Genomic DNA, 55,932 nt, shown 5'->3' on the forward strand with positions numbered 1-55,932 from the left:
CGTGGTGTGGAGCCTAGACACCTCCACCACACCGGAGGTCTTCGCCATGATCAAGACCCAGCACTGTTAACAACGCTCGTGATCAATACACCTAGAGCCCGGCCGGGCCGCGACTGCCCCTGGGCCTGTCCCTGAGTCCGCATACGGCGAAGGCCCCCACGCATACCGCGCGTGGGGGCCTTCGCCGTCGCTCCGTACGTGTCAGCCCGTACGTGTCAGCCCGTACAGCCCGTACGTGTCAGCGCTCGCGCCCGCGTCGGCGCTTGCGCTCGGCGGCCTTGGACGAGCCGTCCGGCACGAAGGTGCTCAGGATGTCACCGAAGGCGAACATCAGGCTCGCGAGCCCCTTGGCGACCTTGCCCACTACGAACGCCGCCTCTTCCATGATTCCTCCCCGTTGTGCTCCCCCGAGTGCCGTCGGTCCACGGCAGCCATGATCATTCCACGGCAGCCATGATGTTACCCGCCGGTTCGGCGCTGGGTGCCGCGGCTCGTGCCCCAAGGGTCAGTCCCGCGTACACCACAGCGCCGACCACGCCCGACAGGACGAAGCTGCAGTCCACGCCGCCGGTCAGGGCGAGCAGCGGGCCCTCGTAGGACGGGGTCGAGACGGAGAGGAGGCCCACCACCGCGCCGAGTGCCCAGGCCACCGTCGCCCGCGGCTCCCAGCCGGCCCGGAACCAGTAGATGCCGCCCCGGGTGCGCCGGTTGTAGACCTGCAGTGCGTCGGCGTCGTACGCACCGCGACAGCGGACATGTCCGATCAGGGTGATCACGGCCCACGGAGTGCCGATCGCGGTGAGCAGCAGCACGAACGAGGTCATCGCGGACTGTGCGTCCCAGGCGAAGTGGCCGAGGAAGACGAAGCCGGTCGCGATGACGGCGACGATCACGGTCGCCTGGGTGCGGCTGGCCCTGGGGACGATCGCGTCGAGGTCCAGGCCCATGGAGTAGAGCATCAGCCCGGCGTTGCCGACCGAGCCGGCCGCGGCGACGAGCAGCAGGGGTATCAGGTACCAGCGGGGCGACGCGTCGACCAGCGGGCCCGCGTAGTCGAGCGAGGCGCGGGCGGCGAGCGCGGTGAAGGTGCCGAACAGCTGGGGGATCAGCAGACCGGCGAACAGTCCCAGACAGGTCGCCCTGAGCACACTGCGCGGGGCGTGCCGCTGCGGGGAGATGTAGCGGGTGTAGTCGCCGAGCAGGGTGATGAAGGCGATCGGGCCGCTGAGCCCGGCGGCCACGGCGGAGAGCGCCCAGGTCGGCCAGAAGGAGCCCAGCAGATACGGGGTGTCCGGCGGCGCGGCGGTGGTGAGGTCCGGTGCGTACGCCACCAGGCCGATGGCGAGCAGCACGACCATGCCGAGGGCCAGGACCTTGCTCATCCGCAGCAGCAGCCGGTAGCCGAAGACCGCGCCGATCACGGTGAGCGCGGCCAGCAGGGCGTAGACCAGTGCATGGGTCGCGCCGCCCGTTGCCAGGCCGACCATGCGGGCCAGTGTGCCGACCATCACGTCGCCGCCGATCCACAGGGTCAGCGCGGTGTATCCGAGCGACAGCAGGAGGCCGACGATCGAGCCGATGAGCCGTCCGCGGACGCCGAAGAACGCCCCGCTCGACGTGGAGAGGTTGGTCGCCGTGCGCAGTGACACGAGCGCGAGCGGTGCCGTCACGACGACGCCCACGATCGTGCCGGCGACGACCGAGGAGACCGCGCCCCACAGGCCGAGGCCGAAGGAGACCGGCAGCCAGCCGAAGACGATGACCCCGAGGCAGAGGTTGGAGCCGAGAAGGATGGCCAAGAGGTCGCGGGGACCACTGGTCCGTTCCGCTTCGGGGATGGTGTCGACTCCGCGCTGTTCTATCGGCATCGGGCTCTCCCTGGTACGCCGGCAACAATTTGAGTGTTGCTCTATGTGAACCCAGCTCCATGCCGTCGTCAATGCTTTCGACATAGGAAAATGAGGGTTAGAGTGTCGTTCGAACATCTGGAATCGGACTTGGAGATTCCGGTGCGGGTCCACCCACAGGGAGGCGTGGTGACGTGCGACTGACCCCGACCGAGCGCGACCGGCTGCTGCTGTTCGGCGCCGCCGAACTGGCCCGGGCGCGGCGTGCCCGCGGGCTCAAGCTCAATGTCCCCGAGGCGACCGCGCTGATCGCCGACACCGTCTGCGAGGCGGCCCGCGACGGGCGCAGGCTCGCCGAGGCCATCGAAGCGGCCCGCTCCGTCCTCGGCCCCGACGACGTCCTGCCGGGCGTCGCCGATGTCGTCACCGAGGTCCATGTCGAGGCCGTCTTCGACGACGGATCCCGGCTCGCGGTCGTCTCCGACCCCATCGGGGGCGGCGGCCTCGGCGACGAGGCACCCGGCGCCGTCCTGCCCGGCCCCGCGGACCCCGAGCCGGAGCCCGTGGTGCGGCTGATCGTGCGCAACACCGCGACGGTGCCGGTCAGCGTCACCTCCCACTTCCACTTCTTCGAGGCCAATCCGCGTCTCGACTTCGACCGGGCAGCTGCCTACGGCATGCGGCTGTGCGTCCCCGCCGGCTCGTCCGTCCGCTTCGACCCGGGTGGCGAGGCCGAGGTCGGTCTCGTACCGATCGGGGGCGACCGCATCGCCATCGGCTTCGCGGGTCTCGTCGACGGCCCGCTGGACGCCCCCGGCGCCAGGGCGGAGGCCCTGCGCAGGGCCACCGCCTGCGGCTACCTCGGCGTACCGGCCGACCCGGCCACCCCGGCCGACCCGGCACGGACTGTTACGGAGGAGGACCAGTGACCGGCATCGACCCGCACGAGTACGCGAGCGTCCATGGCCCGCGTGCCGGGGACCGCGTCGTCCTCGGCGACTCCGGCCTTGTCGTCCGCGTCGAGTCCGACTCCCAGAAGCCGGGCGACGAGTTCCTCGCGGGCTTCGGCAAGACCGCCCGCGACGGACTCCACCTCAAGGCCTCCGCCGTGCGCGAGACCTGCGACGTCGTCATCAGCAACGTCCTCGTCATCGACGCCGTTCAGGGCATCCGCAAGGTGTCCATCGGTATTCGCGAGGGCCGCATCGCCGGCATCGGACGGGCGGGGAACCCGGACACCCTCGACGGCGTGGACGTCGTCGTCGGCACCGGCACGTCCATCGTCTCCGGCGAGGGCCTCATCGCCACCGCCGGTGCCGTGGACACACACGTCCACCTGCTGTCCCCCCGCATCATGGAAGCCTCCCTCGCATCGGGCGTCACGACGATCATCGGCCAGGAGTTCGGGCCTGTCTGGGGGGTTGGCGTCAACTCGCCATGGGCGCTGAAGCACGCCTTCAACGCCTTCGACGCCTGGCCCGTCAACATCGGCTTCCTCGCCCGCGGTTCGTCGTCCGGCGACGCCCCGCTCGTCGAGGCGCTCGCCGAGGGCGGTGCCTCCGGCTTCAAGGTCCACGAGGACATGGGCGCGCACACCCGCGCGCTCGACACCGCCCTGCGGGTCGCCGAGGAGTACGACGTCCAGGTCGCCCTGCACAGCGACGGCCTCAACGAATGCCTCTCGGTCGAGGACACCCTCAAGGTCCTCGACGGCCGGACGATCCACGCCTTCCACATCGAGGGCTGTGGCGGTGGACACGTACCGAACGTCCTCAGGATGGCGGGGGTGCCGAACGTCATCGGCTCCTCCACCAACCCGACCCTGCCCTTCGGCCGGGACGCGGTCGCCGAGCACTACGGGATGATCGTCTCCGTACACGACCTCAAGACCGACCTGCCCGGCGACGCCGCCATGGCCCGCGACCGCATCCGCGCCGGGACGATGGGCGCCGAGGACGTCCTGCACGATCTCGGCGCGATCGGCATCACTTCCTCCGACGCCCAGGGCATGGGCCGCGCCGGTGAGACCGTGCGCCGCACCTTCGCCATGGCCGGGAAGATGAAGGCCGAGCTCGGCCCCATGGAGGGCGACGGCGCGCACGACGACAACGCGCGCGTGCTGCGCTACATGGCCAAGCTGACCATCAACCCCGCGATCGCCCACGGCCTTGCCCACGAGATCGGCTCCATCGAGAACGGCAAGCTCGCCGACATCGTGCTGTGGAAGCCCCAGTTCTTCGGCGCGAAGCCGCAGCTCGTCCTGAAGGCCGGCTTCCCCGCGTACGGCGTCACCGGCGACCCGAACGCCGCCACCGACACCTGCGAGCCGCTGATCCTCGGCCCGCAGATCGGCGCGCACGGCGCGACCCCGGCGGACATCTCCGTGGCGTTCGTGTCCCAGGCGGCGGCCGCGCTCGGCGACGACAGGATGCCCACGCGGCGCCGCCGCGTGGGAGTACGCGGCACCCGCGGCATCGGCCCCAAGGACCTGCTCCTCAACTCGCGGGTCGGCGACGTGGCCGTCGACGCGCACAGCGGACTGGTCACCCTCGACGGCGATCCGCTCCGCTCGGACCCGGTCGAGTCCATGTCCCTGAACCGCCTCTACTTCCTCTGAGCCCTTCTCCGAGCCCTTCTCCGAGCCCTTCTTCAAGCTCTTCTCCGAGCTCCGACGATCGAGGACTAGTCATGACGTTCCGTATGCCGCCCGAGTGGGCCCCTCACGAGCGCACCTGGATGGCCTGGCCCGGCCCCAATCCGACCTTCACCAACGACGAGGAGCTCGCCGGGGCCCGCGCCGCCTGGGCCGGTGTCGCCCGCGCCGTACGCCGCTTCGAGCCGGTCACCATGGTCGTCGGACCGGGCCAGGTCGAGGGCGCCCGCGAGCTGCTCGGCGCGGACATCGACATCGTGGAGCGCGAGCTCGACGACGCCTGGATGCGCGACATCGGGCCGACCTTCGTCACCGACGGCCAGGGCGGTCTCGCCGCCGTGGACTGGGTCTTCAACGGCTGGGGCGCCCAGGACTGGGCCCGCTGGGAGCACGACTCCAAGATCGCCCGCGATGTCGCGGACCTCGTGGAAGTCCCCGTCCACTCCTCCGGCCTGGTCAACGAGGGCGGCGCCATCCACGTCGACGGCGAGGGCACGGTCCTGCTGACCGACACCGTCCAGCTCGGCGCGGGCCGCAACCCCGAGTGGACCCGCGAGCAGGTCGAGGCCGAGATCCACGCCAAGCTCGGCACCACGAAGGCGATCTGGCTGCCGCACGGCCTCACCGGCGACTACGGCATGTACGGCACCCAGGGTCACGTCGACATCGTCGCGGCCTTCGCCGGGCCGGGCGTCGTCGTCGTCCACAGCCAGCAGAACCCGGCCCACCCGGACTACGAGCGCTCCCGGACGTACGTCGACATCCTCCGCGGGCAGACGGACGCGCGCGGCCGTGCCCTGGAGGTCGTCGAGGTCCCGGCCCCGACGGCCCTCAAGGACGAGGAGGGCGACTGGGTCGACTACTCGTACATCAACCACTACATCTGCAACGGCGGAGTGGTGCTGTGCGCGTTCAACGACCCGAACGACGAGACAGCGGCCGGCATCTTCCGGCGCCTCTTCCCGGACCGGACGGTGACGCTGGTGGACGCGCGCACGATCTTCGCGGGCGGCGGCGGCATCCACTGCATCACGCAGCAGCAGCCGAAGGTCTGAAACCCGTTCGAGGAGGTGGCCGCAGGCGTGACAGCCTGCGGCCGTGCCCATGATCGAGCACGACGGAGGCGGCGCCTACGCGCTCCGGATCCTCTACTCCGTACCGGACGACGCCTGGTATCTGGAGCGCGAGAACCCCGATCGCGCGCCGCTCGACCGTATGACCGAAGACGGTTGGACGGTCACCGACGACGGCGTAGCCGCATCGGGTACAACGTACGAGTGAAACAACTGCTCCCGGAGGCCGCCCTATGACCCCCGCGGCCACCCCCACACCCCGCCGCCGCAACACAGCCCCGCCCCGCGAGGAGCTGCTTGCTGCGGCCATGGCGACGATCGCCGAGCGCGGGCTCGACGGGCTCACCATGGCCGGGCTCGGGCGGGAGGTCGGGATGAGCAGCGGCCACCTGCTCTACTACTTCCGCACCAAGGACGAGCTGCTGCTGCAGACCCTGGAGTGGAGCGAGGGCCGCCTCGGGCACGAGCGCAGTGCGCTGCTGTCCAAGCTGGGCCCCGCGCGCGGGCGGCTCGAGGCGTACGTCGATCTGTACGTCCCCGACGGCCCGCGCGACCCGCACTGGACGCTGTGGCTGGAGGTCTGGAACCGCTCGCAGAACGCCGACGACGACGCCCGTGCCCGCCAGGCCGCGATCGAGGGCGCCTGGCACCGGGACCTCGTCGCGCTGCTCGCCGAAGGCATCTCGCGCGGCGAGTTCCGCGCCGTCGACCCGGACCGCTTCGCCGCCCGCCTGCGGGCCCTGCTCGACGGCTTCAGCGTCCATGTCGCGGTCGGCATACCTGGCACGAGCCGCGAACAAGTCCTGGCTCATGTGCACGAGTTCATCGCGGAGGCGCTGCTTCCGGGCGCGTGAGCCCCCGGCAGCTGGACGGCATTCCATCGGCAGCCCGACGGCATTCCACCGGCAGCCCGTCGGCAGTCCGCCCGCAGTCCGACGGCGTTCCGGGACCGCACGAGCGGCACGGCCTGGCTTGCCTGGCCGCACCGCGTGCACTCCTGGCCGCAAGGGGTGCCCGCATCGTGAGACCTGTGTCCATGCGGGCACACGTATATGGCAGACTGCCATCGTGCTCGCATTCGCCATGATTATCGGCAGCAGCGCGCCGGTCCGCAGTGACCACTGAACGCGGTAGCACCCCCCGCAGCAGTGGCACCGTGCCTCAGACCCGCGCGCAGACCTCTCGCACCCGCGAGGGGTTTTTTCGTTTTGCGGCCCCACCCCGGCCGGAAACGGGACGCGCGAAGATGGGGGCAAGTGGAGCCAGAAGTTCCGGAGCCACTCTTCCGACAGGAGTCACCACGCCATGACCACGACTGACGCCAGGCCCGACGACAGCTTCCATGTCTTCGACACCACCCTGCGCGACGGCGCCCAGCGCGAGGGAATCAACCTGACCGTCGCGGACAAGCTGACGATCGCCCGGCACCTGGACGAGTTCGGCGTGGGCTTCATCGAGGGCGGCTGGCCCGGCGCCAACCCCAGGGACACCGAGTTCTTCGCCCGCGCCCGCGACGAGATCCGGTTCCGGCACGCCCAGCTCGTCGCCTTCGGCGCCACCCGCCGTGCCGGCGGCTCGGCCGCCGAGGACCCGCAGGTCAAGGCGCTGCTCGACTCCGGGGCGCCCGTCATCACGCTGGTCGCGAAGTCCCATGACCGCCATGTCGAGCTCGCCCTGCGCACCACGCTGGACGAGAACGTGGCGATGGTCCGCGACACCGTCTCGTTTCTTCGGGAGCACGGCCGCCGGGTCTTCGTCGACTGCGAGCACTTCTTCGACGGCTACAAGGCCAACCCGGAGTACGCGAAGGCCGTCGTCCGCGCGGCCTCCGAGGCCGGCGCCGACGTCGTCATCCTCTGCGACACCAACGGCGGAATGCTTCCCGCCCAGGTCCAGGCCGTCGTCTCCACCGTCCTGGCCGACACCGGTGCGCGCCTCGGCATCCACGCCCAGGACGACACCGGCTGCGCCGTCGCCAACACCCTCGCCGCCGTCGACGCGGGCGCCACCCACGTCCAGTGCACCGCCAACGGCTACGGCGAGCGCGTCGGCAACGCCAACCTCTTCCCGGTCGTCGCCGCGCTGGAGCTGAAGTACGGCAAGAAGGTGCTGCCCGAGGGCGCGCTCCAGGAGATGACCCGCATCTCGCACGCCATCGCCGAGGTCGTCAACCTGACGCCCTCCACGCACCAGCCCTATGTGGGTGTTTCCGCCTTCGCCCACAAGGCGGGTCTGCACGCCTCCGCCATCAAGGTCGACCCGGACCTGTACCAGCACATCGACCCCGAGCAGGTCGGCAACACCATGCGGATGCTCGTCTCCGACATGGCGGGCCGCGCCTCGATCGAGCTCAAGGGCAAAGAGCTCGGCATCGACCTCGGGGGCGACCGCGAGCTCGTCGGCCGCGTCGTCGAGCGCGTCAAGGAGCGCGAGCTCAAGGGCTACACGTACGAGGCCGCCGACGCCTCCTTCGAGCTGCTGCTCCGGGAGGAGGCGGAGGGCCGGCCGCGCACGTACTTCCGTACGGAGTCGTGGCGCGCGATCGTCGAGGACCGCCCGGACGGCACCCACGCCAACGAGGCCACGGTCAAGCTGTGGGCCAAGGGCGAGCGCATCGTCGCGACCGCCGAGGGCAACGGTCCCGTCAACGCCCTGGACCGGGCGATGCGGGTGGGCCTGGAGCGGATCTACCCCCAGCTGGCCAAGCTCGAGCTGGTCGACTACAAGGTCCGCATCCTCGAAGGCCGCCACGGCACCGAGTCCACGACCCGCGTCCTGATCACGACGAGCGACGGCAGCGGCGATTGGTCGACGGTCGGCGTCGCGGACAACGTGATCGCGGCGTCGTGGCAGGCGCTGGAGGACGCGTACACGTACGGGCTGGTACGGGCGGGGGTCGAGCCGGCGGAGTAGCCCGCGGCGGCCGTACCCCGCGCGGCGCGCCTGCTCAGGCTGAGCCTGCTCAGGTCGCGCTGCTCGGGTCGCGCTGCTCAGCAGGAGTCCTCGGCGAGCTCCTCGAAGGCGTCGCGGGACATGGCCCGGCCGTCCGCCCACACATGGCCGGGCCGGAGTCCCCCGATGTCCGAGGCGCGGAATTCGACGGTCCCCGTGTATTCGTAGTTGAACTCGCCCTTGCCGAAGACGAGCGTGTACGTCAGCTCCGGCTGGAGGCTCTGCTCGCCGACGGGCTTGGCGTCCCAGTCCTCCGGAGGCTCGAAGAGAGGGAAGCCCACGTCTCCTGTGGACCTCTTGGCCGGGGAGCGCCAGCCGGATTCGTTGGGCGGAGTGGCGAGTCGCGGAGAGTGACGACGAGCCCCCACCAGGAACTATGTCCTTATTTGTCCCCCTCGGGTAGCTTCGTGATATGAGGACTAGGCCGTTCACGTGGTTGTCGGCCCTCGCCGGGCTGGCGCTCTTCTTGCTGTTGGCCCTGGCTCCTGGCGTGAGCGCCCGGGCCACGGGCATCCCCGACGCGGCCGAGGCCCTGAAACAAGGCCCCGTCTACGTCGACCCGGGCGCCCGGTCCCAGCTCTCCGAGGCGGACGAAAAGGCCCTCGCGCAGAAGATCGAGGACGCGGACAAGCCCGTGTTCATCGCCGTACTCCCCGCAAGCGCGGCCTTCCCCGCGGACAGCGTCCTACGGGATCTGCGCACCGCGACCGGGATCACCGGACTGTACGGAATCCGCCTCGGTGACCGCTTCGACGCGGGCGCGGACCGCGCCGTGATGCCGGCCAACGCCGTGCAGAACGTCGTGGCCGGAGTGACGACCCCCGGTGTCGACGCCGCCACCCAGCTCAACAACTTCGTCGACCAGGCGCTCCCGACCGTGAACGGCACCGCCCCGGCCACCTGGAGCTCCGGCTCCGACACCGGCGGCGGCTCCACCGGCACGCTGATCGCGCTCGGGACCGTCCTCGTCGCGGGCGGCGCGGGTGCGTACGCCGTCGTCCGCCGCAACCGCCGCAAGCGCGCCGAGGAGGAGCGGGCCGCGCTCGACAAGCTCCGCGTCGTCGTGGACGAGGACATCACCGCGTACGGCGAGGAGCTCGACCGGCTCGACTTCCACCCCTCCGAGCCCGGCGCCGACGACGCGATGCGCGCCGACTACGAACGCGCCCTCGACTCGTACGAAAACGCCAAGTCGGCCATGGCCGCGGCCCAGCATCCGCACGACGTACGCCCGGTCACCGAGGTCCTGGAGGAGGGCCGCTTCTCGCTCGCGGTCCTCGCCGCCCGCCGCGAGGGCACCCCGCTGCCGGAGCGCCGCGCCCCTTGCTTCTTCGACCCGGCCCATGGCCCCTCGACCACAGACAAGACGTGGACCCCGCTCGGCGGCACCTCCCGCGAAGTCCCGGTCTGCGCCACCGACGCGGCCCGCCTTGCGGAGGGCAAGGACCCGCTGGCCCGCCAGGTCGCAACCGACTCCGGTCCCCGCCCCTACTGGGAGGCCGGCCCCGCCTACGGCCCCTGGGCCGGCGGCTACTTCGGCGGCGGCATCCTGCCGGGCCTGCTGGTGGGCACCCTGCTCGGCAGCGCCCTCTCGACCCCGGCGTACGCGGCCGAGTACGGCGGCGGTGACTTCGGCGACTTCAGCGGCGGCGACTTCTCCGGCGGGGACTTCAACGCCTCCGACTTCGGCGGCGGCTTCGGCGGCGGCGACTTCGGCGGTGGCGGTGGCTTCGATGCGGGTGGAGGATTCTGATGCGTACCAAGAAGTGGAACGTCGAGATCGTCATCACCGAGAGCGACCGGACGACCCAGGCCGAGGCCCGTCTTCGCGGTCAGAACTCGGAACTGTTCGTCGGCGAGGGCACGGCCCACCGCAACCGCTCCGACCCGGACGTTCCCCACATCGGCGACGAGCTGGCGGTTGCGCGGGCCCTGAGCGGCGTGAGCCATGAGCTGCTGCACGAGGTGGCGGAGGAGATCGAGACACGGACGGGGGAGCGGGCAGGGAGGCTGCGGGAGGCGTAGACCCGGGCCGCCTCCGAGCTCCGTGCCACGAGTGAGGCGTATCAGTGCGTCACGGCGATCACGGCGGCACATCCGAAGAACGACACGGAGCCGAACGAGGTCAGGACCACATGAGTGGCCGACATATCTCGCCCTTCGAGTGATCACGCGGCCTGAGGCCGCCCGGTGCACGGCAGGCCCGCCTGGGCAGGCGGGCTCTGCCCTGCACGACGTAAGGGCCCTTGATTCGGTTCAGCTGATTCGGTTCAGCTGATTCGGCTCAGCTGATTCGGCTCAGCGCCGGCGGCGCTGCGGACCTGGCTCGTCAGGTCGGCTCCGCGTTCAGTGCTGGTGGCTCGCGTAGTCGATGTAGCCGGCGTTGCCGCCCTGGTACCACGTCTCCCGGTCGGGGGTGTCGCGCAGCGGTACTCCGCTGCGGAGCCGCTCGACCAGGTCGGGGTTGGCGATGTACGCGCGGCCGTAGCTGACCAGGTCCGCGCCCTGGGCGAGCCAGTGCTCGCCGAGGGCCCGGTCGGTCTCCTGCGGGCCGATCTGCCCGCCCGGGTTGACGATGAACGCCTGCGGCCATGCCTTGCGCAGCGCGATGAGTATGTCGTCCTCCGCGGTGGCCAGCACGTGGACGTACGCGAGACCGAGCGGAGCGAGCGCGTCGAGCAGGGCCCCGTACAACTGCGGGACGTCGTCCTCGACCATGTCCCAGACCTGACCGCCGGGGGAGAGCCGGATGCCCACGCGTTCGGCGCCGATGGCGTCCGCGACCGCCTCGGCCACCTCGACGGCGAAACGGATGCGGCCGGTGACGGAACCGCCGTAGGCGTCGGTGCGGTGGTTGGCGCTGGAGGACAGGAACTGCTGGATCAGGTAACCGTTCGCCCCGTGCAGCTCGATGCCGTCGAACCCGGCGTCGATAGCGCGCCGCGCCGCCTCGGCGAAGACCTCCACCTCGCCCTTGACATCGTCGGTCGACAGGGCACGGGGAACAGGCGCGGGCAGCAGACCCTTGGCACCCGTGAAGAGCTCGGCCTTCAGGGCGATCGCGGACGGTGCGACGGGGTGGTGGCCGACGGTCTCCGGATGCCCGACCCGCCCGGCGTGCATGAGCTGGGCGAAGATCCTCCCGCCGTTGGCATGCACCGCGGCGGTCACCGGCCGCCACGCGGCGACCTGCTCATCACTGTGCAGGCCAGGGGTGTTGGGGTTCGACTGACCCTGCAGGCTCGGCTGTACCCCTTCACTGACGATCAGCCCGGCGGTGGCGCGCTGGGCGTAGTAGATCGCTGCCGTGTCGCCGGGTATTCCGTCCGTGGTCGCCCGCGCGCGGGTCATCGGGGCCATGACGACGCGGTTCGGCAGCCGGAGGTGTCCGAGCTGGTAGCTGGAAAACAAGCTGGTCACAGTCCGTTCCTTCGCTCTGGAGGGGATGTGGTGGCTGTTCGCGGGCTACGCTAAAACCTGACGTTGACGTCAGAGGCAAGTCGTGTGGTCCGGGTCACCAGGAGGCACTGTGCGCATCGGCGAGCTCGCCACCAGAGCGGGTGTGAGCGTGCGGGCACTGCGGTACTACGAGGAGCAGAAGCTGCTGTCCTCGGTACGCAGCCCCAGCGGGCAGAGGCACTATCCGGACAGCGCGGTCGAACGCGTCCTGCTGATTCAGCAGCTGTACGCCGCAGGGCTGTCGAGCAGGACGATTCTGGGACTGATGCCGTGCATCGAGACCGGTGAGGTGCACCCCGCCCTACTGGAGCGGCTGTCGGCCGAGCGGGACCGCATCGATGAACAGATCGGCAATCTGGTGAGCGCCCGTGACAAGCTCGACGAGCTCATCGCCTCGGCCACGAGCGACTCTTAGCCTGGGGCGCCTGCAGAACGGGACGCCGTCAGATGTGCCCGAGGACGTTCACCACTCGGCCGTTCGGATCCCGTACGAAGAACCGCCGTACGCCCCATTCCTCGTCCTGCAGCGGATGCACGATCTCGGCGCCGCGTGCGGTCATGGCCGCGTAGGCGGCGTCGACGTCGTCCACCTCGATGCTCATGTCCGGGACGACGGGCGCGGTCTTGTCGCCGGTGAAGAACGTGATCTGGGCGGTGGGGTTCTCGGGAGAGGCGAGGGTCATGACCCAGCCGTGGTTCATGACCTCCTCGAAGCCGAGGGCGCCGTAGAACTCCCGGCTCTGGTCCATGGCTTGCGAGGTGATGTCGGGCACGACGCGACGCACGGACATGATGGCCTCAGCGCTCGGAGAGGAAGGCCGCCCAGGTGGCGGGGGAGACGGTGAGGACGGGACCGTCCGGGTTCTTGGAGTCGCGGATGTGGACGGCGGTGGGGTGGGCGGCCACCTCGACGCAGTCGCCGCCTTCGTCGCCGCTGTAGCTGGACTTGAACCAGTTGAGGTCTGCTGCGCGGGTCATGTCTCTCCTAGCAGGGTGTCCAGTAGGCGGATGCTCTCTGCGGGCGAGAGCGCCTGCGAACGCAGCATCCCATATTTCTGTTGGAACACACTGACCTCATCTGGGTCGTCGACGAGGAAGCTGACCCGCTGTCCCTCGATGTATGCCAGATGGTCGTGATCGGGCGTCTCCAGGAGCACAAGGGGGCCGTTGAGGCCGGCGTGCACCTCCTGGCACGTCGGCATGATCTGCAGGCCAAGGAAGGGGAGTTCGGCGCAGCGGCGGAGGTGCTGATTCTGTACGCGGAGGACATCTCGGCCCCCAATGGGTCGGTACAGGATGGACTCCTCCAGGAGGAAGTTCGCCATTGGGCGGGGCTTCCGCGCGAAGACCCGCTGACGGTCCAGTCGGGCCTGGACCCACTCCTCCAACTGGTCTTCATCCAGCGGTGGGTAGAGGCAGGAGAAGACCGCACGCGCGTACTCCTCGGTCTGAAGCAGGCCGGGCACCGCCTGGGTCTGGTACGAGAGCAGCGTCACCGCCTCCTGCTCGTGCTCCACGAAGTCCTGCGCGAACGCCGGAAACCGCTCCCTCTCCGGCACCTTCTCCACGGCGATCTGCAATGCCCGCTTCGTACCGAGCAGATCGTCCAGCGCGACCGCCAGATCCAGCTTCAGCGGTCTGCGGCCCTGCTCGATCGACGCGATCGTGTCCTCGCCCACACAGAACCGGGCTGCCAGCGCGGCCTGTGTCATGCGGGCCTCCTTGCGGAAGCCCGCGAGTTGGGCGCCGATCACATGCCAGGAGGTGACCTTCTTGTTGCGCTTCGCTGGGTGCATGAGGCTGCCTTTCCCCGTCACAAGCCGCCGACGACCCGTCACGAGCCGTACAAATCAGCTGTACGACCTGACGCACTGATCCACGATAGTGACGCACTGTGACAGTGGGCGCATGAACGACGAAACCCAACCCCCCTTCCACCGTGCCGCCTTCTACCGGCGCGAACGCCGATCCGTCCCCGCTGCCCGGGAGTTCGCCGCGCAGGCGCTCGCCGACTGGGGTGTCATCGGGCGCACCGACGACGTACTGCTCTGCGTGAGCGAGCTGGCGACGAACGCACTCGTGCACGGCGTTCCGCCCGGGCGTGGGTTCAGGCTCCATATGGGCCTCGACGGGATGCTGCGCGTGGAGGTGCACGACAGTGGCGACGGCGAGGTCCGGGTGTCGGCGTCGGCTCCGGTGCCGGACGCCGATGCGGAGTCGGGGCGCGGGCTGCTGCTCGTCGAGGCGCTCGCGGACAAGTGGGGAGTCGGTGAACGGAGCCCCGGAAAGATCGTGTGGTGCGAGTTCACCGACGCTCTTCGCTCCGTTCAGTGATGCAACGGGCCCGAAGCGTAATCGATATGGCGTGAACCGTTCTTGAGTCGACCCGGCAGCGGGCAAAAGACTTCTCGTGTGCCAGGGGGACGGGCGCCCGGACGGGCTCCGCGGCACAACCGACCCACGTTCACCATGTGAGGAGGCCACCGCATGCCCGACGCCGGCGCTCGAGACGCCGCGTACCCCATCACGCTGACCGATGGCACCACCACCCGGACCCGGGAGGTGACCCCCGCCGACCTCGGACCGATCCAGGCGCTGCACCGCCGTTGCTCGCCGGGGAGCCGGGCCCTGCGCTATCACGCGGGCAAGCCCGAGCTGTCTCCGGCCGGATGGCGCGTGCTGTCGGATCCGCAGCGCGGCACCACCTTGGTCACCACCACGGCACAGTGCACGGATCACATCATCGCCATGACCAACGTCATGCGTACCGATCAGCAGGGGGTGGGCGAACTCGCCGTACTGATCGAGGACGCATGGCAGTTCAAGGGGCTGGGCACCGCACTCGCCGCGCATGCGGCCGATGTGGCGCGCCGGGACGGGCACCACACCCTGACCGCTGCGGTCGCCGCGGAGAATGCGCCGATGCTCCACGTTCTGGAGAGCCTGGATGCGCCGCCCGCCCGAGCCGCGGGACCCGTTCTGGACATCCGGATACCGCTGTAGCCAGTTGCCCGAACGCCTGCGGACACGAACGCCCGAGCGCCCGCCGCTCCTGTGGGGGTGGTGGAGTGGCGGGCGCGCTCAGAGGGTGGTGCTCCCTTGTGGGGAGCGGAGGGGACCCGGTGATCAGGCGGCAGCCTTGATCGCCGAGATGTCGAAGTTGAGCTTCACCTTGTCGCTGACCATCACACCGCCGGTCTCCAGCGCCGCGTTCCACGTCAGGCCCCAGTTGGAGCGCAGGATCTCCGCGCTGCCCTCGAAGCCGATGCGCTCGTTGCCGTAGACGTCGGTCGCCGTGCCGTTGAACTCCAGGTCGATGGAGAGCGGGCGGGTGACGTCCTTGATGGTGAGGTCGCCGGTGATGCGGTACTTGTCACCGCCGAGCTGCTCGGCCTGCGTGGAGCGGAAGGACATGACCGGGAACGTCTCGGCGTCGAAGAAGTCGCCGCTGCGCAGGTGGCCGTCGCGGTCGGCGATGCCGGTGTCGATGCTGGCGATCTTGATGTCGATGACGGCGGTGGAGGCACCCGGGTCGGAGCCGTCGAGACGCAGCGTCCCCTCGTGGTCGCTGAAGGAGCCGCGGACGTTGGTGACCATGGCGTGGCGGACCGTGAAGCCGATGCTGCTGTGGGCCGGGTCGATGGTGTATTCGCCGGTCAGGGCGGCGAGCGCCGGGTCCACCTTGGCCGGGGCGGCGGCGACGGCGGTCTGGTTCTTGCGGTTGAACAGGCCCATGACTACTCCTTGGGGGTGTTTACGGCCGGTCGGGTGGAGTGACCTTCCCGGCCACTCGTTGAATCTTCAACGAGCACTACCGTAGACCTATTCCGTTAAACATTCAACATCTTCGGCTCGGATCTTCCCGGATTCACCCGAATGACACTGCGGCCCTCTGGCGGACGCGCGTAGACCTCGGGCACCATCTCCTTGCTCCACCTGCACACCCGTCCCATCGGAAGTACGGGCACCAGCACCAGCACCGTCATCAGTCAGCACGGTCAGCACGGTCAGCAGGAGGGAACCCCCGACATGAAGCTCCGCTCGCTCATCACTGCGCTTGCGCTCGTCCTGGGCGCACTGTTCGCCCCCGGATTCGGTGTCGTCACCGGCGCCACCGACGCGCACGCCGTCACCAAGATCAGCCACGCCACCGCGACGTCGATGTTCAGATCGTCCGGAATCACCTGGTCCTCGTCCGGCGGCTGCTCGGACAGGAACAACCCGACCTGTACCTCCTTCGAGCAGCTCAACCTCGCCACCGCGAAGGGCGCCCAGACCCTCAAGAGCGCAAGCGGCTGCGCGCTCAACATCACCGGCGGTACGGAGACAGGGCACGCCAGCGGGACGTACTCGCACTGGAACGGCTACAAGCTCGACTACAGCAAGTACACGTGCGTCGGGAACTACATCAAGAACAACTTCACGTACATCGGCCTGCGGGGTGACGGCGCCCCGCAGTGGAAGTCCGGGTCCGGGAACATCTATGCGGACGAGGGCAACCACTGGGACGTTCTGTACTACAACTGCGGCGGCTGCTGAGTCGTAGGGAGGCGTCAGGAGAACGGGTGCCCCGGCCTGCTGGGGCGGGGCACCCTCACTTGCTCGGTCAGGACTCGGCTCAGGAGCCGACCGTCACCGTGAAGCGCCGCGGATTCCCGTCGTGCGCCGCGCCCGAGACGTCGGGCTGCCCGTCCGGGCGGACGTCGTCGTACGGGAAGGCGTAACCGATCGGCGTGTTCGCGTGCACCACACGCGAGAAGTGGTTGGTCACGGGGTCGCGGTAGTAGTCGGCCGCGGTGAGGCCGTTCGGCTGGTCCGGGTGCGTCAGCATGAGGCTGCGGTTGAAGCCGGCGGCGAGACGGGCCAGCAGGCCCTTCTTGTCGTCCGGGTCGCCGGGGTTGTTGGCGAAGGGTCCGTGGTTGCAGGTGAAGACGTCCTTCGAGGTGGGCCTGGTGAACGTGTGGCCCCCGTCGAAGGTGAGGACGTCGCCGCTCACCCTCCCGGTGCGCACGCCGAGCCCGCCCTGAAGGTCGATGTGCAGGTCGGTGGTGCGGTACTTCTGCCACACCTGGTCGATGTAGCTGTCGAAGACGTCCCGGAACGGCATCTCGGCAGGTCGGTCGAAGTACGGCGCCATCAGGTTCTGCGGCGAGATCACCCGCAGTACGTCGCCGCCCGGGCCGCGGATCACCAGTTTGTCCCACGGCTGCCCGTCCCTGCCCGCCTGTGCGGTCAGGTCGTCGGCGATGCGCTGCAGCGCGCCCGACGGCAGCGGGGCGACCGTGTGTGTCGCATCACCGGTGAGCGTGATGCCGATGGGCAGGGCCGTGACGAGATCGACGTAGCTGATGTTGGCGAAGAGCTGCTGCGGATCGAAGGTGAACTCGCAGAACGACCACGTACGGCCGTAGTTGGGGTCGGCGGGCGTCGCGAAAGCCGGCTCGACCAGCGAGGGGCCGGGGTTCAGGAAGAAGTCCAGCTTGTCGTCGCGTACGAAGTAGACGCGGGCGCCGTACATCTGGGGGAGCGTCAGGACGACGGGCCCTGAGCCGGCGGGACGTAGCGGAATCGCGCAGTCGACGGGGAGCGGGGTCTGGGGCGCCGACGGGGACTCGGGTCGGTACACCCTGCCGTCGGCGCGGAGCAGCGCCCAGCGGCCGGTGGTCTGCTCGTGACCGGTGACGTACGCGTGCACCGTACCCGGCAACGACCGGTTCTCCAGGGCGAGTTCACAGGTGGGTGGCGCGGCCGAAGCGCGGCTGCCGAGGGTCAGTGCTGTGGCCGCCGACGCGGTCGCTGCGGCGGCGGACGTGAGGAAGAGTCGTCGCGAAAGCACGAGAGCACTCCTGTGGGGGTGTGGGGGTGTGGGGGGTATGGGGTTGTGGGGGGGGCCCGGGGGCGGAGTTCGAAAGGTGGGGGTGCCGACCACTCTCGTGGCGCGTTCGGGAGGCGTCAACACTTGTGACTGAGAGCGCTCTCAAAAGTTTCTGACGTTCACAAGCCGACGCCTGCGTCCCCGACTTGGACTTACCGAACACGGTTGTTGGACTGGGCGCGCCCCTCGCGTACGACTTCGTTGACGGTGCCGTCGCGCCCCGGCTACCCAGTCCCCATGTCGTTCACCAAGAGATCTTGGGCCGCGGGCGTGGTCGCCGCCGCGACGGCCGCCGCGCTCATAGCGCCGACCGGGCCCGCCGTCGCCGCCCCGGACTCCGGAGACGGGCCCGCAGTGCTCACGTCCGGCCAGCTCGCCGTCGCCGTCGCCGACGACTTCCCGCGCGTGCTGTCGTACACCGACCGCGCCACCGGCGCCCGCCTCCTCGGCAGCACCCGTCCGGTCACCGAGGTCACGATCAACGGCACCGCGCAGCCGGTGCAGCTGAAGGCCACCCCCGTCGTGCGGGACGCGAGCGCCGCATACACGCTCACCTTCCCCGGCCTCCCCGGCGTCGAGATCGACGCGACGCTCTCCGTGTCCGGCCGGGCCACCACCTTCAAGGTGACGGCCGTCCGTGACACCGAGGACTTCCGCGTCGGGACCATCGACATCCCTGGGCACGACCTGGTCTCGGTCGGGAGTACGGACACGGGGGCCGCGACCGCGTTCACGAAGCTCGACCCCGACTCGACCAGGACCGCCGACGTCTTCGGCACGGTCACGGACGCGTCGGCCGCCGAAGCCGCCGCCGTCGGAGCCTCGTACGCCATCGTCAACACGGCCGTCCTCGCCGCCGCGGTCGAGTCGAACTCCAGCTACGACAAGCCCTCAGGCGCCACGAACGGTGACGACGCCCGCTTCTGGCACCAGGCCCGCAAGGCCGAGGACGGCAGCGTCCGGGTCGGGGTGTGGTCCGGGCAGTGGACCTACCGCGGCGCCGGGGCCCCGCAGCCCGAGAGCGGCAAGGACCTGCCCTGGGCCAAGGTCGTCGTCACGCCCGATGCCAACGGCGACGGGAAGACCGACTGGCAGGACGGCGCCGTGGCCTTCCGGAGCATCGGCGTCACCGCGCCCGGCAGCAAGGACACCCCCGACCGCGTCGTCACCCACATCCCCTTCAACTTCGCGAGCCAGGCCACCCACCCCTTCCTGCGCACCCTCGACGACGTCAAGCGGATCTCGCTCGCCACGGACGGTCTCGGGCAGCTCGCCGTCCTCAAGGGGTACGGCTCCGAAGGCCACGACTCCGCCCACCCCGACTACGGCGGCAACTACAACAGGCGCGCGGGCGGGCTCGCCGACCTCAACAAGCTGCTGGCGAGCGGCAAGAAGTGGGGCGCGACCTTCGGCGTGCACGTCAACGCCACCGAGTCGTACCCGGAGGCCAAGAACTTCAGCGAGACCCTCGTCGACAAGACCAAGCCCGGCTGGAACTGGCTCAACCAGAGCTACTACATCGACCAGCGGCGGGACATCAACAGCGGTGATCTCGCCCGGCGCTTCCAGCAGCTGCGCGACGAGACCGACCGCAATCTCGGCTTCCTCTACATCGACGTCTACTACACGCACGGCTGGATCGCCGACAAGACCGTCCAGGCGGTGCAGGCGCAGGGCTGGAACGTCGGCACCGAGTGGGCCGACAAGTTCGAGCGGGCGTCCCTGTGGTCGCACTGGGCCAATGACCTCGACTACGGCGGCGCCACCAACAAGGGACTGAACTCGCAGATCATCCGGTTCATCCGGAACGGTGAGAAGGACGTCTGGAACAACCACCCCGTCCTCGGGCAGACCGCACTCGAGGACTTCGAGGGCTGGACCGGCGAGACCGACTGGAACGCCTTCTACGCCAACATCTGGGAGAGGAACCTCCCCGCCAAGTTCCTCCAGCAGCAGACGATCACCCGCTGGGACGGGAACGACATCACACTCACGGGCGGTCTGCGCGGCACCGTCGAGGACGGGCGGCGCACGTTCTACGACCACGGGCGCAAGGTCCTCGACGGAGACCGCTATCTGCTGCCGTGGGACGGCGGGAAGAAGCTGTACCACTACAACAAGGCGGGCGGTACGAGCAGTTGGGCCGCGCCGGGCGACGCGTCGTACACCGTCTACAAACTCACCGACAACGGACGCGTGAAGACCGGCACCGTACGCCCCGTCGGCGGCCGTATCACCTTGAGCGCCGAGGCCGGGCAGCCGTACGTCCTCTACCCGGACCAGGCGCCCGCGCCGCAGGACCCGCAGTGGGGCGAGGGCACCCCCGTCCACGACCCCGGCTTCAACGACGCCGGGCTGAGCGACTGGTCGAAGACCGGCACCGTCGCCCGCACGACCGACGACCAGGGCCGCAACTCCGCCCGGCTCAGCGGCCCCGCCGCGGCCTCGCTCTCCCAGCGGATCACCGGCCTGGAGGCGGGCAAGCAGTACACCGCGTCCGCGTGGATCGAGGTCGAGCCGGGCAAATCGCGGCATACGGCGCTCTCCGCCGGGGGGAAGTCCGTCGCCGTCGAGCGCTCCACCGCCAGGAACGAGGTCGCCGCCTCCGACCTGCACTCCACCCGTTTCCAGCGCGCCAAGGTGAACTTCACCGCCCCGGCCGGCGGCGCGGTGACTCTGCGGATCGATGCCGCGAAGGGATCGCCGGCGGCGGTACGGGTCGATGACGTACGGGTCGTCGCCAACGCGCCCGCGACGAAGCCAGGGGCTCTCGTGTACGAGGACTTCGAGGCCGTCGACCAGGGCTGGGGGCCGTTCCTCAAGGGCGACGCGGGCGGAGTGACGGACCCGCGCACCCATGTGAGCCAGCTGCACGCCCCGTACACCCAGGCCGGCTGGAACGGAAAGCTCATCGACGACGTGCTCGGCGGCTCGGAGTCCCTCAAGGCCCACGACGAGAACACCGGGCTCGTCTACCGGACCGCTCCCTGGACCGTGCCGATGACGAACGGGCACAGCTACAAGGTCGAGTACGACTACCAGTCGAGCCATGCGGGCGCCTACGAGTGGGTCGCCGCTTACGACCGGGCGGCCGGCGGCTCCGTCGAGACCCGTCGTACGCCCATCGGACAGCAGCGCACCACCCGGCACTTCACCGAGACCGTCACCGCGGGCTGCGGCGACACCTGGACCGGGCTGCGCAAGCGCGCAGACGCTCCGGAGGGGGCGGACTTCGTCCTCGACGGGTTCACGGTGACCGACCTCGGCCCGGCCGCCCAGGCGCCCGCCTGCGGCACGCTGAGCGTGGACGCGGCGGCCGAGACGCTGGAGCCGGGGGTGGGGAACGAGGTCAAGGCCGTCTTCACCAACGACGAGGCGACGGCCGCCACCGAAGTCTCGCTCGCCCTGACCCTGCCCGCCGGCTGGACCGCTGAGCCCGAAGGAACCGTGTCCTTCGACTCCGTCGCCGCCGGCGCCAAGGCCACCGCCACCTGGCAGGTCACCCCGCCCGTCGACGCCCCGTACCAGACGTACCAGGTGGGTTCGAAGGCCACGTACAAGGTCGGCGGCTCGGCGCGGAGCCTCGAGGCCGCCACCTCCGTACGGACCCTCCCGCCGCCGCCCACCGCCGACGCCTGGGCGAGCGACCTCGACTGGACCGCCGCCGAGAACGGCTGGGGGCCGGTCGAGCGGGACAGCTCCAACGGCGAGACGGGCACCGGTGACGGAAGCCCGCTGAAGATCGGGGGAGTGGCGTACGCCAAGGGCCTCGGCACCCACGCCCCGGCCAAGGTCCGCTACTACCTGGGCGGCAGGTGCACCTCCTTCACGGCGGAGGTGGGCGTGGACGACGTCCAGACGTCGCGCGGCAGCGTGCGGTTCAGCGTGACCGCCGACGGTACGGAGAAGGTCGCGTCGCCCGTGCTGAAGGCCGCCGACGCCGCGTGGAGCCTGAGCGCGGACGTCACCGGCGCGAAGTACGTCGAGCTCGTCGTCGGTGACGGCGGCGACGGGAACGGCAACGATCACGCCGACTGGGGGAGTGCGCGCTTCCACTGCGCGCCCTGAGACCGGGGGAGTGCTCGTCCCCGCACTCGAACAGGGTGCGGGGACGAGCGTGCGTGGGGGTGCCGAAGTCCGTCGTGAAGTGGGTCTGGGGCGAGAGCAGCGGACCCGCCACCCCAGACTCCGTGGCTCGACCATGGGGCCGATCCGGTGAACGCCTCGTACGCCTGTGTCCTGACGCCGGGCGCCTCCACGAGAACCGTCGCCGCCCGCGCGGCCGACCCTCGCCGGCTGGAGATCCTCGACAACACCGCCGGACCCGTCAGGCAGTCGCCGTCCGTTCCCTCGGACTCATGGCAGCGAGCCTCCGGCAGCCCGGTACGGTGGGCAGCCTCGGCATGACCGCCCCCGCCGATCCATCCGTCGAGGTCCTCGCCACCGGCCGAGCGCCGCGGCTGCGCATCACCCCGGGCAGGGCAGGCGCCACCCACCGCTGCGAGGTGGCCGCCGGCTGACCAGCGGATGACGTCCTTGTCGGACCCCGACAATCCGGGGCAGTGCCGAACTGGTACTTCGCCTGTGCCGCGCAATGGTTCTGTCCGGGGGTGACAGGAGAACGGTCGCGAGACTGTACGGAGTCAACGGCAGGATTTTCTTGTTCGGGTCCGTAGGGTCGGTACATGACCGTTTTGGACGAGACCACCGGCGAGCCGACCGATGCACGAGGACGCGTGGCCGAGCTGCACGCCCTTCGCGAAGAGGCCCGCCGTGGACCCAGTGACCGTGCGACCGAGGCGCAGCATGCCAAGGGCAAGCTGACCGCGCGTGAGCGGATCGAGCTGTTGCTGGACGAGGGTTCGTTCCGCGAGGTCGAGCAACTGCGCCGGCACCGGGCGTCCGGCTTCGGCCTGGAGGCGAAGAAGCCGTACACCGACGGTGTGATCACGGGCTGGGGAACGGTCGAGGGGCGGACGGTCTTCGTCTACGCGCACGACTTCCGGATCTTCGGCGGCGCGCTGGGCGAGGCTCACGCCACCAAGATCCACAAGATCATGGACATGGCCATCGCGGCGGGTGCGCCGCTGGTCTCCCTGAACGACGGCGCCGGCGCCCGGATCCAGGAGGGCGTATCCGCCCTCGCCGGCTACGGCGGCATCTTCCAGCGCAACACCAAGGCCTCCGGCGTCATCCCGCAGATCAGTGTGATGCTCGGCCCCTGCGCGGGCGGCGCGGCCTACAGCCCGGCGCTGACCGACTTCGTCTTCATGGTCCGCGAGACCTCGCAGATGTTCATCACCGGACCGGACGTCGTCAAGGCGGTCACCGGTGAGGAGATCACCCAGAACGGGCTCGGTGGCGCGGACGTGCACGCCGAGACGAGCGGCGTGGCGCACTTCGCGTACGACGACGAGGAGACCTGCATCGCCGAGGTGCGGTACCTGCTCTCGATGCTGCCGCAGAACAACCGCGAGAACCCGCCGCACGTCGAGACCGAGGACCCGGCCGACCGCCGCTCCGACGTGCTCCTCGACCTGGTGCCCGCCGACGGCAACCGCCCGTACGACATGCACCAGGTCATCGAGGAGCTCGTCGACGACCGCGACTACCTGGAGATCCACGAGCGCTGGGCGCGCAACATCATCTGCGCCCTCGCCCGGCTCGACGGCCAGGTCGTCGGCATCATCGCCAACCAGCCGCAGACGCTGGCCGGTGTGCTCGACATCGAGGCGTCCGAGAAGGCCGCCCGTTTCGTGCAGATGTGCGATGCTTTCAACATCCCGATTGTCACGCTGCTGGACGTGCCGGGCTTCCTGCCCGGCGTCGACCAGGAGCACGGCGGCATCATCCGCCACGGAGCGAAGCTGCTGTACGCGTACTGCAACGCGACCGTGCCCCGGATCTCGCTGATCCTGCGCAAGGCCTACGGCGGCGCGTACATCGTCATGGACTCCCAGTCCATCGGCGCCGACCTCACCTACGCCTGGCCGACGAACGAGATCGCGGTCATGGGCGCCGAGGGCGCCGCCAACGTCATCTTCCGCCGGCAGATCGCCGACGCCGAGGACCCCGACGCCATGCGCGCCCGCATGGTCAAGGAGTACAAGGCCGAGCTCATGCACCCCTACTACGCCGCGGAGCGCGGACTGGTCGACGACGTCATCGACCCGGCCGAGACCCGCGAGGTGCTCATCCGCTCCCTCGCGATGCTCCGTACCAAGCACGCCGATCTGCCGTCCCGCAAGCACGGCAACCCCCCGCAGTAACCCACGAGGAGAACACTGCAGATGACCATCTCCGCCGAGTCCTTGCTCCGTGTCGAGAAGGGCCACGCCGACCCCGAGGAGCTGGCCGCGATCACCGCGGTGCTGCTGGCCCGCGCCGCCGCGCAGCCGTCCGCTCCGGCCGGCCGCGGCCGCAGCACGGCCGGCTGGCGTCGGCTGGAGCGCCAGTCCGGCTTCCGCGCGCCGCACTCCTGGCAGGGCTGACGCCCTACCGAACCGCCAAGACCCCGCGGTCCCTTTCCGGGACCGCGGGGTCTTTGGCGTGCGTGCCGCCCATGTCCAGTGCGCCGGTGTGTCCGCCCTCAAGCGCCGGACGGACTCGGGCAAGGGGAAAGGCCCCGCACTCCGTCACGGAGTGCGGGGCCATCCCGCGCATGGGACCGGTACGGCGACGGCCTACCGAAGGCGAGCCATGAGTGCGTGCTCGACCAGCGTGATGAGCGCGCTCTTGGCGTCCGCGCGGTGGCGGGCGTCGGTGGTGATGATCGGGGTGTCGGGGCCGATCTGCAGCGCCTCACGCACCTCGTCGGGCGTGTAGGGCTGGTGTCCCTCGAAGCCGTTGAGGGCCACGACGAACGGCAGGCCGCTGTTCTCGAAGTAGTCGACCGCGGGGAAGCAGTCGGCGAGGCGGCGGGTGTCGACGAGGACCACCGCGCCGATGGCGCCGCGTACGAGGTCGTCCCACATGAACCAGAACCGGTCCTGTCCGGGGGTGCCGAACAGGTACAGGATGAGGTCCTGGTCGAGGGTGATACGGCCGAAGTCCATGGCCACCGTGGTGGTGGTCTTGTCTCCGGTGTGGGTCAGGTCGTCGATGCCCGCGGACGCGGACGTCATGACAGCCTCGGTACGCAGCGGGTTGATCTCCGAGACGGCGCCGACGAACGTGGTCTTGCCCACGCCGAAGCCGCCCGCCACCACGATCTTCGCGCTGGTGGTTGAGCGGGCTGCACCGCCGCTAGAGCTTGCGAAGTCCACTGAGCACCCTTTCGAGCAGTGTCACGGCTGGCTGGCCGCCGGCGGACTCGTCGCCGCCGGGCTGGTGAATGGCGACAAGTCCGGCCTCCGCCAGGTCGGCTACGAGGATCCGGGCAACGCCGAGGGGGATGGAGAGAAGTGCCGAGATCTCGGCGACCGACTTGATCTCGAAGCACAGTCGGCAGATCCGCTGGTGCTCGGGCAACTGCCCTTGCAGCCGCGCGGGATCGGCCGTGGTGCTGACCAGCGCCTCGATGGCGAGCTGGTAGCGGGGCCGGGTCCGGCCGCCGGTCATCGCGTACGGACGCACCAACGGGTTGTGGTTGCCCGAAGCGGGTGCCGGCTCAGGGGCCCGCCGGGGCGCCACGGGCTGGATCCGGGGCGCCTGCGGCTGGTTGTACGACGGGTCGTACGGCTGCTGCGGCCGCTGGTACGGCTGCTGGCCACCGCCTCTGCTCGGCGCGGAGGGAAAGTTGAAGCGGTTCTGACCCTGCTCACCCGGAGACTGCTGAGCACCGTCATATGGGCCGCCTGGGGGTGTTGCCACGTTTCTTCCTCCTCCGAGTGCCGTACGCCGGTCCATGTCCCTGTGGAGCCGCGCCACCGCACCCTATGGTGCGGTGGCGTGAAACGCACTGCATGTTTGCTAGTTGAGAAGACTTCCCTGGAGTTCGGCACGCAGGTCCGGGGTGAGGACACTGCCGGCACGGTCGACCAGGAGGGCCATCTCGTACCCCACGAGACCGATGTCGGCGTCGGGGTGGGCGAGCACGGCCAGCGAGGAGCCGTCCGAGATGGACATGATGAAGAGGAAGCCGCGCTCCATCTCCACAACGGTCTGGTTGACGGCGCCGCCTTCGAAGATGCGCGACGCCCCCGCCGTCAGCGAGGTCAGTCCGGACGCGACGGCCGCCAGCTGGTCGGCTCGGTCGCGCGGGAACCCCTCGGACATCGCCAGCAGGAGTCCGTCGGCGGAGACCACCACGGTGTGGGACACCCCGGGGGTGTTGTCCACGAAGTTGGTGATCAACCAGTTCAGATTCTGCGCCGCCTGGCTCATCGGGCTCACACTAACGCTCCTGGTTGTAGGTACTACCCGGGCCGAAGCCCATTCCGTTCGTGTCCGTTCCCGCGGTGCGTCCCTTCTGGACGCCACGCCGCAGGTTGCTCAACCTGCCACGGACGTCTTCAGGGGCGCGGGAGACCTGGGGGCCGCCCTGCGGGGTCTGCTCCGCCGTGCCCTCGACCAGATTGGCCTTGGGGACCCGCCGGGGGAGACCGGACGGGGTGACTCCGCCGGCCTTGGGCTCGCGGAGCTTCTCGGCCCGCTGCCAGCGCTCGTCGTTCGTCGAGCGCCAGTCGTCGGAGCCGTCCGCCTCGGCCCGCCCGTTCCGAGGGGCCTGCGGGGCCTGACCGGCCGAAGCCGCCTGTCCTGCCTGTCCGTTGTCGGCGCCGTTCGACGGCCACTGGCCTTGCGTCTGCTGGCTGCCGCCACGGCGGGGCAGACCGGAGTCGGTCAGCTGGTGGCTGTTGCTCGGGGCAGGACCCGGACGGTCGAAGCCTACGCGCTCGGGAGCGCTCGCGGGAGCGTCGGGCGCAGATTCCGTATCCGACCGGTACGACTGCTCGTAGCCACCGCGGTAGCCGCCCTGATCGGCCCACTCCCCCTGGTCGGAGCCGTGGCCGAACTGGCCGTCGTACTGCGCCTGGTGCTCCTGGGGCGCGTCGTACGAGGCCTCCGCATACGCCTGCTCGGAGTGCTCGGGGTAACCGCCGGAAACCGGGTACTCACCAGTGCGGTCGTAGCCGTCGCCGCCGTCGTAGCCGTAGCCGTTCTGCTCGTACGCGGGCTGCGCCTCCTGCGCCGCGAAGCCCTGGTCGTACTGCGCGTCGCCGTACTGGCTTTCGCCGTACTGCCCATTGCCGTACTGATCCTGCTCGCCGTACGACTCCTGCGCCTCGTCGCCGAACAGCGGGCGGTCGCCGCCGTGCGCCTGCGCCTCGAGCGCCGCACGGCGCCCCTCGCGCATCAGGGAGCGGTTGACCGGGTCCAGCTGGCGGCCGTCGGACGACTGGTCCTCGTAGCGGGAGTCGTCGAAGCCCAGCTCTGCCGCGGTGCGCATGGTGGTGGCCTCGAAGGCCTGCTGCTGCTGCGGGATCATCTGCGACACGGTGAAGTCGTCCTCGGGGAGCGGTTCGCCACCGCCTCCGTGCGTGATTGCGTCGGGGAGCATGACCAGCGAGGTCGTACCGGCCTGCTCGCCCGAGGGGCGCAGCTGGACGCGGATGCCGTGCCGGTCGGCGAGGCGGCCGACCACGAAGAGGCCCATGCGCTGCGAGACCGCGGCGTCCACCGTCGGCGGGTTGGCCAGCTTGTGGTTGATGTCGGCGAAGTCCTCGGCGGTCAGGCCGATGCCCTTGTCGTGGATCTCGACCATGACTCGACCGTCGGGCAGCCGGGTTGCGGTGACGCGGACCTTCGTCTGCGGCGAGGAGAACGTGGTGGCGTTCTCCAGCAGCTCGGCGAGGAGGTGAACGAGGTCGGTCACGGCCTGGCCGTGGATCTCGCTCTCCGGGACGCCCGTGAGCTCGATGCGCTCGTACGACTCCACCTCGGAGGAGGCGGCGCGCAGCACGTCCACCAGCGGCACCGGCTGGTTCCAGCGGCGGCCGGGCTCCTCGCCGGCGAGAACGAGGAGGTTCTCGCCGTTACGGCGCATACGGGTCGCCAGGTGGTCCAGCCTGAAGAGGTTCTCCAGCTGGTCCGGGTCGGCCTCGTTGTTCTCCAGGTCGGTGATCAGGGTCAGCTGGCCCTCGATCAGCGACTGGTTGCGGCGCGACAGGTTGGTGAAGATCGCGTTGACGTTGCCCCGCAGCATGGCCTGCTCGGCGGCGAGCCGGACGGCCTCACGGTGGACCTGGTCGAAGGCGCGGGCGACTTCGCCGATCTCGTCCTGGGTGTCGATCGGGATCGGCTGCACCCGGGTGTCGACCCGGCCCGGCTCGGTGCGGGACAGCTGGTCGACCAGCATCGGCAGACGCTGCTCGGCGATGCCGAAGGCGGCGGTGCGCAGCGTGCGCATCGAGCGGCTCATCTGGCGGGCCACCAGACCGGCCAGGATGAACGCGGTGAGCAGCGAGATGATGACGATCAGACCGTTGACGATGGCGTCGGTCTTGGCCTCGTCGGCGATCCGCGACGCCTCGGCCACGGACTTGTCGACGAGGTCGTTCTCGATCTCGGTGTAGCCGTCGAACTTGGCGGTGGCGGCGGCCATCCAGACCGTCGGCGTCACACCCTTTTCGGCGAGCTCGTCGGGGTCGTCACCGGAGCTGATGGCGGCGACCATGCCGTCGTACACGGAATCGTTCTTCGTCGGCGGGGGCGTGAACTTCACGCCGGCGGCCGAGGCCTGCGCAGCGGCGGCGGCGAGCTTCTTGGCGCCCTCCTGCGACTTCGCGCCCATGACCGACCGCAGCTTCTCGGTGTCCTCCGCCGTACCGCCGGAGACGTACTCACCGAGGGCGATGCCCTCCAGGTAGGCGTACGAGGAGAAGGCGACCGTCTGCCCGTTCCTGACCGCCTGCTTCTCGCTGGGGCGGACCAGCAGGTGCGTACCGATGGAACGCTGCAGCGACTCGGCGGCCTTGGCCAGCTGGATCGCGTAGACCATGCGGCCGAAGCTCGTGATGTTCCCGGTGCCGAGGCCGAGCTCGTTGGAGAACTCCATGAGGTAGTGCTGGACCAGCACATAGCCCTCTTCGGTGGCGACCGGGCCACCCTTCGTGTCGGACTTCTCCGCGGTCTCCACGGCCGCGCTGTACGCGGTCTGCCGGATCAGCTGAAGCTTGGGCTCCGCCTTGCGGAAGAGCGTGAGACGGCGCTCCAGGCCCTGCTTCTCCGGCATGTCCGCGACGGCCTCGTCGAACTTCTCCTTGGCGGCGTCGGTGGCGGCCCGGGTCTGCTTGACCACCGCGGCGTCGCGCTTGCCCTCGAGCAGGGACTGGGCGGTGAGGTCACGCTCGTTGAGCAGGGCCTGGCCGTACTCCGAGGCGGCGCGCACGATCAGCGCGGTCTTCTCGGCGTCCTGCGCCTCGTTCCAGGTGTCGATCGACCCCTTCACCTGGAAGCCGCCCATGACCAGGCCGACCAGCGCGGGGATGAGGAGGATCGCGTTCAGCCGGGTGGGCACCCGCCAGTTGCGCGGGGACAGCCTGCTGGAACTGCCACCGGTGGGGGGCGCCACGGGCTGCACATCCGCAGGCGACGCCGCTGCACGCGGGGGCGGGGTGAAGTTGCCCCGCGCCTGCTGCTCTGCGGAGCTTGTCATGCTTCGCCTCACTCGACCAACAACCTCTCGGCGTCGGCACCTACGTTGTGCCGATTATTGTTCAGGGCCGTACTACTCACGAGTTCGTTGATTTCAGCACGCCGACCGGTCCTGTTCCAAACAGCGTGAACAAGCCATTCCGAGTGCTCCAGGTCGCAGATAAAACGGGCATAAAGAGCGAGGCCCGGCAAATAGCGGGTCCTATGTGAGCACAGCGGTACCAGTCGGATGCGTCGGGTGTCCGAGCCCGGAGAATTCTCTGTCGAAACGTTATGAACACGGAGGCGGGCCATGTCAAAAGACACAGCCCGCCCACGATTTCTCTACGACAACTGCCGTATACACGCGACTACTTGAGTCGTGCCATGAGTGCGTGCTCGACCAGCGTGATCAGCGCACTCTTGGCATCGGCGCGGTGGCGGGCGTCGGTGGTGATGATCGGGGTGCCGGGGCCGATCTGCAGCGCCTCACGCACCTCGTCGGGCGTGTAGGGCTGATGTCCCTCGAAGCCGTTGAGGGCCACGACGAACGGCAGGCCGCTGTTCTCGAAGTAGTCGACCGCGGGGAAGCAGTCGGCGAGGCGGCGGGTGTCGACGAGGACCACCGCGCCGATGGCGCCGCGTACGAGGTCGTCCCACATGAACCAGAACCGGTCCTGTCCGGGGGTGCCGAACAGGTACAGGATGAGGTCCTGGTCGAGGGTGATACGGCCGAAGTCCATGGCCACCGTCGTGGTGGTCTTGCCTCCGGTGTGGGTCAGGTCGTCGATGCCCGCGGACGCGGACGTCATGACGGCCTCCGTACGCAGCGGGTTGATCTCCGAGACGGCACCGACGAACGTGGTCTTGCCCACGCCGAAGCCGCCCGCCACCACGATCTTCGCGGAGGTGGTCGACCGGGCCGTTCCGCCGCTAGATCTTGCGAAGTCCACTGAGCACCCTTTCGAGCAGTGTCACGTCCGGCGTGCCGCCGGCCTCTCCGTTGCCCGGCTGGTGGATCGCCACCATGCCCGCCTCGGCCAGGTCCGCCACGAGGATCCGCGCCACACCGAGCGGCATCGACAGCAGCGCCGAGACCTCGGCCACCGACTTGACCTCCCGGCAGAGGTGGCAGATCCGCTGGTGCTCGGGCAGGAGCGTCGCGAGGTGAGCCGGGTCTGCCGTGGTGCTGACCAGCGCCTCGATGGCAAGTTGGTAGCGGGGCCGGGTCCGGCCGCCGGTCATTGCGTACGGACGCACCAGCGGCTGGTCGCCTTCAAGTCCGTAGTCGGTGTCCATGGGGACACCGTACGGATCGTGAGAGGCGGGGGGCGGGGTCATGAATCCTCCGGGCGTGACAGCAAGTGGTCGGCTGTGCCGTCTGACTGGGCCGGTGGGGGGCCGGTTGGGGCGGCCTGACGGTGGGTCGGGCGGTTGTGAGGGGTACCAGGGGGTGCACCTGGGAGCGCGCACCCCCCTTGCAGCGGTCTTCCGAAGCTTCTAGTGCAACAGGCTCCCCTGCAGTTCGGCGCGCAGGTCCGGCGTGAGGACCGTGCCGGCGCGGTCGACCAGGAGGGCCATCTCGTACCCCACGAGACCGATGTCGGCGTCGGGGTGGGCGAGCACGGCCAGCGAGGAGCCGTCGGATACGGACATGATGAAGAGGAAGCCGCGCTCCATCTCCACAACGGTCTGGTTGACCGGGCCGCCCTCGAAGATGCGGGAGGCGCCCGCGGTCAGCGAGGTCAGTCCGGACGCGACCGCGGCCAGCTGGTCGGCTCGGTCGCGCGGAAATCCCTCGGACATCGCCAGCAGGAGGCCGTCGGCGGAGACCACCACGGTGTGGGACACCCCGGGGGTGTTGTCCACGAAGTTGGTGATCAACCAATTCAGGTTCTGGGCCGCCTGGCTCATCGGTCTCAACTAACGCTCCTGCTGGTGTGTGGGGCCGAGGTTGAAGCTGCCGGTGTTACCGGTGCTGCCCGCCTGTCGGCCCTGCTGGATACCCCGGCGGAGGTTGGTCAGCCGACCCCGCACATCGTCCGGGGCACGGGAGACCTGGGGACCGGACTGGTGGGTCTGCTCCTGAGCGGTACCCGGCACCAGATTGGCGCGCGGCACCCGCTTGGGCAGACCCGAGGTGGTGATCCCGCCGGCCGCGGGCTTGCGGACCCGCTCGGCCTGGCGCACCAGCTCATCGTTGGGCGAGGTCCGCCAGGCGGCGGCACTCGCGTTGTGCTGGCCCGTGTGGCCCGCCTGTCCGGCAGCCGGCCCTGCGGCGGGACGCCGCGGCGGCACCGGCGGTGCCGGACGGTCGGCGGGCTGCCGCGGTGCGGCCTGGGGCGGCTGGGACGCGCCGTTGGCCTGACCGTCGTAGCCGGGCCGGCCGCCGCCCTGCGTGCCGTGGAACCAGTTGGTCTCCAGCGTGTCGTACAGCGGCGTACGGCCGTCACCGGGGCCGGTCGCCGGAGGCAGGGCCTCGGGCTGAGGCTGCGCGGGCAGGCTCCCGGCCGGGGGACGCGGCGCGCCGAAACCCGCAGCGTCACGGCCGCGCGGAGCCGGGGCGCCCTGACCGTAGCCCTGCTGGCCCTGACCGGCAGCGGGACGCGGTGCGTTGAAGTCCGGGCGCTGGAACTGCTCGGTGGCTGCCGGGTCCTGGCCGCCCTGGCGCGGCGCGGAGTAGCCCTGGCGGGCGTACTGACCTGTGGCCTCGGGCTCTTCGTGGCCGCGCGGGGCGTCCGGCGAGGGGCGCTGCGGTGCGGCCGGCTGCTCGCTGCCCCAGCTGGTGGTCTCCGGGCGCTGCGGGCGCTGGCCCTGCGGGCCGCCGCCGGGCAGCTCGGCGCGCGGGGCGCCGGTCGGAGGCAGCTGGCGACCGCGGTCGTCACCGGCGGGGGCACCGTGCCGGCCGCTGTTGCGGGCGCGGTTGCCGCTCTGGCGGGAGTCGTCACGGTCCTGGGCGCCCGGCCGGCCCCGGCCGCTGTCGGCGCCGAACGCGCCGACGGGAGCGCCGCCCTGACGCGAGGGGTCCTGCTGCGGGGCGCCGCCCTGCTGGGAGCCGCCCTGGAAGGAGGAACCGTCACGCGGCGGCAGCGCGGCACGCGAGGCCGATCCGGCACCGACCTGGCCGCGCGGCGCACCCGCACCGAGCCGGCCCGCGGACGCACCGCCGGGACCGCCCGACGGTCCGCCACCGAGACCGGGACGACCGCCACCGGGACCACCCTGCCCACCGGCAGAGCCCGGGCCACCGGGCAGACCGCGGCCGCCGCCGGGCCCCTGCGGGGCACCGCTCTGCGCGCCGGCACCGGGCTTGGCCGGGGCCTTCTTGCCGCCGTGGGCGACGTCGACGGGCAGCATGACGAGCGCGGTCGTACCACCGGAGTCGGACGGACGGAGCTGGATCCGGATGCCGTGCCGCAGGGACAGACGGCCGACCACGAACAGACCCATGCGACGCGACACCGAGACGTCCACGGTGGGCGGCGACGCGAGCCGCTCGTTGATCGCGGCCAGGTCCTCGGGGGAGAGGCCGATGCCGGTGTCGTGGATCTCGACGAGGACGCGGCCGTCCGGCAGCGCGTGACCGGTCACCCGGACCTTGGTCTGCGGCGAGGAGAACGACGTCGCGTTCTCCAGCAGCTCGGCGAGGAGGTGCACGAGGTCGTTGACGACGCGGCCCGCGACCTCGGTCGCCGGGACGGCGGCCAGTTCGATGCGCTCGTACTGCTCCACCTCGGACGCGGCGGCACGGAGCACGTCGACGAGCGGGACGGGCCGGGTCCAGCGGCGGCCCGGCTCCTCGCCCGCGAGGACGAGGAGGTTCTCGCCGTTACGGCGCATGCGGGTCGCGAGGTGGTCCAGCTTGAAGAGGGAGGACAGCTGGTCCGGGTCGGCCTCGCGGGACTCCAGCTCGGAGATGAGCGACAGCTGACGCTGGATGAGACCCTGCGAGCGGCGCGAGAGGTTGGTGAACATCGCGTTGACGTTGCCCCGCAGCAGGGCCTGCTCGGCGGCGAGGCGGACCGCCTCGCGGTGCACGTCGTCGAAGGCCGTGGCCACCTGGCCGATCTCGTCCCGGGAGTGCACACCGACGGACTCGACGGTGGTGTCGACGTCCTGCGGGTCGGCCTCGGAGAGCTGCTTGACCAGCTCGGGCAGCCGGTCCTGGGCGACCCTGGTGGCGGTGTCCTGGAGCCGGCGCAGCGAGCGGATCATGGACCGGGCCACGACGAAGGCGCCGACGAGCGAGACGCCGAGGACTATCAGGATCAGCGCACCGTTGATGATGGCGTCCCGCTGGGACTCCTGCTTGAGCTCGCGGGCCCGGCTCTCCATCTGACCGAGGAGGGTCTCCTCGATGGTGTTCATCGCCTGGATCTTGGTGTCGGCCTGGTCGGTCCAGTCCAGGTAGCTGCGGCGCTCGGCTTCCTTGGAGATGCCGTCGGCGCTGCGCAGCACGCGGTCCGCGTAGGTGTTGGCCTTCTGGATCTCGGAGTTGCCGTTCTCCAGCGTGTCGGTCAGCTCCTCGGCGTTGCCGCCGAGAGAGGAGTAGATCTGGGAGAACGACTTCAGCGCCGCGTCCTCGTTGTTCTTGGCGTCCTGACCGGTGAGGCGGTCGTTGTCGCTGAGACTGCCGACGGAGCTGCTGGACTCCGGGAGCGCGGCGGCGATGACCGCGCGCTGGATGGAGGCGTACTCCTTGGCGGACGAGAACGCGGCCAGTGCGCGGGTCCGCTTGATCATGTCCGGGTTGCTGGTCGCCTGGGCCATGTCCTGGGACAGGCTCAGCAGCGAGTCGATCAGCCGGGAGTACTGGCTGATCGTCTGCGAGTTGGAGATGCCCTTCTTGTAGGCACTCTGCCGGATGCTGGAGATCTGGTGGACCTGCGTGGCGATCTGGGCGACGTTGGAGCGGATGCTCTCCAGGGCGTCGTCGCCGGTGGTGTCACCGATGTCGGCGGTCGCGTCGAGGAACGACGCCTTGCGCTGGTCGGTCACCTTCCGGGGCTGGGCGACCTTGAAGTCCGTGGGCTGGCCGCCGTGCGTGAGCGGACCGGCCGCGTGGTCGCGCTCGTTCTGGAGCGCCTCGGCGAGGGCGGTCGCCTCCCTGGTCATCTTGGTGAGCAGCTGCATGTGCTCCAGCTGCTCCATGTCGCTCATCGACTCGTTGATACGGAGTCCGCCCAGCGTGGTCGCGGCGACCACGGGGAGCGTGAGCAGGGAGACCAGGCGCGTGCTGATGCGCCAGTTGCGCAGGGCTATGCGTGAGCCCGTGTCGGGGGAGCCCTTGGGCTTCAGTGGGACGGCGGCTTCGCCACCCGGCGCCGCGCCGGAGCGCGCACCACGGTCACCGCCGTCACCGGCCGCGGGCCGGTCCTGGTTCTGGGCGTGCTGGGGCGAGGAGCCGCGGTCGGTCCCGCCGTGCGGCTCCTGCTCAGCCGCAGCGCTGCCATCCCTCTTGAAACGTCCCTGCACTAGCGTCGCAACCTCTGGACCAGGCGTCCCTCCGCGTAGACGGCGGGACGGTGTCGGCGTAATGGGGCGATGAACGTGCCCCATCGGGTGGGTCTGGAGTGACCGGCGCTTGCTCCCCCTTCCCGCCGCCACTCGGCGCTGCGTTGCGCCCCTGCGCGCCGGTCTGAAACCCGCGGCGGTGCGTGGAATTCCAGCACAGTGCCGGATCTCCAACAAGGGCCGTGTACCGGGCTGTGACCAGAGTGACACCTTGTAAGTGGTGCGTAACGAAGCGTAGAAAGTGATCAGGGAAGAATGGGACTTTTACGAACGAGTCGCTTACGGGTGGGGGGTGTCCCAGTCGACATGATCAGGAGCGGAATGGCTGATTCAGCTATGCAATGTCCGTTTCTGTAAGGGCATTTCACTGTCCAGAATGACGGAATTGCCCGCCGTGCCGTGAGCAAACTCACATGGAGATCGTTGCCTTGCCCGTGCTTTCGCAGGGAATGAGGTGTCTAGCCTTTCGCTTTACACAGACCGCTGCTCTGACAAGGACCCGATCAACCGATGAAGACCATGATGTTCCGCAACATAGCCAACCCCCGGCGCACCACGCTGGCGCACCTCCAGGACGCCGACGAACTGCAGCCGGAGACCCAGCCGGAGCACGCGGTCGAACTCCCCACCCAGACGGCCAACCCCCGCCGCACCACGCTCATGGACGCCCCGGTGGCCCAGTAGCCCCCGAGGCGCAGCCCCGGTGGGGAGTAATACGGCAGGTCGGGTGCCTGCGCCGCGTTAGCCTGGAGCGTCAGACTCCAGCCAGCGGAAGCAGAGGGGCGCGAGGCACCCGTGCGCATCGCCAGATTCTCCATCGACGGCAATGTCGCCTTCGGCGCGGTCGAGGACGACGGGACCGGTGACCCCGGCGGTCTCGTCCTCGACATCATCAAGGGCATTCCCTACGCCGACTTCGAGCTCTCCGGTACGAAGGTCCCGCTGAGCAAGGTCCGGCTGCTGCCGCCGGTGCTCCCCAACAAGGTCGTGGCCATCGGCCGCAACTACGCGGAGCACGCGGCAGAGCTCGGCAACGAGGTCCCGGACGTACCCGTCGCCTTCTTCAAGCCCACCACCTCGGTGATCGGCTCCGGAGACGCCATCGAGTACCCGTCCTTCTCGAACGAGCTGCACCACGAGGCCGAGCTCGCCGTCGTCATCGGCCGCATGTGCCGCGAGGTCCCGCGCGAGCGCGTCAAGGACGTCATCTTCGGCTACACCTGCGCCAACGACGTCACTGCGCGCGACGCCCAGAAGCGCGAGAAGCAGTGGGCCCGCGCCAAGGGCTTCGACACCTCGTGCCCGCTCGGCCCCTGGGTGGAGACGGGCATCGAGCTGGCAGCCGCCCACGACCTCACGATCCAGTGCACGGTCAACGGCGAACAGCGCCAGCTGGGGCGTACGAGCGACATGATCCGCTCCATCGAGGACCTGGTCGTCCACATCACCGAGGCGATGACACTGCTCCCCGGAGACGTCATCCTCACCGGCACCCCCGCCGGGGTCGGCCCCCTCAACGTCGGCGACGAGGTCGCCGTCACCATCGAAGGCATCGGCACTCTCACCAACAAGGTGATCAAGCGTGGCTAACGCGACGAACGTCCGCGTACGTTTCTGTCCCTCGCCGACCGGCAACCCCCATGTGGGCCTGGTCCGCACCGCCCTCTTCAACTGGGCGTTCGCCCGGCACAACCAGGGCACCATGGTCTTCCGCATCGAGGACACCGACGCGGCCCGCGACTCCGAGGAGTCGTACGAGCAGCTCCTCGACTCGCTGCGCTGGCTCGGCCTCGACTGGGACGAGGGCCCCGAGATCGGTGGCCCGCACGCGCCGTACCGCCAGTCGCAGCGCATGGACATCTACAAGGACGTCGCGGAGAAGCTGCTCGCCGGCGGATACGCCTACCCCTGCTACTGCACCGTCACCGAGCTGGACGAGCGCCGCGAGGCCGCCCGGGCCGCCGGCCGGCCCTCCGGGTACGACGGCAAGTGCCGCGACCTGACCGACGAGCAGAAGGCCGCGTACGAGCGCGAGGGCCGCGAGGCCATCATCCGCTTCCGGATGCCCGACGAGCCGATCACCTTCACCGACCTCGTCCGCGGCGAGCTGACCTTCACTCCGGACAACGTCCCGGACTACGGCATCGTCCGCGCCAGCGGCGCCCCGCTCTACACGCTCGTCAACCCCGTCGACGACGCGCTGATGGAGATCACGCACGTGCTGCGCGGCGAGGACCTGCTCTCCTCGACCCCGCGCCAGATCGCCCTCTACAAGGCGCTGATCGAGCTCGGCGTCGCCAAGCAGATCCCGGCCTTCGGCCACCTCCCGTACGTCATGGGCGAGGGCAACAAGAAGCTCTCCAAGCGCGACCCGCAGGCCTCGCTCAACCTCTACCGCGAGCGCGGCTTCCTGCCCGAGGGCCTGCTCAACTACCTCTCCCTGCTGGGCTGGTCGTTCTCGGCCGACCAGGACGTCTTCTCGATCACCGAGATGATCGAGAAGTTCGACGTCGCGGACGTCAACGCCAACCCGGCGCGCTTCGACCTGAAGAAGGCCGAGGCGATCAACGCGGACCACATCCGCCGGCTGGACGTGAAGGCCTTCACCGAGGCCTGTGAGCCCTGGCTGCAGGCCCCGCACGCCCCCTGGGCGCCCGAGGACTTCGACCGCGCCGCGTGGGAGGCGATCGCCCCGTACGCCCAGACGCGCCTCACGGTCCTCTCCGACATCACCGCCAACATCGACTTCCTCTTCCTGCCCCGGCCGGTCGAGGACGAGGCGTCCTGGCAGAAGGCGATGAAGGAGGGCTCCGACGCGCTGCTGCGCACGGCCCGCGAGAAGCTCGACGCCGCGGACTGGTCCAGCCCCGAGTCGCTGAAGAACGCGGTCCTGGCCGCCGGTGAGGAGCACGGCCTCAAGCTCGGCAAGGCCCAGGCCCCGGTCCGCGTCGCGGTCACGGGCCGCACGGTGGGGCTGCCGCTCTTCGAGTCGCTGGAGATCCTGGGCCGGGAGAAGACCCTGGCGCGGATCGACGCGGCGCTGGCGAAGCTCACCGCGTAAGCAGTTCCCGTACGCCCGGAGGGGCGGCAGCCGGTGCGGCTGCCGCCCCTCCGGCGTTGCCGGAGACCCTGGCCGCGTCCTGGGAGGCGATGGCACCGGTGGGATCCGCGTAACCCCCGGACACGGGGGGAGCCGGCGCTAGCCTGGGATCATGGCGATCCGGGCGGTCCTCTGGGACATCGACGACACGATCTTCGACTACACCAGCGCCGACCGCGAAGGCCTGCGGCACATGCTCGCCGACGAGGGGCTACCGCAGCTGTACGCGTCCCCGGAGGAGGCGCTCCGGCGCTGGCGGGAGCTCACCGAACACCATTGGATGCGCTTCGCCGCCGGGGACACGGACTTCCAGGGGCAGCGGCGCGACCGGGTCCGCAGTTTCCTCGCCCGGACGCTGAGCGACGCCGAGGCGGACGAATGGTTCGGCCGGCATGTCACGCACTACGAGGCCGCCTGGTCGCTGTTTCCGGACTTCCTGCCGGTCCTCGAACGGCTCGAAGGCGAGTACCGGCATGCCGTCCTGTCGAATTCCTCGATCCACAACCAGGACCGCAAGCTGCGCATCCTCGGCGTCCGGGACCGCTTCGAGGCCGTCCTGTGCGCCGTGGAGCTCGGTGTCTCCAAGCCCGAGGCGGCCGCCTTCCACGCCGCGTGCGACACGCTCGGGCTGCCGCCGCACGAGGTCGCGTACGTCGGAGACCACCCGGACATCGACGCGAGCGGTGCGGGCGCGGCGGGGCTGACCGGCATCTGGCTGGACCGCGGAGGGCAGGGCGGCAGGCCGGAGCTGATCCGGATCACGGGGCTGGAGGAGCTCCCCGGCCTGCTGCAGGCGGATACCCGTTTTGGAGCGCCGTCCACCTTCAGGTAATGTTCTTCCTGCGCCGAGGGGAGCGGGTCGAAAGCCCGAAACCCGGAAGCGTACAAACCGAACGAAACCCCCGCAGGGGGGTTGAGTTTTGGTGGCCTATGGTGTAATTGGCAGCACGACTGATTCTGGTTCAGTTAGTCTTGGTTCGAGTCCAGGTAGGCCAGCTCGCAGAGCTCATCTGCAAAGCCCCCGTTGTGTAGCGGCCTAGCACGCTGCCCTCTCAAGGCAGTAGCGCCGGTTCGAATCCGGTCGGGGGTACAGATCCTTCCCGCGAGATCACCAGGGTCGCTCCCGGTGCTCTCGACGCAGGATCGCTAGGGCCCCCGTTGTGTAGCGGCCTAGCACGCCGCCCTCTCAAGGCGGTAGCGCCGGTTCGAATCCGGTCGGGGGTACTGGTCTATACCACCATGGGCTATGGTGTAATTGGCAGCACGAGTGATTCTGGTTCATTTAGTCTAGGTTCGAGTCCTGGTAGCCCAGCGGATCCAGTCAGTGGATCAAATTCTTGCCCCCGTTGTGTAGCGGCCTAGCACGCCGCCCTCTCAAGGCGGTAGCGCCGGTTCGAATCCGGTCGGGGGTACGTGACGAGAAGGCCCTCCCCAACAGGGGAGGGCCTTCTCGCGTATGCCTCAGCCGAATCGGCGGTGCGACTCCTCGGCCTGGGCCAGTCGGCGCAGGCTCAGCAGCACCGGTTCGTAGAGCACGGTGAACGCCACCGCGGCCTCGACCTGCTCCTCCTCCCGCTCGTACTTCTCCACCAAGTTCAGGTCGGTGACGGCCAGTTCGGCCGCGCTGCGGGCGTAAGGGAAGAGGTGCGCCACATCGCAGGGGTAGCCGAGCCGGTCCATCGTGGCGATCGCGGCGATCAGCATCCGGTACGCGGGCGACTCTGCGCCCACCTCGCGGCCGAAGTCCCAGCCGAGCCGCTCCAGCAGCGCGTCGGCGGTGCGGCGGGCGGTCTCGGTGGCCGGGTCCTCCTCGTCCGGGTCCGGACCGTGCGGGATGGCCCACACCGCGGCGCCCAGGCGCATGTGGTGGTCGAGGGTGTCGTCGGCGACGGCCGCCAGGACGTCGCGGGCGGCGGCCACCGGTATGCCGCCGACCTGGATCAGCGCGCGGACCAGCCGGAGCCGCCGCAGATGCTCTTCGTCGTACTCGGCCTGGGTGGCGCTGATCCGCCGGCCGGGCGGCAGCAGTCGCTCACGCAGGTAGTACTTGATCGTGGCGGTGGGGACTCCGCTGCGTTCGCTGAGCTCTGCCAGTCTCATTCTTCCTTGCGCCCTTCCTTGGAGAGTGGCACTATCTAATCACTAGATAGCTCCACTATCCAATGATCCTCGCAAGGGGGACCGCGATGAGCAAGCAGCCGATTCAGCAGGGGCGCATGACGGCGGAGTCGCAGGGGGAGGTGGTCGTCTTCACCATCGGCATGCGCATCAACAGCTTCCGGGCGGTGCGGAGTTGGTGGCCGGTGTTCAGGGCCATGCCGCGCATGCTCAAGGAGCTGTCCAAGGACAAGGAGAGCGGACTTCGCGGCTATCAGCTGCTGCTGGGCGGGCCGCGGCTCGTGTACACCGTTCAGTACTGGGAGTCCAAGGAGAAGCTCTTCGCGTACGCCTCCGCGCAGGACAAGGAGCACCGACCGGCCTGGGCGGCCTTCAACCGGCGGATGCGCGAGGGCAACGGCAAGGTCGGCTTCTGGCACGAGACGTACATCGTTCCGGCGGGCTCGTACGAGAACGTCTACGTGAACATGCCGGCGTTCGGGCTGGGCGCGGCGACGGGCGTCATCCCGGTCGCCCGCCGAGGCGACCGCGCGGCGGACCGCCTGAAGGCGGCCTGAGCCACGGCGCCGGTGGGGCTTCGGCCGCCTGACCCCGTGCCCTGCGGTCGGGCTGCGGACCGTGTCGGTACCGCCCGGTGGGCCCGGGTTTCCGTCCTCAAGCACCGGACGGCCCTGGTGAGCGGCCGGTACCGACCGGTTGAGCGGTGTGTGTCCGTCCTCAAAGCGCCGGACGGGCTCCTGTCGGAGCCCGTCGGCGTTCGAGGCGGGGGTCCGGGCGCTAGCTCGCGCGGCGCAACGCGTCCGAGAGGCGGGCCGCCGCGTCGATGACCGCCTGGGCGTGCATACGGCCCGGGTGCCGGGTCAGGCGCTCGATCGGTCCGGATACCGAGACCGCCGCCACGACCCGGTTCGACGGCCCCCGCACGGGCGCCGAGACCGAGGCGACGCCCGGCTCGCGCTCGCCGATCGACTGGGCCCAGCCCCGGCGCCGTACGCCCGAGAGGGCCGTCGCCGTGAAACGGGCGCCCTGGAGACCGCGGTGCAGCCGCTCGGGCTCCTCCCAGGCCATCAGGATCTGGGCCGACGATCCGGCCTTCATCGTGAGCGTCGAGCCCACGGGCACCGTGTCCCGCAGTCCGGACAGCCGCTCGGCGGCGGCCACGCAGATGCGCATGTCTCCCTGCCGGCGGTAGAGCTGCGCGCTCTCGCCGGTCACATCGCGCAGATGGGTCAGCACCGGCCCCGCCGTGGCCAGCAGCCGGTCCTCGCCCGCCGCGGCGGCGAGCTCCGCCAGGCGCGGGCCCAGGATGAACCGGCCCTGCATGTCCCTCGCCACCATCCGGTGGTGTTCCAGTGCCACGGCCAGGCGATGAGCCGTGGGTCGTGCAAGCCCTGTCGCCGCGACCAGCCCGGCGAGGGTGGCCGGACCGGACTCCAGGGCGCTCAGTACCAGAGCTGCCTTGTCGAGAACGCCGACGCCGCTAGAGTTGTCCATGCAACGATACTTGCGTCTCACTCTGTGAAACGCAAGTTCAATTTCTCCGAGAAGTTGCGAACCTGGATGTACGGCCGCACAAGGGCCTGCGTACCCCGCCTTGGTCCGACCGTGGACGGCGGCGCAATTGATCTCTAGTTGGGCCCGGGCGACGCTGCCGGGCCGGAGGGAAAGCGATGGGTAGGACACTCGCGGAGAAGGTCTGGGACGATCATGTCGTCCGGCGCGCCGAGGGCGAGCCCGACCTCCTCTTCATCGATCTCCACCTCCTGCACGAGGTGACCAGCCCGCAGGCGTTCGACGGTCTCCGTCAGAACGGACGCCGGGTGCGGCGGCTGGACCTCACCATCGCGACCGAGGACCACAACACCCCGACCCTCGACATCGACAAGCCCATCGCCGACCCGGTCTCCCGCGCACAGTTGGAGACCCTGCGCAAGAACTGCGCGGAGTTCGGCGTCCGGCTGCACCCGCTGGGCGACGTCGAGCAGGGCGTCGTCCACGTGGTCGGTCCGCAGCTGGGCCTGACCCAGCCCGGCACCACCGTGGTCTGCGGTGACTCCCACACCTCCACCCACGGCGCTTTCGGCGCGCTGGCTTTCGGTATCGGCACCTCGCAGGTCGAGCACGTGCTGGCCACCCAGACGCTGCCGCTGGCCCGCCCCAAGACCATGGCGATCACCGTCGAGGGCGAGCTGCCCGACGGCGTCACCGCCAAGGACCTGATCCTGGCGATCATCGCCAAGATCGGTACGGGCGGCGGTCAGGGCTACATCCTGGAGTACCGCGGCTCCGCCATCGAGAAGCTCTCGATGGAGGCCCGCATGACCATCTGCAACATGTCGATCGAGGCCGGCGCCCGCGCGGGCATGATCGCCCCCGACCGGACCACGTTCGACTATCTGCAGGGCCGCGACCACGCCCCCACGGGCGAGGACTGGGACGCGGCGGTCGCGTACTGGAAGACGCTGCGCACCGACGACGACGCCGTCTTCGACGCCGAGGTGTTCATCGACGCCGCCGAACTCTCCCCGTTCGTCACCTGGGGCACCAACCCCGGCCAGGGGGCCCCGCTGTCCGCGAACGTCCCCGACCCGGCTTCGTACGAGGACGCTTCGGAGCGCCTGGCGGCCGAAAAGGCCCTGGAGTACATGGGGTTGACCGCAGGACAGGCGCTGCGCGACATCAAGGTCGACACCGTCTTCGTAGGCTCCTGCACCAACGGCCGTATCGAGGACCTGCGCTCCGCGGCCTCGATCCTGGAAGGCCGCAAAGTCGCCGACGGCGTACGGATGCTGGTCGTCCCCGGCTCGGTGCGGGTCGCGCTGCAGGCCGTCGAGGAGGGCCTGGACAAGGTCTTCAAGGAGGCCGGCGCCGAATGGCGGCACGCGGGCTGCTCGATGTGTCTGGGCATGAACCCCGACCAGCTGGCCCCCGGTGAGCGCTCCGCCTCCACCTCCAACCGCAACTTCGAGGGCCGGCAGGGCAAGGGCGGCCGGACCCATCTGGTCTCGCCGCAGGTCGCGGCCGCCACTGCGGTGCGCGGGCACTTGGCCTCGCCCGCTGATTTGTCCGACATCCCGGCCTCAGCCGGAGTCTGAAAACCGTGACTCCTCCACCCCGTAAGAACGGCGTGGCTTCTCACTCGGCCCGGAGGGCCTCATGACGGCCAAGCCCTGACCGCTGCCCGAAGGCAGGGCAACACCGTACTACTCCACAGGCAACGAAGGATGAACAATGGAAGCCTTCACCACGCACACCGGCCGGGCCGTTCCCCTGCGCCGCAGCAACGTCGACACCGACCAGATCATCCCGGCCCACTGGCTGAAGAAGGTCACCCGCGACGGCTTCGAGGACGGGCTCTTCGAGGCCTGGCGCAAGAACGACGACTTCGTCCTCAACCAGCCGGAGCGGCAGGGTGCCACGGTCCTGGTCGCGGGCCCCGACTTCGGCACCGGCTCCTCCCGTGAGCACGCCGTCTGGGCGCTCCAGAACTACGGCTTCAAGGCCGTCATCTCCTCCCGCTTCGCCGACATCTTCCGCGGCAACTCGCTCAAGAACGGCCTGCTGACCGTGGTCCTGCCGCAGGAGACGGTGGACCGGCTGTGGGAGCTGACCGAGTCCGACCCGAAGGCCGAAATCACCGTGGACTTGGAGCAGCGCCAGGTCCGCGCGGCAGGCATCACTGCCGATTTCGAGCTGGACGAGAACGCCCGATGGAGGCTGTTGAACGGACTCGACGACATCAGCCTCACCCTTCAGAACGAAGCGGACATCGCGGCCTACGAGGCCTCCAGGCCGGCCTTCAAGCCCCGCACAATTGAGGTCTGAGCAGCGCTTTTCCCGTCCTGCGCCCTCCACCGTCCGGTGGAGGGCGCAGGCGTTTGTTGAGACCCTGTGGGGCGACAACTCGCCCCAGATGGCACAATCGGTGCATGGAACGCGACAGCCAACTCGAGCTCTACGAGGCGGTTGCGGCCCGATTGAAGGAAGCGCACGCAAGGGTGCGCGAACTGCAAGTCCCGGAGGGCGTAAGGATGGCGCTGTCCCGGAAGCTGCTGGCAGTGACGGCCGCGGCGAAGCACGATCTCGCAGACGCCGCAAGGCGCCTGGACCGGTTGATGAAGGACCTCGATGAAGGTCGTTTCCCCCAAGGTGACTGACCACCCCGTGGCTGGGCCGATATGCGGCTCCGTCGCGTGGCCGTGACGGTCGACTTCGTTGCGGCACTAGGGTGATTAGCCCGTTTCGTGTTTGATTTGCGGTATATATCTGCCTAACGTGCGAAAACGCTTGAACAGTTTCGTTCCGGCAATGTCTCCGAAGGGGAAGACGTGAACAAGGCGCAGCTCGTAGAAGCGATTGCCGACAAGATGGGCGGCCGGCAGCAGGCCGCCGATGCTGTCGACGCGGTACTCGACGCGATCGTCCGCGCGGTTGTCGGCGGCGACCGGGTTTCGGTCACCGGCTTCGGCTCGTTCGAGAAGGTCGACCGCCCGGCCCGTTACGCCCGGAACCCGCAGACGGGTGAGCGCGTGCGGGTCAAGAAGACCTCGGTGCCGCGGTTCCGCGCGGGCCAGGGCTTCAAGGACCTGGTCAGCGGCTCGAAGAAGCTCCCCAAGGGCGGCGAAGTCGCCGTCAAGAAGGCACCGAAGGGCAGCCTCCAGGTCGGCGCCGCGGCGAAGAAGGCGGCGGCGAAGAAGGCGGTCGCCAAGAAGGCGGCGGCGAAGAAGGCGCCCGCGAAGAAGGTCACCGCGGCGAAGAAGGTCGCAGCGAAGAAGGCGCCCGCGAAGAAGGTCACCGCGGCGAAGACGACGGCGGCGGCGACGGCGAAGAAGGCCGCGGCCAAGAAGACCGCCCCCGCGAAGAAGGCGGTCGCCAAGAAGGCGCCCGCCAAGAAGGCCACGGCGCGCAAGACCACCGCCAAGAAGGCCACCGCCCGCAAGAAGTAAGCGGCGCAACAACACAAGGCCACTCATGCGACGGGCCGGACTCCGCTGTGGAGCCCGGCCCGCGGCGTTGCTGCGTGTGTGTGCGGCCCTAGAGCGTCTGCAGTGTCACCAGGGTGATCCGGAGGGCGTCGCCCTTGCCCTCGGTCTCGATACGGACCCGCTGTCCCGGCCGCAACAGGCGCAGACCGCCGGCGTCGAAGGCGGCGGCGTCGAAGTCCACCGGTGTGCCGTCGTCGAGCAGCACACTTCCGCTGCGGGTCTCTGAGTTGTACGTGTACGCGGTCGCCTGCATGGTCCGAGCCTAACGGGCGCGCCCGCGTGGCCCGCCGGTCGCCTGCCTGCGGCGGGGCCAATGCCCCACTCCGCCCCTTCCCGGCTGTGTCGATCTACGGCTCCGCCGCGTGGGAGCTCCGCCAGGGGCTCTGCCCCCGAATCCCCGCGCCTCGATCGCGGGCGCCTCGATCCGAGCCCGCCCGGCGATCGATAGTGGACACGTGAGCCCACCGGCAGGTACCGGTACGCCGCAGGCTCGCCGAAGACGGTTCCGCGAGCTAGGTCCTGTCCGGTCGATCAGGCCGGATCAGTGAGCGGGGTCTGGTGCCGTGCATCGCAAGGCGGAGGTGGGGGTCCCCCCGCCGAAGGCAGGGGGAGAAATCGACGCGGTGGGGGCACCTCCCGTGCCCGAAGGGCTACGGGGGAGTCGGTGACCGACGACAACGCAGCGAGGTGCGGTGCCAGGGCACGCGAGCCCGGCAAGATCGGCCGGACAGGACCTAGGACCCCTCGCCAAGGGCCCCGCCCGGCAGGGGCAGGGGAAGCGCCGCACACCGCGCCGCCGTGCGCGGGCCCACGCCCAGCGCCAGCGCGGCCCGCAGATCGTCGGCGGTGTCGACGTCGCGCCGGACCGAGTCGACGCCGTCCACGGCAATTTCCGTCGCGCCGGAGCGCAAATGCCGGTTTCGGGAACGCCCGCCGAATGCCGGACTCAATTTCACGCCCGGAGCGGCCGACAGAAATGTCGTCCCAATTCCCGCGGAGTCCGCGAGGAAAGCCCGCGGAAATTGCGTGGCCAGGGCGAGGACCCGCGCCAATTCCTCGGCCCGTAGCGCCGGCAGATCCGCGTTGAGCGCCGCCACCGCCGCACCCGGGCGCTCCGCGCGCACCGCGTCCGCACCGTGAACCAGCGCCGCGTTGAGTCCCGCGGCCGGCTTGTCCGGCACGATCCGCGCACCGAGCGCCGCCAGCTCCGCCGCCGCCAGCGGATCGTCCGTGACGACCGCCACATCCCGCACCGCGGGACACGACAGAGCCGCCGCCACCGTGTCCTGGGCGAAGGCCAGCGCGAAATGCGGGCGCAACGCCCCGCCCGCGGCCGCTGCCAGTCTGCTCTTGGCCAGCGCGAGGGGCTTCAGCGGGACGACCAGTGACCAGTGCATCGCAACATTGTCACCCGCACCGGCGCGGCGGCCAGGAGGGACGCGCTCCAGGGCGGGGCGTACCGTGTCCTCGACAGACCAAGGGCCTGGGGCGACACTTGACCCCCAGCATCCAGGCAGCATCCAGCAGCAGCCAGGTCCTAGAGGAAGGTGTCCGAGTGTCCCGCCGCAGAATCGGCTTCTGGTACCGCCTGGCAGCGGTCATCGCGAAACCGCCGTTGGTGGTTCTGTTCAAGCGGGACTGGCGAGGAATGGAGCACATTCCGGCCGAGGGCGGATTCATCACGGCGGTGAATCACAACTCCTATCTGGACCCGCTGTCCTACGCGCACTTCCAGTACAACACCGGACGTGTCCCCCGGTTCCTTGCGAAGGCCGCCCTCTTCAAGGGGTCTTTCGTCGGCACAATGCTCCGCGGAACCGGCCAGATCCCGGTCTACCGCGAGACCACCAACGCGCTCGACGCCTTCCGCGCCGCCGTCGACGCCATCGAGCGCGGCGAGTGCGTCGCGTTCTACCCGGAGGGCACGCTGACCCGCGACCCCGAGATGTGGCCCATGGCAGGCAAGACCGGCGCCGCCCGCGTCGCGCTGCTCACCAAGGCCCCGGTCGTCCCGGTCGCCCAGTGGGGCGCCAACCTGGCGATGCCGCCGTACGCCAAGGAGGACAAGCTCCGGCTGTTCCCGCGCAAGACCCTGATCGTGCAGGCCGGACCGCCCGTCGACCTCTCCCGGTTCTACGGTCTGGAGCCCACCCCCGACGTGCTGCGCGAGGCCACCGAGGTCATCATGGCCGCGATCACCGCGCTGCTGGAGGACGTACGCGGCGAGAAGGCGCCCGCCGCGCAGTACGACCACCGCAGGGCGCGGGCGGAACAGCGGCGCAAGGCCGCGGAGGAGGGCACCAAGTGACTCGTCCCGTCAAGGCCGCCGTGTTCGGCACCGGATCCTGGGGCACGGCCTTCTCGATGGTGCTCGCGGACGCGGGCTGCGACGTGACCCTCTGGGGCCGCCGCGCCGAGCTCGTCGACGCCGTCAACACCACCCGCACCAACCCGGACTACCTTCCGGGCATCCAGCTCCCCGAGAGGGTCCGTGCCACCACCGACCCTGCCGAGGCCGCCCGCGACGCGGACTTCACCGTGCTCGCCGTGCCCTCCCAGACCCTCCGCGCCAACCTCACGGAATGGGCGCCCAAGCTCTCTCCCGACACCGTCCTCGTCTCGCTGATGAAGGGCGTCGAACTCGGCACCGCGAAGCGGATGAGCGAGGTCATCGAGGAGGTCGCGAAGGTACCGGCCGAGCGCGTCGCGGTTGTCACCGGGCCCAACCTCGCCAAGGAGATCGCCCGCAGGCTGCCCGCGGCCGCCGTGGTCGCCTCACGGGACGAGTTGGTGGCGCAACGCCTCCAGACCGCCTGTATGACCCCGTACTTCCGTCCGTACACGAACACCGACGTCGTCGGCTGTGAGCTCGGCGGTGCGGTCAAGAACGTCATCGGCCTCGCTGTCGGCATCGCGGACGGCATGGGCCTCGGCGACAACGCCAAGGGCTCGCTGATCACCCGCGGACTTGCCGAGACGACCCGGCTCGGCCTCGTCATGGGCGCAGACCCGATGACGTTCTCGGGGCTTGCGGGCCTCGGCGACCTGGTGGCGACCGCCTCGTCACCGCTCTCGCGCAACCACACCTTCGGCATCAACCTCGGCCGCGGCATGACCCTCGAGGAGACCATCGCCGCCACCAAGCAGACCGCCGAGGGCGTCAAGTCCTGTGAGTCCGTGCTGGATCTGGCCAGGCGGCACGGCGTCGACATGCCGATCACCGAGACCGTCGTGTCCATCGTCCACGAGGGCAAGCCGCCGGTTGTCGCGCTCAAGGAGCTGATGTCGCGCAGCGCGAAGCCCGAGCGTCACTAGCGGGTGTCCGGCGTCCGCCTGGATCCGAAGCCGCATCAGTGACGTCAGCCGCGACGCGGCGGGCGCTCGCTGATCCAGCCTGATCCACCGGACACCCCCTGGATCCTGCCCGGGGGGGATTTTGAGCTCGCCCGTCGGTCGAGGACGGACACCCGGGGCGACCGGAGAGTACCGGTCCGTATTCGAGCCCGCGCGAAGGGCGTACCGGGGGCCCGGGGCGGCGCGCCGGGTTCGAGAAGGGGCGGGGCGCGCCCCTTCGGCAGGCGGAACGCGCAGGGTAGTCTCGTCGCGATATGAGCGAGAACCCCTCCCACAGCCCCGCCCCCGCCTCCGCCGGAGGCGAGGCGCGCCGCAAGCCGCGCGTCGCGATCGTCTTCGGCGGCCGCAGCTCCGAGCACGCGATCTCCGTCGTGACGGCCGGTGCCGTGCTGCGCTCCATCGACCGCACCAAGTACGACGTGCTGCCCATCGGCATCACGACGGACGGCCGCTGGGCGCTGACCGCCGACGAGCCGGAGCGCATGGCCATCGCCGACCGCAAACTGCCGTACGTCGACGGCCTCGCCGAGTCCGGCGACGGCGGCGTCGTCCTCTCCGTCGACCCGGCCAACCGCGAGGTGGTCTACAGCGAGCCGGGCTCCGTGCCCAAGGCGCTCGGCGAGGTCGACGTCGTCTTCCCGATGCTGCACGGCCCGTACGGCGAGGACGGCACCCTGCAGGGCCTGCTGGAGCTCTCCGGCGTCCCGTACGTCGGCTCGGGCGTCCTCGCCTCGGCCGTCGGCCAGGACAAGGAGTACATGAAGCGGGTCTTCACCTCCTTCGGGCTGCCGGTCGGCCCGTACATGGTGATCCGGCCCCGCGAGTGGGTGCAGGATCCTTCCGCCGCCCGCAAGAAGATCATCGACTTCGCCGGTGAGCACGGCTGGCCGCTCTTCGTGAAGCCCGCCCGCGCCGGCTCCTCGATCGGCATCACCAAGGTCGACGATCTCTCCGGTCTCGACGAGGCCATCGCCGAGGCACAGCGCCACGACCCCAAGATCCTGGTGGAGTCGCTGCTGCGCGGCCGCGAGATCGAATGCGGAGTGCTGGAGTTCGAGGACGGCCCGCGCGCCAGCGTGCCCGCCGAGATCCCGCCCGTCACGTCGCACGACTTCTACGACTTCGAGGCCAAGTACATCGACTCGGCCACCGGTCTGGTGCCCGCGCCGCTCACCGAGGAGCAGACCGCCGAGGTGCGGCGGCTCGCGGTCGAGGCGTTCGAGGCCGCGTCGTGCGAAGGGCTCGTCCGCGCGGACTTCTTCCTCACCGAGGACGGCGAGTTCGTGATCAACGAGATCAACACGATGCCGGGCTTCACGCCGATCTCGATGTATCCGCGGATGTGGCAGGAGACCGGGGTCAGCTACCCGGAGCTCGTCGACCGGCTCATCCAGGCGGCGCTCCGGCGCTCCACCGGACTGCGCTGAACCACTGCCCCATGGGCGACCGCTTCGGCTCAGGGCGTGTCGGCGAACAGCCCTCAGGGGTTGTCGGTGAACACCGGCGGGACCGTCTTCGCGACCGGTCCCGCCAGGTCCGTCAGCGGGCCGAGGTCATGCATGTACTGCTTCGACAGCGTGACCTCGACATACGTCCTGCGGTACGTCGTGGTGAGCCGCGGGCCGTCGTCGTCGCGCTGCTCCACCAGCCAGTTGACGCCGTTCACGTCGACCCCCTGCGCCTGCGGATCACTCATCCCCGCGGGCCGGGGGACACCGCAGCGCAGTACGATCGCGGCGTCCCCCCACCCGGCGGTCAGCTCGGAACGCGGCTCGGGGTCCCGGCGGTCCTGACCGGCCACCGACCCGGGCAGCGCCTCGTGCAGGGCACGGCACAGCGCCTTCTCCTCGGGAGGGGGAGTGGGAACCGTGACCGACGGCGGGGCGTCCGTGGCGGAGCAGCCCGCGGCGGCCAGCAGCACAGCGGCTGTGGCGGGCAGAGACAGAAGCCGGCGAGGGGACATCACCGGCCAAGCGTAGACGGGGGCTACAGGTGCACGACCGGGCAGGTCAGCGTCCGCGTGATGCCGTCCACTTGCTGGACCTTGGCGACCACCATGCGGCCCAGGTCATCGACCGTATCGGCTTGAGCGCGCACGATCACGTCGTAAGGGCCTGTCACGTCCTCGGCCTGGATCACCCCCGGGATCTTGGAGATGGTGTCGGCGACGGTCGACGCCTTGCCCACCTCGGTCTGAATAAGGATGTACGCCTGTACCACGGAACCTCCAGGGCGGCCACGAGGATCATGTGGGGAGAAGGGACGCCACGGTATCGCGTCGCCGCGGGCCGCGGGGAGACCTGCGCGCCCCGAGGGGCGCGCAGCGTGGCGCACGAAGCACAGAAGTTGACGGCCTGCTCGGCGTACTCGACGGTACCGACAGCAGTGACCGCTCGCGACCGCAAGCGCACTGGGGCAGAAGGAGCACAGGAATGAAGGGCACCGTGGGCGAACTGGGGGAGTTCGGGCTCATCAGGGAGCTCACCTCCCGGCTCACCTCCACCCCCGCCGTACGGCTCGGACCCGGCGACGACGCCGCGGTCGTGGCCGCGCCCGACCGCAGGGTCGTGGCCAGCACCGACCTGCTGCTGGAGGGACGGCACTTCCGGCGCGACTGGTCGACCGCGTACGACGTGGGCCGCAAGGCGGCCGCGCAGAACCTCGCCGACATCGCCGCCATGGGCGCCGTGCCGACCGCACTGCTGCTCGGCCTCGTCGTCCCGGCCGATCTGCCCGTCACCTGGGCCACCGAGCTGATGGACGGCATCCGCGACGAATGCCAGGTCGCCGGCGCGGCGGTGGTCGGCGGCGATGTCGTACGAGGCGACACCATCACCGTCGCGATCACGGCACTCGGCGATCTGCGCAACCACGACCCGGTGACCCGCGCCGGCGCCCAGCCCGGCGATGTCGTCGCCTACACCGGCTGGTTGGGCTGGTCCGCCGCCGGGCACGCGGTCCTCTCGCGCGGCTTCCGCTCGCCCCGCGCCTTCGTCGAGGCCCACCGCCGGCCCGAACCGCCTTACCACGCGGGGCCGGCCGCGGCCGGGCTCGGTGCGACCGCGATGACCGACGTCAGCGACGGACTCGTCGCCGACCTCGGGCACATCGCCGAGGCCAGCAAGGTCCGCATAGATCTGCGCTCCGGACTCCTCGACATCCCCTCGCAGATGAACGACATCGGCCAGGCCGTCGGCGTCGACCCGCTGCAGTGGGTGCTCAGCGGCGGCGAGGACCACGCGATCGTGGCGACCTTCCCCGCGGACGTGAAGCTGCCCGCCCGCTGGAAGGTGATCGGCGAGGTGCTCAACCCGTCGGCCCTGCCGCAGGTGACGGTGGACGGGGCGCCGTGGACGAACAAGGGCGGCTGGGACCACTTCGGGCCGGGATCGTGACCACCGCCCCGCCCAGGGTGCTGACCGTCGCCGGGTCCGACTCCGGCGGCGGCGCCGGCATCCAGGCCGACCTCAAGACCATGCTGGCGCTGGGTGTCCACGGCATGAGCGTCATCACGGCCGTCACCGCGCAGAACTCCCTGGGCGTGCAGGGTGCCTGGGAGCTGCCGGTCGAGGCCGTGCGGGCGCAGTTCAGGAGCGTCGTCGACGACATCGGCGTACAGGCCGTGAAGACCGGCATGCTGGCGTCGGCCGAGCTCGTCGACACGGTCGCGGAGCTGCTGGCCGGGACCGATGCGCCCGTCGTCGTCGACCCGGTCGGTGTCTCCAAGCACGGGGACGCGCTGCTGGCCGTGTCCGCGCTGGACTCGGTACGGACGAAACTGCTGCCGGCCGCGACCGTGGCGACCCCGAACCTGGACGAGGTCGCCCAGCTCACCGGCGTACAGGTGGAGACCGAGACCGATCTGCGGCGCGCGGCCGAAGCAGTGCTCGCCTACGGGCCGCGCTGGGCGCTGATCAAGGGCGGGCATCTCGAGGGGGATGCCGTGGACCTGCTCACGGACGGCACCGAGGAGCACTGGCTGCGCGCGCCCCGCCACGACAACCGCCACACGCACGGCACGGGCTGCACACTCGCCTCCGCGGTCGCGGCCGGTCTGGCAAGGGGGCTGTCCGTCCCCGAGGCGGTCCGGGCCGCGAAGGAGTACGTGACGGGGGCCATCGCCGCGGGCTTCCCGCTGGGCGGTGGGATCGGCCCGGTCGATCACGCGTGGCAGCTGCGCCAGGGCGGGCCCGAATAGGGCCTGTCCGTCTTCGGATCTTGCCGGGCTGTGCCGTGCCACGGGAACAGCACGGCAAAAAGCCGGTCCACCGAGGTGGACCGGCTTTTCAAGGCAACCGCAGGGGCTGCGCTACGACGAAACGTCGGCGGGATCATCCCCGCACGAACGCGGGGAGCATCACTTAGCGCGAGACCTTGCCGGCCTTGATGCACGAGGTGCAGACGTTGAGCCGCTTCGGCGTCCGACCGACCACGGCACGCACGCGCTGGATGTTCGGGTTCCAGCGACGGGACGTACGGCGGTGCGAGTGCGAAATGTTGTTGCCGAAGCCCGGCCCCTTGCCGCAGACGTCGCAGTTGGCAGCCACGGGTCACTCCAAAGACTTCAGATGCACTTACGGTGAATTCCGGCGTGCCGGAATCAGTGATCTGAAGTGGCCTGCCGGGGGAATGGCCCGACTCTCATCGGGCAACCGGAGCAGCATACAACGGCTGCGTCCGAGACACGAAACTACCATGGCTTCCCCTGCCCCCGCCCCGGCTGCAGGTCAGGCCCGGGTCTACTCTGCGGTGCAGCCCAGCAGCACAAGGAGGCCATCAGTTGCCGCAGACTCTCGATGCCCTCGCGGTACGCACATGGTGCTCACTCGCGCTGGAGGCGCTGGGCCGCGAACGCGAGGAGATCGACGCGATCAACGTCTATCCGGTCGCGGACGGAGACACCGGCACGAACCTCTATCTGACCGTGGAGTCGGCCGCCCGGGCCGTCGAGGCGGTCTTCGCGGCGTACGAGACGGGCTCGGCGGCTCCCGTGCTGGCCGACGCGATGCGGGCCATGGCGCACGGGGCCCTGATCGGGGCGCGCGGCAACTCGGGGACGATCCTGGCGCAGCTGCTGCGGGGCATGGCCGAGGTGCTCGTGGAGCGCGACGGCGGGGCCTCGGGGGCACTGCGGCGGGCCGCGGAGTCCGCGCGTGAGGCGGTCGCGCATCCGGTCGAGGGCACCATCCTGAGCGTGGCGTCGGCGGCGGCGGACGCGGCGGTCGCGGCCGTTTCCGGCGATGACGCGGCGGCGGTGAGGGCGGCGTACACATGCGCCTGCCGGGCGCTCGAGAACACACCGGGGCAGCTCGAGGTGCTGGGCCGGGCCGGTGTCGTGGACGCGGGCGGGCAGGGTCTGGTGGCGGTGCTCGGCGCGCTGGTCGAAGCGGTGACCGGGGAGGCGCCTGCGGCATGGCACACCGGGCGGGCCCACCCGGCCGCCGCGGCGGCCGCCGAGCCGTGCGCCGACGCAGGGCCGGCCTTCGAGGTGATCTACCTCCTGGAAGCGGACGACGCCGCCGTGACCCGGCTCAAGGACCGCCTCGACGGGCTGGGCGACTCGCTCGTCGTCGTCGGCGGCGACGGGTTGTGGAACGTCCACGTACACGTCGACGACGCGGGCGCGGCGGTGGAGGCGGGCGTCGAGGCGGGGCGGCCCTACCGGATCCGCATCACCCACTTCGCCGCGGCCGACCACGCCGAGCCGCGCGAGCCGGTGCAGCGGGCCGTCGTCGCCGTGGTCCCGGGCGAGGGGCTGGCCGGCCTGTGCGAGACGGCGGGGGCGACGACGGTGCTCGCGCGGCCCGGAGAACCCCCGGCGAGCGGCGAGCTGGTCGAGGCCATCCGGCGGGCGCATGCGCGTGAGGTCGTGCTCCTGCCGAACGACGCGGAGCTGCGGCACACCGCGGCGGCGGCCGCGGAGCAGGCCCGTACCGAGGGCGTACGGGTCGCCCTCATCCCGACCCGCTCCGCGGTCCAGGGCATCGCTGCGCTCGCGGTCCACGAACCCGACCGCCGCTTCGACGAGGACGTCGTCGCGATGACGTCGGCGGCGGGCGCGACCCGCTACGGCGAACTGGCCGTCGCCGAACGGCAGTCCTTCACATCGGCAGGGGTCTGCCAGGCCGGGGACGTGCTGGGCCTGATCGACGGCGACGTGGCGGTGATCGGCGCGGATCTCGCGGAGACGGCGGAGACGGTGCTGGACCGCATGCTCTCCGCGGGCGGCGAACTGGTCACCCTCGTCCTCCCGGACGACGCCCCTCCGACGCTGGGGGACCGCCTGGAGTCCCACGTCCGCCGCGGCTACCTGGCGGTCGACACGGTGATCCACCACGGGGGGCGGGGGGCGCCCCTGCTGATCGGGGTGGAGTAGGCGGCGGGGGCGCGGGGCGCGGTGTGCCGGGTGCCGCCGGGTGGGCCGGGGTGTCCGTCCTCAATCGCCGGACGGGCTTGAAGCGTGCCCGGTTCCGCCGGGTGGGCCGGTGTGTCCGTCCTCAAGCGCCGGACGGGCTGGGTGGTCGGGGGTGCCCGGTGCCGGGTCGGTTGCCGTCCCGGGTCCGCTCCGGGGCTCGTATCCGGGACGGCATGATTTACGGCGCGCGCAAACCCCGGACCCACCAGTCATCGCCCATGCCGCGCGCCACAAATCACGCTTGAGTGTCCCGAACACGACCCCTGCGCGTCCCCGGGCGTGGTGAACGGTGGGGGCTCGCCCCGGTGGGCATCGTTTCCACCCCCCGACCTGCAGTCGGCGGGCGACCCGGGGCGGGGCCGTGCAGGGTCGCCCCCGCAGGAAATCGGGCGGTGGTACCGGACGACGCCGTACCCACCGATTTCCGAGGAGGCGAGCCCGGAGGGGCCCCAACCCGCCACCCACCCACAGCAGCCGCACCAAGCCCGTCCGGCGCTTGAGGACGGACACACCGGACGCCCACCCGGTACCGGGCACACCGCACCCCGCCCACCGCCGGAGGCACCCCGCACAGACCCCGCCCACCGCCGGAGGCACCCCGCACCCCGCACCGCCGGTCAGGCCACGTACTCCAGGATCGACGTCGCCTCCGCGCGGCGCGCCTCCGCCGTGGCGCCCGAGGCGTCGGCGTACGTCGCCAGGACCGCCTCGGCCCGCCGCCGCGCCGCCGGCTTCGCGCCCAGGTCGGCCTCCAGCCACGCGGCCATCAGCTCTGCCGCGGTACGCAGATCCGTGAAGTCCTCGCCCGCCTCCGTGAAGCCGGCGACGGCCTTCTCGACGTACGGGAGAGCCTCCCCGTACGTCGACTCGCCCTCGCCCTGGTCCGCGATCAGCTCGCCCGTCTGCCGATGGGTGTCGGCGAGCTCCGCGCGCAGCCGGGCGCGGGCCGCCGGGTCCTGCACCCCCGGAAGCGCCCGCTCGCACTCCTCGGCCGCGTCCGCCATGAAGCCGCG

At 70.2% G+C, this 55,932-nt stretch carries 56 protein-coding genes and 5 tRNA genes (1 of these 61 only partly in view); 36 read left to right on the plus strand and 25 right to left on the minus strand.

Going from position 1 to position 55,932, the window contains the following annotated elements; translation table 11 throughout:
* Nucleotides 1-238: 238 nt before the first annotated feature.
* Nucleotides 239-385, minus strand: coding sequence for a hypothetical protein (locus ACWCXB_RS12100; RefSeq protein WP_450721753.1), 147 nt, complete (start codon nt 383-385; stop codon nt 239-241).
* A gap of 52 nt (nt 386-437) precedes the next feature.
* Complete coding sequence (locus ACWCXB_RS12105; RefSeq protein WP_450721755.1) at nt 438-1,868, minus strand: cytosine permease; 1,431 nt, start codon at nt 1,866-1,868, stop codon at nt 438-440.
* Between the two features lie 173 nt (nt 1,869-2,041).
* Between ACWCXB_RS12105 and ureA the strand changes: the two genes are divergently transcribed.
* From ureA to cimA, 6 genes are all read left to right on the plus strand, one after another.
* Entirely contained in the window at nt 2,042-2,776 is a 735-nt protein-coding gene (gene ureA / locus ACWCXB_RS12110; RefSeq protein ID WP_450721757.1) for an urease subunit gamma, read from the plus strand.
* A gap of 5 nt (nt 2,777-2,781) precedes the next feature.
* On the plus strand, nt 2,782-4,464 hold the full coding sequence (locus tag ACWCXB_RS12115) for an urease subunit alpha (RefSeq protein ID WP_450722078.1): 1,683 nt from the start codon (nt 2,782-2,784) through the stop codon (nt 4,462-4,464).
* Between the two features lie 71 nt (nt 4,465-4,535).
* On the plus strand, nt 4,536-5,555 hold the full coding sequence (locus tag ACWCXB_RS12120) for an agmatine deiminase family protein (RefSeq protein WP_450721759.1): 1,020 nt from the start codon (nt 4,536-4,538) through the stop codon (nt 5,553-5,555).
* Nucleotides 5,556-5,598: 43 nt separating this feature from the next.
* Nucleotides 5,599-5,781 carry a hypothetical protein gene (locus ACWCXB_RS12125; RefSeq protein WP_450721761.1) on the plus strand — a complete coding sequence of 61 codons (183 nt, stop codon included), beginning with the start codon at nt 5,599-5,601 and terminating at the stop codon, nt 5,779-5,781.
* A 25-nt stretch (nt 5,782-5,806) separates the two neighbouring features.
* Nucleotides 5,807-6,427: a TetR/AcrR family transcriptional regulator gene (locus ACWCXB_RS12130; protein ID WP_450721763.1), complete on the plus strand. Its 621-nt coding sequence runs from the start codon at nt 5,807-5,809 to the stop codon at nt 6,425-6,427.
* Nucleotides 6,428-6,878: 451 nt separating this feature from the next.
* The gene (gene cimA, locus ACWCXB_RS12135; protein ID WP_450721765.1) at nt 6,879-8,486 is read left to right on the plus strand and encodes a citramalate synthase; all 1,608 of its coding nucleotides are present in this window, start codon (nt 6,879-6,881) and stop codon (nt 8,484-8,486) included.
* A gap of 77 nt (nt 8,487-8,563) precedes the next feature.
* Here the strand turns inward: cimA and ACWCXB_RS12140 are convergent, their stop codons facing one another.
* On the minus strand, nt 8,564-8,806 hold the full coding sequence (locus ACWCXB_RS12140; protein WP_450721767.1) for a hypothetical protein: 243 nt from the start codon (nt 8,804-8,806) through the stop codon (nt 8,564-8,566).
* 131 nt (nt 8,807-8,937) lie between these two features.
* Between ACWCXB_RS12140 and ACWCXB_RS12145 the strand changes: the two genes are divergently transcribed.
* Both ACWCXB_RS12145 and ACWCXB_RS12150 read left to right on the plus strand, forming a co-directional pair.
* Entirely contained in the window at nt 8,938-10,278 is a 1,341-nt protein-coding gene (locus ACWCXB_RS12145; RefSeq protein ID WP_450721769.1) for a hypothetical protein, read from the plus strand.
* On the plus strand, nt 10,278-10,550 hold the full coding sequence (locus tag ACWCXB_RS12150; RefSeq protein ID WP_450721771.1) for a DUF1876 domain-containing protein: 273 nt from the start codon (nt 10,278-10,280) through the stop codon (nt 10,548-10,550). The genes ACWCXB_RS12145 and ACWCXB_RS12150 overlap by 1 nt, the downstream gene beginning before the upstream one ends.
* A 321-nt stretch (nt 10,551-10,871) precedes the next feature.
* Here ACWCXB_RS12150 and ACWCXB_RS12155 read toward each other — a convergent pair whose 3' ends face one another.
* Nucleotides 10,872-11,945, minus strand: a complete 1,074-nt coding sequence (locus tag ACWCXB_RS12155) for an alkene reductase (protein WP_450721773.1) — start codon at nt 11,943-11,945, stop codon at nt 10,872-10,874.
* 109 nt (nt 11,946-12,054) lie between these two features.
* On the opposite strand from ACWCXB_RS12155, the gene ACWCXB_RS12160 reads away from it, so the two are divergent.
* Nucleotides 12,055-12,399, plus strand: a complete 345-nt coding sequence (locus ACWCXB_RS12160; RefSeq protein WP_450721775.1) for a MerR family transcriptional regulator — start codon at nt 12,055-12,057, stop codon at nt 12,397-12,399.
* Between the two features lie 28 nt (nt 12,400-12,427).
* On the opposite strand, the gene ACWCXB_RS12165 is transcribed toward ACWCXB_RS12160, so the two are convergent.
* From ACWCXB_RS12165 to ACWCXB_RS12175, 3 genes are read right to left on the minus strand one after another with little or no spacing between them, the layout of a single operon-like run.
* Nucleotides 12,428-12,775 (minus strand): VOC family protein, encoded by a 348-nt coding sequence (locus ACWCXB_RS12165; protein WP_450721777.1) that lies wholly within the window; start codon nt 12,773-12,775, stop codon nt 12,428-12,430.
* Nucleotides 12,776-12,782: 7 nt separating this feature from the next.
* Nucleotides 12,783-12,962 carry a DUF397 domain-containing protein gene (locus ACWCXB_RS12170; RefSeq protein ID WP_450721779.1) on the minus strand — a complete coding sequence of 60 codons (180 nt, stop codon included), beginning with the start codon at nt 12,960-12,962 and terminating at the stop codon, nt 12,783-12,785.
* Entirely contained in the window at nt 12,959-13,780 is an 822-nt protein-coding gene (locus ACWCXB_RS12175) for a helix-turn-helix domain-containing protein (RefSeq protein ID WP_450721781.1), read from the minus strand. The genes ACWCXB_RS12170 and ACWCXB_RS12175 overlap by 4 nt, the downstream gene beginning before the upstream one ends.
* A 112-nt stretch (nt 13,781-13,892) precedes the next feature.
* On the opposite strand from ACWCXB_RS12175, the gene ACWCXB_RS12180 reads away from it, so the two are divergent.
* Nucleotides 13,893-14,318: an ATP-binding protein gene (locus tag ACWCXB_RS12180; RefSeq protein WP_450721783.1), complete on the plus strand. Its 426-nt coding sequence runs from the start codon at nt 13,893-13,895 to the stop codon at nt 14,316-14,318.
* Between the two features lie 153 nt (nt 14,319-14,471).
* Nucleotides 14,472-14,987, plus strand: a complete 516-nt coding sequence (locus tag ACWCXB_RS12185; protein ID WP_450721785.1) for an N-acetyltransferase family protein — start codon at nt 14,472-14,474, stop codon at nt 14,985-14,987.
* A 123-nt stretch (nt 14,988-15,110) separates the two neighbouring features.
* Here ACWCXB_RS12185 and ACWCXB_RS12190 read toward each other — a convergent pair whose 3' ends face one another.
* A complete protein-coding gene (locus ACWCXB_RS12190) occupies nt 15,111-15,719 on the minus strand; it encodes a YceI family protein (protein ID WP_450721787.1) in 609 nt (202 codons plus the stop codon).
* A gap of 294 nt (nt 15,720-16,013) precedes the next feature.
* Between ACWCXB_RS12190 and ACWCXB_RS12195 the strand changes: the two genes are divergently transcribed.
* Nucleotides 16,014-16,523 carry a hypothetical protein gene (locus ACWCXB_RS12195; protein WP_450721789.1) on the plus strand — a complete coding sequence of 170 codons (510 nt, stop codon included), beginning with the start codon at nt 16,014-16,016 and terminating at the stop codon, nt 16,521-16,523.
* 79 nt (nt 16,524-16,602) lie between these two features.
* Here the strand turns inward: ACWCXB_RS12195 and ACWCXB_RS12200 are convergent, their stop codons facing one another.
* Entirely contained in the window at nt 16,603-17,820 is a 1,218-nt protein-coding gene (locus ACWCXB_RS12200; RefSeq protein ID WP_450721791.1) for a glycoside hydrolase family 64 protein, read from the minus strand.
* 276 nt (nt 17,821-18,096) lie between these two features.
* Here ACWCXB_RS12200 and ACWCXB_RS12205 point away from each other — a divergent pair, with 276 nt between their 5' ends.
* The 4 genes from ACWCXB_RS12205 (at nt 18,097) to ACWCXB_RS12220 (ending at nt 24,350) form a co-directional block, all read left to right on the plus strand.
* A complete protein-coding gene (locus ACWCXB_RS12205; protein ID WP_450721793.1) occupies nt 18,097-21,927 on the plus strand; it encodes an endo-alpha-N-acetylgalactosaminidase family protein in 3,831 nt (1,276 codons plus the stop codon).
* A gap of 290 nt (nt 21,928-22,217) precedes the next feature.
* Entirely contained in the window at nt 22,218-22,379 is a 162-nt protein-coding gene (locus tag ACWCXB_RS12210) for a hypothetical protein (RefSeq protein ID WP_450721795.1), read from the plus strand.
* Between the two features lie 165 nt (nt 22,380-22,544).
* Entirely contained in the window at nt 22,545-24,128 is a 1,584-nt protein-coding gene (locus ACWCXB_RS12215) for an acyl-CoA carboxylase subunit beta (RefSeq protein WP_450721797.1), read from the plus strand.
* A 21-nt stretch (nt 24,129-24,149) separates the two neighbouring features.
* Complete coding sequence (locus ACWCXB_RS12220; RefSeq protein WP_385412125.1) at nt 24,150-24,350, plus strand: acyl-CoA carboxylase subunit epsilon; 201 nt, start codon at nt 24,150-24,152, stop codon at nt 24,348-24,350.
* A 192-nt stretch (nt 24,351-24,542) separates the two neighbouring features.
* Here ACWCXB_RS12220 and ACWCXB_RS12225 read toward each other — a convergent pair whose 3' ends face one another.
* The 8 genes from ACWCXB_RS12225 to ACWCXB_RS12260 all read right to left on the minus strand — a co-directional run bounded on the left by ACWCXB_RS12225 (nt 24,543) and on the right by ACWCXB_RS12260 (nt 34,908).
* Nucleotides 24,543-25,124 carry a GTP-binding protein gene (locus tag ACWCXB_RS12225; protein WP_385412128.1) on the minus strand — a complete coding sequence of 194 codons (582 nt, stop codon included), beginning with the start codon at nt 25,122-25,124 and terminating at the stop codon, nt 24,543-24,545.
* Nucleotides 25,105-25,671: a DUF742 domain-containing protein gene (locus ACWCXB_RS12230; RefSeq protein ID WP_450721799.1), complete on the minus strand. Its 567-nt coding sequence runs from the start codon at nt 25,669-25,671 to the stop codon at nt 25,105-25,107. Before ACWCXB_RS12230 ends, ACWCXB_RS12225 begins: the two co-directional genes overlap by 20 nt.
* 99 nt (nt 25,672-25,770) lie before the next feature.
* Nucleotides 25,771-26,184, minus strand: a complete 414-nt coding sequence (locus ACWCXB_RS12235; protein WP_006127847.1) for a roadblock/LC7 domain-containing protein — start codon at nt 26,182-26,184, stop codon at nt 25,771-25,773.
* A gap of 10 nt (nt 26,185-26,194) precedes the next feature.
* The gene (locus ACWCXB_RS12240) at nt 26,195-29,467 is read right to left on the minus strand and encodes a nitrate- and nitrite sensing domain-containing protein (protein ID WP_450721801.1); all 3,273 of its coding nucleotides are present in this window, start codon (nt 29,465-29,467) and stop codon (nt 26,195-26,197) included.
* Nucleotides 29,468-29,804: 337 nt separating this feature from the next.
* Complete coding sequence (locus tag ACWCXB_RS12245) at nt 29,805-30,386, minus strand: GTP-binding protein (protein ID WP_450721803.1); 582 nt, start codon at nt 30,384-30,386, stop codon at nt 29,805-29,807.
* Nucleotides 30,367-30,774, minus strand: coding sequence for a DUF742 domain-containing protein (locus tag ACWCXB_RS12250; protein WP_450721805.1), 408 nt, complete (start codon nt 30,772-30,774; stop codon nt 30,367-30,369). Before ACWCXB_RS12250 ends, ACWCXB_RS12245 begins: the two co-directional genes overlap by 20 nt.
* A 159-nt stretch (nt 30,775-30,933) precedes the next feature.
* On the minus strand, nt 30,934-31,347 hold the full coding sequence (locus ACWCXB_RS12255; protein ID WP_362882513.1) for a roadblock/LC7 domain-containing protein: 414 nt from the start codon (nt 31,345-31,347) through the stop codon (nt 30,934-30,936).
* A 9-nt stretch (nt 31,348-31,356) separates the two neighbouring features.
* Nucleotides 31,357-34,908: a nitrate- and nitrite sensing domain-containing protein gene (locus ACWCXB_RS12260; protein ID WP_450721807.1), complete on the minus strand. Its 3,552-nt coding sequence runs from the start codon at nt 34,906-34,908 to the stop codon at nt 31,357-31,359.
* Between the two features lie 549 nt (nt 34,909-35,457).
* On the opposite strand from ACWCXB_RS12260, the gene ACWCXB_RS12265 reads away from it, so the two are divergent.
* The 9 genes from ACWCXB_RS12265 (at nt 35,458) to ACWCXB_RS12305 (ending at nt 39,459) form a co-directional block, all read left to right on the plus strand.
* Complete coding sequence (locus tag ACWCXB_RS12265) at nt 35,458-35,631, plus strand: hypothetical protein (protein WP_450722094.1); 174 nt, start codon at nt 35,458-35,460, stop codon at nt 35,629-35,631.
* Between the two features lie 111 nt (nt 35,632-35,742).
* Entirely contained in the window at nt 35,743-36,537 is a 795-nt protein-coding gene (locus ACWCXB_RS12270) for a fumarylacetoacetate hydrolase family protein (protein WP_450721809.1), read from the plus strand.
* A complete protein-coding gene (gene gltX, locus ACWCXB_RS12275) occupies nt 36,530-38,008 on the plus strand; it encodes a glutamate--tRNA ligase (protein WP_450721811.1) in 1,479 nt (492 codons plus the stop codon). The genes ACWCXB_RS12270 and gltX overlap by 8 nt, the downstream gene beginning before the upstream one ends.
* Nucleotides 38,009-38,159: 151 nt before the next feature.
* Nucleotides 38,160-38,879, plus strand: a complete 720-nt coding sequence (locus ACWCXB_RS12280; protein ID WP_450721813.1) for an HAD family hydrolase — start codon at nt 38,160-38,162, stop codon at nt 38,877-38,879.
* Nucleotides 38,880-38,971: 92 nt separating this feature from the next.
* Nucleotides 38,972-39,043 (plus strand) — tRNA-Gln (locus tag ACWCXB_RS12285).
* A gap of 21 nt (nt 39,044-39,064) precedes the next feature.
* Nucleotides 39,065-39,137, plus strand: a tRNA-Glu gene (locus ACWCXB_RS12290).
* A gap of 61 nt (nt 39,138-39,198) precedes the next feature.
* Nucleotides 39,199-39,271, plus strand: a tRNA-Glu gene (locus tag ACWCXB_RS12295).
* A gap of 16 nt (nt 39,272-39,287) precedes the next feature.
* A tRNA-Gln gene (locus ACWCXB_RS12300) sits at nt 39,288-39,359 on the plus strand.
* 27 nt (nt 39,360-39,386) lie between these two features.
* A tRNA-Glu gene (locus ACWCXB_RS12305) sits at nt 39,387-39,459 on the plus strand.
* Between the two features lie 49 nt (nt 39,460-39,508).
* Here ACWCXB_RS12305 and ACWCXB_RS12310 read toward each other — a convergent pair.
* Nucleotides 39,509-40,147 carry a MerR family transcriptional regulator gene (locus tag ACWCXB_RS12310; protein ID WP_450721815.1) on the minus strand — a complete coding sequence of 213 codons (639 nt, stop codon included), beginning with the start codon at nt 40,145-40,147 and terminating at the stop codon, nt 39,509-39,511.
* Between the two features lie 86 nt (nt 40,148-40,233).
* On the opposite strand from ACWCXB_RS12310, the gene ACWCXB_RS12315 reads away from it, so the two are divergent.
* Nucleotides 40,234-40,722, plus strand: a complete 489-nt coding sequence (locus ACWCXB_RS12315; RefSeq protein WP_450721817.1) for a DUF4188 domain-containing protein — start codon at nt 40,234-40,236, stop codon at nt 40,720-40,722.
* 220 nt (nt 40,723-40,942) lie between these two features.
* On the opposite strand, the gene ndgR is transcribed toward ACWCXB_RS12315, so the two are convergent.
* Complete coding sequence (gene ndgR, locus ACWCXB_RS12320) at nt 40,943-41,659, minus strand: IclR family transcriptional regulator NdgR (RefSeq protein ID WP_338673149.1); 717 nt, start codon at nt 41,657-41,659, stop codon at nt 40,943-40,945.
* A gap of 176 nt (nt 41,660-41,835) precedes the next feature.
* On the opposite strand from ndgR, the gene leuC reads away from it, so the two are divergent.
* From leuC to ACWCXB_RS12340, 4 genes are all read left to right on the plus strand, one after another.
* Nucleotides 41,836-43,260 carry a 3-isopropylmalate dehydratase large subunit gene (gene leuC / locus ACWCXB_RS12325; protein WP_450721819.1) on the plus strand — a complete coding sequence of 475 codons (1,425 nt, stop codon included), beginning with the start codon at nt 41,836-41,838 and terminating at the stop codon, nt 43,258-43,260.
* A 136-nt stretch (nt 43,261-43,396) separates the two neighbouring features.
* Nucleotides 43,397-43,990: a 3-isopropylmalate dehydratase small subunit gene (leuD, locus tag ACWCXB_RS12330; RefSeq protein ID WP_450721821.1), complete on the plus strand. Its 594-nt coding sequence runs from the start codon at nt 43,397-43,399 to the stop codon at nt 43,988-43,990.
* A gap of 104 nt (nt 43,991-44,094) precedes the next feature.
* Nucleotides 44,095-44,322, plus strand: a complete 228-nt coding sequence (locus ACWCXB_RS12335; RefSeq protein WP_385412162.1) for an SCO5555 family protein — start codon at nt 44,095-44,097, stop codon at nt 44,320-44,322.
* 171 nt (nt 44,323-44,493) lie between these two features.
* Nucleotides 44,494-45,111 (plus strand): HU family DNA-binding protein, encoded by a 618-nt coding sequence (locus ACWCXB_RS12340; protein WP_450721823.1) that lies wholly within the window; start codon nt 44,494-44,496, stop codon nt 45,109-45,111.
* An 88-nt stretch (nt 45,112-45,199) separates the two neighbouring features.
* On the opposite strand, the gene ACWCXB_RS12345 is transcribed toward ACWCXB_RS12340, so the two are convergent.
* Nucleotides 45,200-45,403: a hypothetical protein gene (locus tag ACWCXB_RS12345; RefSeq protein WP_450721825.1), complete on the minus strand. Its 204-nt coding sequence runs from the start codon at nt 45,401-45,403 to the stop codon at nt 45,200-45,202.
* Between the two features lie 481 nt (nt 45,404-45,884).
* Nucleotides 45,885-46,547, minus strand: coding sequence for a 2-phospho-L-lactate guanylyltransferase (gene cofC / locus ACWCXB_RS12350; protein ID WP_450721827.1), 663 nt, complete (start codon nt 46,545-46,547; stop codon nt 45,885-45,887).
* A 158-nt stretch (nt 46,548-46,705) separates the two neighbouring features.
* Here cofC and ACWCXB_RS12355 point away from each other — a divergent pair, with 158 nt between their 5' ends.
* The 3 genes from ACWCXB_RS12355 (at nt 46,706) to ACWCXB_RS12365 (ending at nt 49,931) form a co-directional block, all read left to right on the plus strand.
* Nucleotides 46,706-47,458, plus strand: a complete 753-nt coding sequence (locus tag ACWCXB_RS12355; RefSeq protein ID WP_450721829.1) for a lysophospholipid acyltransferase family protein — start codon at nt 46,706-46,708, stop codon at nt 47,456-47,458.
* Nucleotides 47,455-48,465, plus strand: coding sequence for an NAD(P)H-dependent glycerol-3-phosphate dehydrogenase (locus tag ACWCXB_RS12360; protein WP_450721831.1), 1,011 nt, complete (start codon nt 47,455-47,457; stop codon nt 48,463-48,465). The genes ACWCXB_RS12355 and ACWCXB_RS12360 overlap by 4 nt, the downstream gene beginning before the upstream one ends.
* A 293-nt stretch (nt 48,466-48,758) precedes the next feature.
* On the plus strand, nt 48,759-49,931 hold the full coding sequence (locus ACWCXB_RS12365; RefSeq protein WP_450721833.1) for a D-alanine--D-alanine ligase family protein: 1,173 nt from the start codon (nt 48,759-48,761) through the stop codon (nt 49,929-49,931).
* A gap of 53 nt (nt 49,932-49,984) precedes the next feature.
* Here ACWCXB_RS12365 and ACWCXB_RS12370 read toward each other — a convergent pair whose 3' ends face one another.
* The gene (locus ACWCXB_RS12370; protein ID WP_450722080.1) at nt 49,985-50,467 is read right to left on the minus strand and encodes a DUF3515 domain-containing protein; all 483 of its coding nucleotides are present in this window, start codon (nt 50,465-50,467) and stop codon (nt 49,985-49,987) included.
* A gap of 23 nt (nt 50,468-50,490) precedes the next feature.
* The gene (locus ACWCXB_RS12375) at nt 50,491-50,724 is read right to left on the minus strand and encodes an Lrp/AsnC family transcriptional regulator (protein WP_019068732.1); all 234 of its coding nucleotides are present in this window, start codon (nt 50,722-50,724) and stop codon (nt 50,491-50,493) included.
* 212 nt (nt 50,725-50,936) lie between these two features.
* Between ACWCXB_RS12375 and ACWCXB_RS12380 the strand changes: the two genes are divergently transcribed.
* Together ACWCXB_RS12380 and thiD are read left to right on the plus strand one after the other, a co-directional pair.
* Complete coding sequence (locus ACWCXB_RS12380; protein WP_450721835.1) at nt 50,937-51,899, plus strand: thiamine-phosphate kinase; 963 nt, start codon at nt 50,937-50,939, stop codon at nt 51,897-51,899.
* Nucleotides 51,896-52,702 (plus strand): bifunctional hydroxymethylpyrimidine kinase/phosphomethylpyrimidine kinase, encoded by an 807-nt coding sequence (gene thiD, locus ACWCXB_RS12385; RefSeq protein ID WP_450721837.1) that lies wholly within the window; start codon nt 51,896-51,898, stop codon nt 52,700-52,702. Before ACWCXB_RS12380 ends, thiD begins: the two co-directional genes overlap by 4 nt.
* A gap of 163 nt (nt 52,703-52,865) precedes the next feature.
* Here thiD and rpmB read toward each other — a convergent pair whose 3' ends face one another.
* Nucleotides 52,866-53,051 (minus strand): 50S ribosomal protein L28, encoded by a 186-nt coding sequence (gene rpmB / locus ACWCXB_RS12390; RefSeq protein WP_003957616.1) that lies wholly within the window; start codon nt 53,049-53,051, stop codon nt 52,866-52,868.
* Between the two features lie 233 nt (nt 53,052-53,284).
* Here rpmB and ACWCXB_RS12395 point away from each other — a divergent pair, with 233 nt between their 5' ends.
* A complete protein-coding gene (locus ACWCXB_RS12395) occupies nt 53,285-54,880 on the plus strand; it encodes a DAK2 domain-containing protein (RefSeq protein ID WP_450721839.1) in 1,596 nt (531 codons plus the stop codon).
* Nucleotides 54,881-55,536: 656 nt separating this feature from the next.
* On the opposite strand, the gene ACWCXB_RS12400 is transcribed toward ACWCXB_RS12395, so the two are convergent.
* Nucleotides 55,537-55,932, minus strand: partial view of a tetratricopeptide repeat protein gene (locus ACWCXB_RS12400; protein ID WP_450721841.1) — the 3' end only. Its footprint extends 2,505 nt past the window's final position; only the last 396 of its 2,901 coding nucleotides appear in the window; its start codon lies off the right edge, out of view; its stop codon occupies nt 55,537-55,539.

The organism is Streptomyces sp. NPDC001514 (assembly GCF_053597075.1).

Coding starts and splice junctions, on each gene's coding strand:
- ACWCXB_RS12255 (WP_362882513.1), bottom strand. CDS start 31,347: ATGAGCCAGGCGGCCCAGAACCTGAATTGGTTGATCACCAACTTCGTG.
- ACWCXB_RS12265 (WP_450722094.1), top strand. CDS start 35,458: ATGAAGACCATGATGTTCCGCAACATAGCCAACCCCCGGCGCACCACG.
- ACWCXB_RS12370 (WP_450722080.1), bottom strand. CDS start 50,467: ATGTCCCCTCGCCGGCTTCTGTCTCTGCCCGCCACAGCCGCTGTGCTG.
- ACWCXB_RS12380 (WP_450721835.1), top strand. CDS start 50,937: ATGAAGGGCACCGTGGGCGAACTGGGGGAGTTCGGGCTCATCAGGGAG.
- leuC (WP_450721819.1), top strand. CDS start 41,836: ATGGGTAGGACACTCGCGGAGAAGGTCTGGGACGATCATGTCGTCCGG.
- ACWCXB_RS12210 (WP_450721795.1), top strand. CDS start 22,218: ATGGCAGCGAGCCTCCGGCAGCCCGGTACGGTGGGCAGCCTCGGCATG.
- ACWCXB_RS12205 (WP_450721793.1), top strand. CDS start 18,097: ATGTCGTTCACCAAGAGATCTTGGGCCGCGGGCGTGGTCGCCGCCGCG.
- ACWCXB_RS12170 (WP_450721779.1), bottom strand. CDS start 12,962: ATGACCCGCGCAGCAGACCTCAACTGGTTCAAGTCCAGCTACAGCGGC.
- ndgR (WP_338673149.1), bottom strand. CDS start 41,659: ATGGACAACTCTAGCGGCGTCGGCGTTCTCGACAAGGCAGCTCTGGTA.
- ACWCXB_RS12345 (WP_450721825.1), bottom strand. CDS start 45,403: ATGCAGGCGACCGCGTACACGTACAACTCAGAGACCCGCAGCGGAAGT.
- ACWCXB_RS12105 (WP_450721755.1), bottom strand. CDS start 1,868: ATGCCGATAGAACAGCGCGGAGTCGACACCATCCCCGAAGCGGAACGG.
- ACWCXB_RS12315 (WP_450721817.1), top strand. CDS start 40,234: ATGAGCAAGCAGCCGATTCAGCAGGGGCGCATGACGGCGGAGTCGCAG.
- ACWCXB_RS12180 (WP_450721783.1), top strand. CDS start 13,893: ATGAACGACGAAACCCAACCCCCCTTCCACCGTGCCGCCTTCTACCGG.
- ACWCXB_RS12130 (WP_450721763.1), top strand. CDS start 5,807: ATGACCCCCGCGGCCACCCCCACACCCCGCCGCCGCAACACAGCCCCG.
- ACWCXB_RS12120 (WP_450721759.1), top strand. CDS start 4,536: ATGACGTTCCGTATGCCGCCCGAGTGGGCCCCTCACGAGCGCACCTGG.
- ACWCXB_RS12100 (WP_450721753.1), bottom strand. CDS start 385: ATGGAAGAGGCGGCGTTCGTAGTGGGCAAGGTCGCCAAGGGGCTCGCG.
- ACWCXB_RS12250 (WP_450721805.1), bottom strand. CDS start 30,774: ATGACCCCGCCCCCCGCCTCTCACGATCCGTACGGTGTCCCCATGGAC.
- cofC (WP_450721827.1), bottom strand. CDS start 46,547: ATGCACTGGTCACTGGTCGTCCCGCTGAAGCCCCTCGCGCTGGCCAAG.
- ACWCXB_RS12185 (WP_450721785.1), top strand. CDS start 14,472: ATGCCCGACGCCGGCGCTCGAGACGCCGCGTACCCCATCACGCTGACC.
- ACWCXB_RS12215 (WP_450721797.1), top strand. CDS start 22,545: ATGACCGTTTTGGACGAGACCACCGGCGAGCCGACCGATGCACGAGGA.
- ACWCXB_RS12310 (WP_450721815.1), bottom strand. CDS start 40,147: ATGAGACTGGCAGAGCTCAGCGAACGCAGCGGAGTCCCCACCGCCACG.
- ACWCXB_RS12220 (WP_385412125.1), top strand. CDS start 24,150: ATGACCATCTCCGCCGAGTCCTTGCTCCGTGTCGAGAAGGGCCACGCC.
- ACWCXB_RS12335 (WP_385412162.1), top strand. CDS start 44,095: ATGGAACGCGACAGCCAACTCGAGCTCTACGAGGCGGTTGCGGCCCGA.
- ACWCXB_RS12145 (WP_450721769.1), top strand. CDS start 8,938: ATGAGGACTAGGCCGTTCACGTGGTTGTCGGCCCTCGCCGGGCTGGCG.
- ACWCXB_RS12165 (WP_450721777.1), bottom strand. CDS start 12,775: ATGTCCGTGCGTCGCGTCGTGCCCGACATCACCTCGCAAGCCATGGAC.
- ACWCXB_RS12175 (WP_450721781.1), bottom strand. CDS start 13,780: ATGCACCCAGCGAAGCGCAACAAGAAGGTCACCTCCTGGCATGTGATC.
- ACWCXB_RS12195 (WP_450721789.1), top strand. CDS start 16,014: ATGAAGCTCCGCTCGCTCATCACTGCGCTTGCGCTCGTCCTGGGCGCA.
- leuD (WP_450721821.1), top strand. CDS start 43,397: ATGGAAGCCTTCACCACGCACACCGGCCGGGCCGTTCCCCTGCGCCGC.
- ACWCXB_RS12280 (WP_450721813.1), top strand. CDS start 38,160: ATGGCGATCCGGGCGGTCCTCTGGGACATCGACGACACGATCTTCGAC.
- ACWCXB_RS12150 (WP_450721771.1), top strand. CDS start 10,278: ATGCGTACCAAGAAGTGGAACGTCGAGATCGTCATCACCGAGAGCGAC.
- cimA (WP_450721765.1), top strand. CDS start 6,879: ATGACCACGACTGACGCCAGGCCCGACGACAGCTTCCATGTCTTCGAC.
- ACWCXB_RS12365 (WP_450721833.1), top strand. CDS start 48,759: ATGAGCGAGAACCCCTCCCACAGCCCCGCCCCCGCCTCCGCCGGAGGC.
- ACWCXB_RS12235 (WP_006127847.1), bottom strand. CDS start 26,184: ATGAGCCAGGCGGCGCAGAATCTGAACTGGTTGATCACCAACTTCGTG.
- ACWCXB_RS12190 (WP_450721787.1), bottom strand. CDS start 15,719: ATGGGCCTGTTCAACCGCAAGAACCAGACCGCCGTCGCCGCCGCCCCG.